The sequence below is a fragment of the Thermus islandicus DSM 21543 genome (assembly GCF_000421625.1).
GTDB classification, from domain to species: Bacteria; Deinococcota; Deinococci; order Deinococcales; family Thermaceae; genus Thermus; species Thermus islandicus.
The window spans coordinates 54,374-95,399 of sequence record NZ_ATXJ01000007.1 but is presented as its reverse complement, the minus strand read 5'-3'; the positions used below and the strand labels follow the sequence as shown (position 1 = coordinate 95,399).

The following is a 41,026-nucleotide window of genomic DNA, read 5'->3' as shown; positions in this document are numbered from 1 at the left end:
TCGTAGCTCAGCTTCACCAGGGTTTCCTCCTTCCCCTCGGCGTAGCCCTGGTGCACCTGGGCCCACCCCGTGAGGCCGGGCCGCACCGTGTGCCTAAGGGCGTAAAGGGGGATCTCCCGGGCATAGGCCTCGGCCAAGACCCGCTGCTCGGGCCGAGGGCCCACGAGGCTCATCTCCCCCTTGAGGACGTTCCAGAGCTGGGGAAGCTCGTCCAAGCGATAGCGGCGGAGGAAGCGGCCTAGGGGAGTGATCCTCTCCGCCTCCTCCCCAGCGTAGGCACCCTCCCGGGGCCACCCTCGCATGGTGCGGAACTTGTAGGCCTTGAAGGGCTTTCCCCCGAGCCCCACCCGCTCCTGGGCGAAAAACACAGGCCTCCCCAGGTCTAGGTAGACCGCAAGGGCTATAAAGGACTCAATAAGCAAGAATAGAGGAGAGAGGAGGAGAATGAAAAGAACCTCCAGGGGCCGCTTGAGGTGGCGGTATAGGCCAGGGTCCATCTCCGCCACGGCCAAAACGCCCTCGGACTCCTCCAACAGTACCCGTCCCGTGAGGACCTCATACACCTTCCCCGCATGCAGGACGGGGAGTCCCTCGAGGGCCGCCCGCACAAGCAGGGGCAGGGCCTGTGGGGTCACCTGCCTTGGGTCCACCACCACCCCTTCCACCCTGTCCAGGCTCCCAAGGGGGAAGGCCCGGTGGGGGAAGAGCCCAACGAGCCTCTCCGAGACCCCTCCTCGGAGGAGAGCAAGCCTCAGGGGCGGGGTTCTCTTGAGGTAGAGTAGGAGAAGGAGAAAGGCGAAGAGGGTAGCGAGGAGGAGGTAGCTCCTGGAGTAGTAGAGCCTCCCCATGGCGAGAACCGCAAGGAGGAAGAGGGTGAAGAGTAGGAGGTTAAAGGCCGCGAGGCTCAGGGCCTCCTGCCCGTGGTAGCGGGCCATCCTCTCCGTGAGGAAAAAAGCGAAAAGGTGGGCCGCGGCGGTGAGGGCGAGGAGGAGCCACGTTTCCCCTCCCCTGGGAAGGAGGGGGAAGAGGAGAAGGAGGGCGAGGAGGGCAGGAAAGGGAGCGAGGAAAAGGGGCCAAGGGGAACGGGCCTTGCCCAGGGAGGGGTGAGCGGGGAGAGCGACCTCTAAAACCTCCATGGAGTTATGCTACCGGAGAGCCCCCTCGTACCAACACATCCTCGTAGACCCTCCAAGTCTCAAGGAGCATCCTCTCCAGGGTGAAGGCCTCCTCGTACCGCCTCCGCCCCGCCTCGCCCATGGAGGCCCGCAAGGAAGGGTTCTCTAGGAGAAGGGAAAGCTTTCTCCTCAGGCCCACCTCGTCCCCTCGGCCTACCAAAAACCCTGTATTCCCCTCCACCACCGCCTCCCCCACCCCTCCCACATCCGTGGCCACCACGGGAAGGCCCGCCCGCATGGCCTCCAGCACGGAAAGGGGAAGGCCCTCCCAGTGGGTGGCGAGGACGAAGACCTGGGCCTGCGCCAGGACCTCCGCCACATCCCGCCTCGCCCCGAGGAAGCGCACCCGCTCCGCAAGCCCGAGGGCCCGGGCCAAGGCCTGCGCCTGGGGAAGGAGGGGACCCTCCCCCACCAGGTCCAGGGTCCAGGGAAGCTCCCTTAGGCCCGCAAGGGCCCGGAGGAGGAGGGCATGGTCCTTTGGGGGGGCAAAGCGGGCCACCATGACGAGCCTCGGGGGGTGGGCCTCGGGGCGGGCCCTCAGGGGGGTCTCCGGCACGCCGTTCCAGACCACCCTGAGCTTTTGCGGAGAGACCACCCGGTGGCGGAGGGCGAGGTCCCGGTCGTAGCGGGACACGGCGATCACCCGGTCCCCAAGCCTTCCGGCAAGGCGCTCCATGGCAAGGGCCAGCCTCCTCCGCCCTTCCGGCACCCCCTCGGTGAAGGCCCAGCCGTGGGCGGTGTACACGCTTTTCACCCCTAAGGCCCTTGCCGCAAGTCTCCCCAGGAACCCCGCCTTAGAGGAGTGAGCGTGAACCAGATGAGGGCTTAGACGCTTGAGGAGGGCCGCCACCTCCCAAAGCCCAAGGAGGTCCCGGTGGGGACGGATGGGGTGGAGGAGTTGCTTGAGAATATGGACCCCTATCCCGAGGGCCCGGGCCTCTTCTATGAGGAACCCATGCCGGTCCTCCCCCACCCCCAGGTGGAGCTCGGCGCGGCCCCTGAAGCCCCGAAGGAGTTCCAGGACATGCACCTGGGCTCCCCCAGGCTCAGCGCGGGTGATGAGGTAGAGGAGGCGCATGGGTGCCGCCCTTTAGCCCTTCCCTTCCAAGAGGCGCAGGAGAAGATAGTGGGTCTCGGCGGCCCGGTGATCCCAAGAGTGCGCCCTTTCCACCAGCTCCCTCCCCCGCATCCCCATCCGCCGCCGCTCCTCCGCTTGGCGGAAGAGCCGCCCCACCGCCTCGGCCACCGCCCGGGCGTCCCCAGGAGGGACGATCCAGCCAACACCGCCCTCTCGGACCAGGTGGGCCATGCCCGGGAGGTCGCTCACAACCACCGGAACCCCGCAGGCCATGGCCTCGAAGAGCTTGAGGGGGAAGGCGCCCATTTCGGCGAGCCTTTTAGTAGTGCTTTCTTGAACGGAGAGAACCGCCAAACTGCGGGCGATGACCCCCGGCATCGCCCGGTAGGGTTGCTTGCCCAAGTAGACCACCCTCGGATGGTGTACCCGCACTGCCTCTTCCACCTTGGGCCTTTCTGCGCCGTCCCCAACGATCACCAACGCCACCTCTCTGGGCCAAGACGGCATCTCGACAGCCGAGAGCATGGTGTCTATTCCCTGCCAGGGAGCCAAAGCGCCGAAGAACAGCACGTAGTTATTGGGAAGATCTATGCCCCCCTCGAGGGGGGCATCCGGCCGGAAAAGGGTGGCATTGGCCCCGTTGGGCACGACCTCCGCCCACCTTGCCCCTTCCCTTAGGGCCCAGTCGGCCAGGCCGGGGGTAACGGCGATGACGAGGTCCGCCCAGCGGATCTGCGTGCGCAAGAGGAACACGAAAAGCCCTTTGAGCTTGGCCGTCCACGGCCAGGCCACAAAGAGGTCTTCGTAAGGGCCGTTGACCTCCTGAACGACAGGGATCCGGTTGAGTCTAGCCCAAAGCGCCGAGGGCCAGGCGGCGAAGTGGTGGCGTATGTAGAGCAGATCGGGTCTTCCCGAACGCCAGAGCCTAAGCTGGGTTTTCGCAAACTCTAGGGCCCGAGCCATGGCCCCCGGTGCATCCTTCCTGTTGGCGTAACCGGGTTCATAGAGCTCCAACCGCCAGCCTCGCGAGCGCAAGCCAGCGAGGATCTCGTGGACGTGGGCGTGAGAGGCCTGCCCCTCACGGGTGGCCTGCAGGGCAAGGTAGGCCACTTTTCGGCCCAGAGAGTTGGCCCCCATCAAGGTACCCCCTGATGCAAAAGGTAAAACGCAACGGCGGTCCCAGCCCTTCCTTCCCCATAAGGGGTCCCTTCTCTTCCCAGTGCACCCTGGATCGCCGTCAGTCCGTACCTGACCGCCTCCTTGTCCTGGGGCGGCACCAGCGTGCACCAGCCCAGCTCCACCAGCTCCGGCCACTCCGTCTCTTCGCGAAGGATAGCACACGGCACCCGGAAGAAAAACGCCTCCTTCTGCACCCCTCCCGAGTCCGTGGCGATAAGGCGGGCGTTCTTCTCCAGCATCAGCATGTCCAGGTAGCCCACAGGATCTAGGGCCAGGAGCTCCTTGAAGAAGCGCTCAAGCCCAAAGGCGCGGGCCCGCTTCCGGGTCCTGGGGTGGACAGGAAAGACCACGGGGATTTCCCTGTGCAGGAGGGCAAGAGCCTCGAGGATCGCCCCAAGCCTCTCGGGGTCGTCCGTGTTTTCCGCCCGGTGAACCGTGGCCAACAAGTACTCCTTGGGTCTGAGGCCAAGCCTCTCCAGTATGCGGCTTTCCCGCTCCGCCTTGGCCCCGTAGTAGAGGGCGGCATCGTACATGACATCCCCCACCAGCTTTATCCTCTCCACATCTATCCCTTCCCGCACAAGGTTCTTCACGGCGGTCTCGGAGGGGGCGAAGAGGAGGTCCGAGGCATGGTCCGTGAGAACCCGGTTGATCTCCTCGGGCATCCTCCAGTTGAAGGAGCGTAGGCCCGCCTCCACGTGGGCCACGGGGATGTGGAGCTTCACCGCCGCGATGGCCCCCGCTAGGGTGCTGTCCGTATCCCCATAGACCAGGACCCAGTCGGGGCGTTCCTCCAGGAGTACCCGCTCTATGGCCTCTATCATGCGCCCCGTGTTCTCTCCGTGGGTGCCCCCGCCGATGCCCAGGTGGTAGTCGGGGGGAGGAATGTCTAGCTCCTGGAAGAAGACCTCGGAGAGCCCAGGGTCGTAGTGCTGCCCCGTGTGGACCAGTACCTCCAAAAGCCCCGCCTCCCTGAGGGCGCGGGAGACCACGGCCACCTTGACGAACTGGGGTCGGGCTCCGACAACACTCGCAACTTTCATAGCCTTTCTCCATAACGATGGCTAAGCTGTCTCACAATGGCGAGAAGCAGTAGGAAGTAGAGGACAAAGAGAACAACCTGCGCCCAAGCCATAAGAAACAAGGCAGAAACAGCAGAGTTGGCCTGCCACCATAAGGGCAAGCCAGCGACCAAAAGGGAGGAAAAATCGTACACGAGTTTAACCCAAGAGTAAGGGGAGAGAAACACCACCCGGCTGACAGGGCTTACAACCAGCTGGGCAGCCATCCAGGGAGCCATAGCCCGGAGCATCAAACCCGCTTCCTCCCACTGGGGTCCGAAGGCCCTTACCGTAATCCATGGCCCCCCAATCCACAAGGCGATCCCCAAGGCCACCCCAAGAGCCAACATCCGCATAGCGGTGCCTAGAAAGAACGCCAAAACCCCCCCTGGTCGCGTGCGCAAGACTTCCGCCGCCCTACCGTAAAACACGTCCGCCACAGATCCACCTATCAGGGCCACAGGAAGGCCTACTATCCTTTGGGCCAAGGCGAGACCTCCACCTGCCGTCGCACCGAAAACGAACGTAAAGACAGGCACGGATGCCATCAGGGCCAAGGTGTCCAGGAAGCTAGAGGGAAGTTGGACGAGAGGATACCTTTTGTACCGCCAAAGAGTGCCCCACGCGATCCTCCAAGAGGGGATAGATGGCGCAAAAACCCTCCAAAGGCTTTTTAAGCCCGCCCATCGACCAACCGCTTCCCCAAGTACGAGACCTGCCGAACCCAAAAAGGCTAGGCTCATCTTGGCCAATGCCCCCCAAAAGGCCTGCAAGAAGCTGAAACGTCCAGCGACTTGGAAAAAGCCCAGTCGGATGATGCTGTAGCGTAGGACCATGCCCCAACTGGTGGCCACTAAGGCAAGGCCTGCTAGCCAGGAGGCCCAAGGGGAGAAGAGGCCGTACCCGAAAATATCCCTCTGCCTGAGGAACTCAAAAACCGCTACCGCTACGAGCGAAAGCCCAGCGGAGATGACCAGGCTACCGATAGCTAGGTCTCGAGCCTCCTCCTCTGACCGCGCCGCCACCACCGCCACCTCGTAGCGCAGGGTGGTCACCACCGAAGCTACCCCCAGGAAGCTCACAAAGAGGCCCCAGAGGGCCATGTCCTCAGGGGTGTAGAGGCGGGTGATGACGAGAGAGGCCAAACCCCCAATCGCCTGGGCAAGGGCTGTCCCTCCCGCTACGGCGGCCACGCTCCGAACAAAGCCACTCTGGCAGACCCGCTTCAAGGGCCGGATCACTGACCCACCCCCCGAAGGGCGTCCGCCACTCTTAAAAGATCCTCCTCGGACAGGAAGGGCCCCATGGGCAGGGAAAGCACCTCCCGTGCCGCCCGCTCCGCCTCGGGCAAGGCCGCTCCCATGTGCGCATAAACCGGTAGCCTGTGCAAGGGAACGGGGTAGTAGACCATGGTCCCCACCCCCTCCCTCGCTAACGCCTCGGCCACCCGGTCCCGCCTCTCGAGGATGCGCACGGTGTACTGGTGGAACACGTGGCCCTCCACCAGGGGTGGCAGGGCCAGGCCCGGGACCCCCTGAAGGAACTGGTGGTAGCTGGCAGCCACCTCCCGGCGGCGGGCGTTGAAGGCGTCCACGTGCCTGAGCTTCACCCGGAGAAAGGCCGCCTGCAGGGCATCCAAGCGGGAGTTGTAGCCCACCATCTCGTTGTGGTACTTCTTCCGGGAACCGTGGGCCCGGAGCATGCGGGCAAGGTCGGCTACTCCGTCGTCGTTCGTGGCGATGAGCCCCCCGTCCCCGTACCCTCCCAGGTTTTTGGTGGGGAAGAAGGAGAAGGCCCCCGCATCCCCTAGGGTACCCACCTTCCTACCCTTGTAGGTGGCCCCGAAGGCTTGGGCGCAGTCCTCTAGCACCTTGAGGCCGTGGGCTCGGGCGATCTCCAGGATGGGGTCCATCTCGGCGGGGAGGCCGTAGAGGTGTACCGGCAGGATGGCCTTGGTTCGGGGGGTGAGGGCAGGCTCTATAAGCTCTGGATCGAGGTTGAAGGTCCTCGGGTCTATGTCCACGAAGACCGGGGTCGCCCCCACCAGGCTGATGGCCTCAGCGGTGGCAAAAAAAGTGAAGGGGGTGGTGATCACCTCGTCCCCCAGGCCCACGCCCAGGGCGCGGAGGGCAATGACCAAGGCGTCCGTTCCGGAGTTCACCCCGATGGCGTGCTTCACCCCTAGGTAGGCCGCCGCCTCTCGCTCCAAGGCCTCCACTTCGGGGCCCAGGATGTACTGCCCCGAGCGCATCACCCGGCGGAAGGCCTCCTCCAACTCAGACCAGAGGAACTCCACCTCAGGCAGGGGATCATAGACGGGCACGGTCATGACCTTCCCAAATCTCTTTAAGCAGGGACAGGAACCGGGCGTACTGGCGCTCGGCGCATAGCTCCTCGGCCGCCCTGCTACTCCTCGCCTTCATCTCGCTCACCCTTTCGGGGGTGAGTTCCCTCAGAACCCGGGCGAAGGCTTCCGGCTCGAAGCTCTCGGCCACCACCCCGACACCCCACTCCGCCACCACCTTGGCCATCTCCGGAGAGGGCCCAATGGCCAGCGCTAGCCTGGCCTGGATGAACTCGAAGAGCTTGTTGGGAAGGGCTAGAGCTTGGTTTAAGTTCGTAGGAGGTAGCTGGTAAACCCCTACATCGTAGCCGTTCAGAGTTCTCACTAGGTCGGACGGAGGTACAGGCGGGTGAAAGGTGATCCTCGGATCGCCCCCGGCTAGGCGCTTGAGAAGCTCCAGATAGTCAGGATGGGTGGGGACCAGGTAAAAGTCTAGGGTGAAGCGGTGATCCAGAAAGCGGAGAGCCTGGATCATCCCCTCCAGCTTACGGGAAGGGATGGCCGCCCCGTGGTGGACGAGGCGGATCCTGCCGTCTTGGGAGACAGGGCGCACGGGTAAGTCCTGATAGGGAGGCGCGTTCAGGAGAATCTGGACTGGGAAAACGAGGCTAAAGGCTTCCCTGTAGGCCTGCGCGATCCCAGAGGACACCGTGGTCATCAGGCGGACTCCGGGGAGAAATTTGCGGCAGAGGTAGGTCTTGTATCCTTGGTAGAGCACCCTCCACAGGAATAGATCTTCAAACTCGCGGGGAGCGTACTCATGTGCATCCAGGATGACGGGTACCCCCCTCTTCTCGGCGAGGCGGTAGGCCACAGGGAGGGTGTCCACGTCGTTGGCCAACACCGCATCGTAGTGCTCCCCCCCGCAAACCCGCAAGGCTTGCCGGGACGAAGGCCAGACTCCATAGGCCAATCCGTAAGCCCCACTGAGGAGGAGGCCAAGCCTGGCCGCACGCCAGAAGGCCAGTCCCCTCACCTGGCGGGGATGGGGAAGGGAGAGGGTGCGAACCCCCGGGACATCGCTTGCGCCGTAGCCGCAAGCCACCACCTCATACTCCTGCGATAGGTAGAAGAGGTGGCGCCTGACTCTGGCATCCCGGGAAAGGTCAGAAAACGAGAGTACCAGCAAACGCTTCCTCGCATTTTTTCCTTCTTCTTTCTCAGTCATATTCCACCCCGAAGGCTTCGGACCAAGCCACCAGGTTGACCCACCGCCACACCCGGAAGTCAAAGCGCTTTCGCCCCTCGGCCACCTCCCGCCACTCCTTAAGCACCTCCTCGGGGCGGAGGGCAGGGATGGACCTCAGGGCCTCTCCCCGGAGCAGGACCTCCACCCAGGGACCAAGGGCCCTAAGCCAGCGGAGTTCGGGGGTGGCAAAGCCGATCTTGTCCTTCCTCGCGAGTACCCCCTCGGGAACCAGGCCCCGCATGGCCTCCCGGAATACGGCCTTGCTAGTGCCGTCAGGGGCAAGAAGGTAGCCTTCAGGAAGGCTAAGGACGAACTGGGCCAACTCGGGCGTAAGGAAGGGGACGCGGCTCTCTATGGAATGGGCCATGGAGTTCCGGTCCTCGTACCGGAGGAGCATGGGGAGGCTCGTCTCCGTTAGGGCCTCCAGAAGCTCCTGGCGGAGGCGGTCCTTAAGGGGGCCCTGTAGGCGGGAGGGGGGCCTCGGCGCCACCTTTCTCTCAGCGAACCAGGAGGCGTTGAGCCAGGGGGGAAGGAGGGCCTCCCCGCCCAGGCGGCGGGCCAGGGGCTGGAAGGCGCGGGGCATGAGCCTGCCCAGAACCTGCTTCCAAAGAGTGCCTCTTCCGGGAAGCCGGGAGAGCCTCTGGAGGAGGGCCAGGGCCTCCCAGAGCCTCCCCGAGGCCAGAAGGGAGGCCACCCGCGCAGCCCCGTAGGGCACGTACCCCGCCAGAAGCTCATCGGCCCCCTGGCCGTCCAGCATGACCTTGATCCCCTCCTCCCTCGCCCTCCGGAAAACGCGGTACTGGGCGTAGATGCTGGTGCTGCCGAAGGGCTCCCCCTGAACGCGGACCAGGGAGTCTAGATCCTGTGCAAGCTCCTCGGGAGCGATGCGCACCTTGTGGACCCGCACGCCACAGGCCCTCACCACCTGGTCCACGTACCGCTCCTCAGAGACCCCCTCATCCTCAGCCACGAAGCTGAAGGCGTGGAGCTCCAGACTAGGCTCTAAATGGCGCACGGCGCACACGATGGCCGATGAGTCTATTCCCCCGGAGAGGGCAAACCCCAGGGGGACATCGCTCCTCAAGTGCAAGCGCACACTCTCCAGAAAGAGCTCCCTGAGCCTCTCAGCCGCCCCCTTGAAGCTCAGATTCCCCCCTTCCTCCGGGAAGAGGCGCCAGTAGCGGACGAGCTCCGCCCTGTCTGGCGCTTCCAGGGGCACCCTTAGGTAGTGGCCAGCGGGCACCTGGCGCACCTCCGCGAAAAGGGTCTCCCCGCCGTGGTCGGTGAGACCGAAGCGGAGGTAGGCGTAAAGCCTCTCGGGGTTCACGCGCCTCCTCACCCCTGGGAGGGAGAGGAGGGAGGGAATCTCGGAAGCGAAGGCCAGGCCCCCAGGGAAAGCCGTGTAGTAGAGGGGCTTGATGCCGAAGAAGTCCCGCACCAGGTAGAGGGCGTTCTCCTCCATGTCCAAAAGGGCGAAGGCGAACATGCCCACCAGGTGCGTTAGGCTCCCCTCTTTCCACTCTCGCCAGGCAGCAAGGAGAACCTCGGTGTCGGAGGCGCTTCGGAAAGCGTGGCCCCTCGCCTCGAGGGTCTCGCGAAGCTCCAGGAAGTTGTAAACCTCCCCGTTGTAGACCACGTAGAGGCGTCCGTCGGGGGAGGACATGGGTTGCCACCCCGCCTCCGAGAGGTCCAGTATGGATAGGCGCCGATGGGCGAACCCCAGGCGAAAGCCCTCCACGGGGACCGGATCCCTCGAGGCGAGAAGCCCTTCCGGGCCCCAAAGGAGATAGCCCTTATCGTCGGGCCCCCTGTGGGCGAGGGTGCGGGAAAGGCCCTCTAGGAGGGCCACCCCCCTGGGGTCAGGGGTGCGGAGAACAAGGCCAGCGATGCCGCACACGGGCTACCCCACCTTCTCCACCTGCTCGGGCGCCGCTTGGCGGTAGTGCCTGCTGCAGGCCCCGCAGGTAGCCTCCTCGCCCGCAAACACCAGCCTTTCCCCGCACTCGCACACCCAACCGAGCCTGCGGGCGGGGACCCCGGCCACCAAGGCGTAAGGAGGCACGTCCTGGGTGACCACCGCTCCCGCCGCCACGAAGCACCACTCCCCTAAGGTAACCCCGCAGACGATGGTGGCGTTGGCCCCGATGGTGGCTCCCCGTTTGACCACAGTGGGCAGGAAATCCTCGGGGCGGTTGCGCGGAAAGGGGGCGCGGGGGGTGCGCACGTTGGTGAAGACCGCCGAGGGACCCACAAATACATCGTCCTCTAGGATCACACCTTCGTACACGGAGACGTTGTTTTGAATCTTGACCCCGCTACCGATCCGTACCCCCTTGGCCACGAAGACGTTCTGCCCAAGGGTGCAATTTTCCCCGATTTCCGCTCCTGCCATGACGTGACAAAAATGCCAGATGCGGGTGCCCTTACCCACCTTGGCTCCCTCGTCCACGTAGGCGCTCTCGTGCTTGAAGTAGTCCACGGCTCACCCCAGAAAAGGATGGCGGACCTCGGGAGTGGGGTCCTTGAGGGGAAGGGTGCGCACCTCCGCCGCTACCCGGATGGCCTCCCTGGCCTCGGCGAGGCCAAACCCTTCCCCGGCCAAGGTCTTGCGGTAGACCTCGGTGTGGAGATCGGTGAAGCCCTCGGAGAACTCCACCTCCTCCCCGTCCACGACAATGGAACGGTAGGTGCGCTTGCCCACCTTCCGGAAAGCTTCGGGAACGAAGGAAGGGTCTATGGAGAGGAACCAGCAGACCTTGGCCCTCTCCAGCTCCAGGTACCCGGCGTTTACCGTAGGGGTGCGCGCGTGTACCTCCACCCGGTGGGCCTTCCCGAAGAACCAGGCAAGGAGGTCAAAGAAGTGGATGCCGATGTTGGTGGCAAGCCCCCCGCTCTTCCGCTCGTCCGCCTTCCAGCTCGCCCCGTACCAGGCCCCACGGCCGGTAACGTAGGTGAGGACCACATCCTTTGCCTCCTTTTCCTGGGCAAGGCGCTCCCTTAGGACCTGAAGGGCCGGGTGGACCCTAAGCTGAAGAACGGTGTAGACCCGTTTCCCCGTGCGGGCCTCCCACTCGGCGAGGCGGTCCACCTCTTCGGGCCAGAGAACCAAAGGCTTTTCCGACAGGGCGTTCGCTCCAAGCCGTAGGGCCATACGGATCTGGGGGTAGTGCAGGTGGTTGGGACTTGCGATGCTGAGGTAGTCCACCCCCTTCCCTCGCTCCCTCATGTCCTCTAGGTAGGCCTCAAAGGCCTCGGGCTCGGTGAAAAAGGCAGCCTCCGGGAAAAAGCTGTCCACCACCCCCACGTTGGTAGCCGGGTCAAGGCCCGCCACCAGGAGACCTCCTACCTCCTTGATGGCCTTCAGGTGCCTGGGAGCAATATAGCCTGCAAGTCCCGTCAGGGCGAAGCGCATCACAGGAGGACCACCTTTCCTTCCGTAAGGTCTTTGGGCAGGTGCCGGGTAGCTCCCCGGGTGTCCAACACCCTCTTGGCCCGGCGCACCAGTTCATGATAATCAAAGGCGCTGTGGTCCGTAGCTAGGATCACCAGGTCCTGGGAGGCCAGGAGGTCCTCGCTTAAAAGGATGCTTTTCATATAAAGGTCTTGGTCCTGGAAGCTCGGGATTAAGGGGTCGTGGTAGGCCACCTCGGCCCCCAGGCGCTTCAGGCCCCGGATGACCTCTATAGCCGGGCTTTCCCGGTGGTCAGCCACGTCCCGTTTGTAGGCCACGCCGAGGACCAGCACCCTCGCCCCCCGCACCGGAACCCCATCCCGGGCCAGGAGGCGGAGGGCCTTCTCCACGGTGAACTCGGGCATCTTCCGGTTGATCTCCCCCGCTAGGGCGATGAAGTGGGTGTTGAAGTTGTACTCCTTGGCTTTCCACTCCAGGTAGTGGGGATCTATGGGGATGCAATGCCCCCCCACGCCGGGGCCGGGGTAAAAGGGCATGATGCCGAAGGGCTTGGTGAAGGCGGCATCCAGCACCTCCCAGACGTTGAGCCCCATGCGGTCGCAGAGCATGGCCAGCTCGTTGACCAGGGCGATGTTCACTGCCCGGAAGGTGTTCTCAAAGACCTTGACCATCTCCGCAGCCTTGGCGCTGGACACCGGGACCACCCGCTCAATGGTCTGGCTGTAAAAGTGAACGCCCGCCTCCAGCGATCTGGGCCCCACCCCGCCCACCACCTTGGTGGTGTTCCTCGTGGTGTAGCGCCTGTTGCCAGGGTCCACCCGCTCAGGAGAGTGGACCAGGAAGAAGTCCTCCTCTACCTTGAGACCGCTTTTTCCCAGGATGGGCAGCATAACCTCCTCGGTGGTGCCGGGGTAGGTGGTGGACTCGAGGCTCACAAGCTGGCCTGGGCGGAGGCGCTTGGCGATCGCTTCCGTCACCCGCTCCACGTACTGGAGGTCGGGAGTAAGGTTCCGGGTGAGGGGCGTGGGCACGGCGATGACGATTACGTCCATCTCCGGAACCCGGTCAAAGCCGGTTTCGGCAGAGAGGAGGCCTTTGGCCACCACCTCCTTCAGCTCTTCCTCTCTAACGTCCCCAATATAGTTCTCCCCGCGGTTCACCTTTTCCGCCCGCGAGGGATTCTGCTCAACGCCCAGAACATGGAAACCTACCTTGGCCTTCTCCACGGCGAAGGGAAGGCCCACGTACCCTAGGCCCACCACTCCCACCACGGCGGTGCGGGTGGAAACTTTTTCTTTTAATTTCGCCAGCAGAAAATGCTCGTTCCGTTGGATCATGGATACCACCCTGCTCCCTGGGGCGTTATCACCCGGCGCTTTCTCTACCCATGCCCCTATCTGGCTCTAGTATCTAGTATCAAGCCGCCCGTCTTTTCTGGGAACCCAGAAACCCGGCGAACGCAGGATGAAGACGGAAGATATAAGGATGGGTGCTATCCCCACAGAACTATACAAAAGTAACCTGGGTCGACGGCCTGAACTCAGCGTTAGAATGCCTTCCATGTGGCTCCTCCTCCTTCTCCTCAAGGTAGCTTCCTTGGCCCCCGCCCTGGGCCAGGACTGGGGGCTCACCCAAAGCCAGACCCTCACGGCGGGGGGCGCCAAGGCATGGCGCTACACCCTGAGCCCTAGGGGCGAGGAGGCCCGGGCCCTGTGGGAAGCCCTCTCCCTCCAGTACCGGGACCACCTGCGGGCGGGGTACCGGGTGGACCTCGGAGGATGGCGGCTTTACTTCCTTGGGGGAAAGCTCCGCCTTGAGAGGCACTGCCAGGCGGTAAACCCCGCCTGCTTCACCTTCGGGGCCCTGCCCGTGGACAAGGCCCGGCAGGACCGCTTCCTGATGGAGCTTGGTGCCCTCTTGGACCGGGCCCTGGGGGAGGCGGCCCGCACCGGGGGCACGGTCACCTTAAGCCGGCTTTTCCGGGTGGAGCTGAGGCGGAACCAGGCCCTGCCCTACCCGGCAGCTCCCTCGGGCTGGAAGCCCTGAAGCTGGGGTATCCTCTTCCGCATGAAGCGGGCGCTGGCCTGGGTCCTCCTCTTGGGCGCCGCTTGGGCGGGCCCGTGCGCGGAACGGCCCTATACCCTGGAAACCGAAGAGGGCCTCCTGGGTGGGGAGAACCTGAGTTACGACGGCGAGGTCCTGGTTCTTGAGGGAAGGGCCTGCCTGGAGCGGGAGGGGCTCTACCTGGAAGCCCCTCTCCTCCGCTACCGGGAAGGGAAAGGGCTAGAGGGCACGGGCCTAAAGGGCGAGGCCGCGGGCTGGCGCCTCGAGGCCAAACGGCTCGAGGGCAGGGCCCTAAAGGGGGTGCGGCTTGAGCGGGGAAGGCTTCGGGCTGAGGTGGAGGAGGTAAGCCTGGAAGACCCCCTGGTGGGCAAAGGGGTTTGGCTTGCAAGCCCTGCCTACCGGGTCCGGGCCAAAGAGGCCCGCTTCACCCAAGGGGAGGTCTGGCTCCGGGGGTTTCTCGCCACCCCCTGCCCCTGCGGGGAGGAGGTGCGCCTTGGCATGGAGGAGGCCCGCTTTGACCCGATGACGGGGGAGCTTCTGGGGGAGGCTTCCTTGGGGCTTTGGGGCCTGGAGCTCCCTATAGGGGAGGCCCGGGCCAACGCCAACCGGAGGCCTGAGCTCGGAAACCCTCTTGTCCTCTCGGGGAGCGAGGGCGGGGGCTTCACCCTGGGGCTACAGGACTTCCCCCTGCCCAAGCCTGGGGAGGAGATCGGGCGGTGGGAGCGGGCCTTTACCCTTCTTGGGACCGGGCTTGCCTCCTCCCAGGCCGCCCTCAGGCTCGGCTACCGGGAAGGAGGTCTGCGCCTCGAGGGGCAGCTGGGCTACGCCGCCGGGATCCGGGCCCAGGTGGAGGACGCCTTCTTCGCCTTCACCCCTGCTCCCCCCGACGCCGACACCCCCCGCCTCGAGGCCCGCTACGCCCCCACCCTCCGGCTGGAGGGCCTCACGGTTAGCCCCTTCCTGCGCTACGCGGAGACGGGAAGGAGCCGGGGCCCCACCCTGGGCCTCGAGGGGAGCTACCGCGCCAACCTAGAGGAGGGCCCCTTTAGCCTCACCCTCTCCCCCACCCTCCTCGCCGCCCTCTACCCCGGCACCCCCTACCCGCCCTACCTTTCCTTAGGAGGAAGCCTAGAGGGAAACTTCCGGGAAGGCGACCTCCACCTCCGCCTCCGCTTTAGCGGGCGCCTCGAGCCCCTCTCCCGCACCCCGCCCTTCACCTACGAGAAACGGGCCGAGTTCCAGACCCTTTCCCTAAAGGCGGGCTACGGCCCCTTCGCCCTGGCCTATACCCTGGAGAACCCCCTGGGAAACCGGTTGGACCTCTTGGAGGGAGAGTATCGGGACGGCGCCCTGGGGACCTTCCGCCTGGCCTACGTGCGGGGAAGCTACGGGGAGGTGCGCCTCGGCTACGCCCTGCCCCTGCCCAACCGGGCCTGCTGCCAAGCCTTCTGGGCGGCCCTGGAGGGGGGGGTGGGCGAGGGGGGCCTGAGCCGCTACGGCCTCACCCTACGCTACTACGATGGGTGCTTCGCCTACGAGGCGAGGGCGCAAAACGTCCTCAAGGGGCAGTACGGCGAGGCTACGGGGCTTGGGTTCTCCTTCGGCCTCAGCCTGCGGTAAGATGGGGGCATGCCGGAAGACCGCCTCCTGGAGCGCCTGGAGAAGCTAGAGGGCATCGTGGAGGCCACCGTCCAGGTGCTCCCGCCCCTGGTCCAGGACCTCTCCCGCCGGATTGACGGCCTGCGGGAAGAGGTGCGCGGTGTGGAGGCCAGGCTGGAGGGCCGGATCCAGCAGGTGGAAACCAAGCTGGAAGGCCAGATCCAGCAGGTAGAAGCCAAACTGGAGGGCCGCCTCCAACAGGTGGAAACTAAGCTGGAAGAGCGAATCCAGCAAGTAGAAACCAGGCTGGAAGAGCGCATACAGCAGGTGGAAACTAGGCTGGAAAGCCAGATCCGGCAGGTGGAAGCCAAGCTAGAGGGACGCATCCAGGTGGTAGAGGGCAAGCTGGAAAGTCTCCGGCAGGAGGTCAAAGCCGAGATCAACACCGCCTTCAACAAGGCCATGCTCCTCTTTACCGCCATCGGGGCGGTCCTGGCCCTGCTCACCCTCTTCCGCTAGGGGGGCTCCACCTTGAGCCCGAGGAGGAACAGGTTCCGGTCCTCAGGGGGCTGGTAAAGGTCGTTCGGAAACACGAGGGCGAGAACCCCGCGCCCTGTGGTCCTCACCCGGACCTCCTTTATCCCCAGCACCTCCCCCTGCCAGAGGACCCGCCTTCCCTCCACCACCATGGCCAAGGGGCCGTGGCCCCGCGCCGGGGTGCCCTGAAGCCGGAGCACCAGCCAGGCCTTTCGGCATAGGGGGATCTCCACCGCCCCGCTGGCGTAGAGCTCCGCCCGCTCCGGCAAGGGGGCTGGCCTGCAAGGAGCCTCCCCCAGGGGAAGGGGGGTAAAGGCCGCCCGGAGGCTGGAAAGGGCCACCCCAAGCCCCAGGGCCAGGGCCAGCGCGCCCAGGAAGGCCCTCACCGCACCACCTCCTCCTCCAGGAGGTAGCGGGGCTTCAGGGCCAGGCGGTGGGTGGAGAAGAGGAGGACCCTCAGGCGGTAGCGCCCCGGAGCGAGGCCCTCGGGCAGGGGAAAGGCGATGGGCTTGGCCCCGTCCCACTCCCAGCCGAGCCGCTGGCACCCCTTCTGGCAGAGGTAGATCTGGACCCGGTAGCCCGAGGCCCCCTCGAGGCGCATAAGCCCCACCCCCTCCCCGGGGGGCACCGCCAGGTAGACCAGGGCCGGGGGCGGGGTGGGGGGACGGGTGGCCAGGTAGAGGAAGGGCAGGCTCCAAAGCACCCCCACGGCCCCGGCCAGGGCCAGGGCCCGGGGAAGGCGCAGGCCCCGGACCAGGGCCATCCCCCCTACGAGGAAGAAGACCTCGCCCCTAAAAGGGCTTGGCACGCTGAAGGGGTTGTCCACCATGCCCATGGCCAGGTAGGCGAGGAGGAGGGAAAAAAGGAGCCCCTCGCCAAAGGCCGCGGCCAAAAACCCCCCTACGAGGAGAAGAAGCCCCACGGCCCCGAAAAGGCCCCCTTCCCCCAGGGCCTGGAGGAAGTGGTTGTGGGCGAAGATCCAAAGCCCGCCCAAGGGCACGAGCCAGGAGGGGCAGGAAAACCCCCTAGCCTCCAGGAGGGGAAAGAGGAAACAGTTCCCGAGAAGGGTGCCCTTCAGGTAGTCCCCCAGGAGGTAGGGCCCGACCCCGGTCCAGGGGTGGTCCCGATAGACCTCATAGGCCCGGAGCCAAAGGGCCTCCCGCCCCGAAAGGTGGGTGTCCAGGAAACGCCCCGTGACGGGGTTGTCCAGGAAGGTGGCCAGGAAGAGGAGAAGCCCGGCCACCCCCAGGGCCCACCCCCCCCGGGCCCGGAAGAAGAGCCCCCCCGCCCCGCCCAGGAGGAGGGCGAGCATCCCCCCTCGGCTTCCGGAAAGAAGGAGGACCGCTCCCCCCAGGAGGCCCAGGAGAAGGCGAAGGAATGGGGGATAGCGGAGGTAAAGGGCAAGGAGCACGCCCAAAGCCCCCATGAGGCCGAGCCCCACAGGGCTATGGAAGGGGTGCATGAGGCGCACGGTCCAGGCCCGGTCCCCGAAGGCCAGGTAGGTGGCGAGGAAGGCGCTGAGGTAGAGGGAAAGAAGGCCGTACCCCAGGGGCCTTAAGCCCACCCCCCGCCGCGCCAAGGCCACCCCCGCCCCCACCAGCCCCAGGGCGTAGAGGGCCCGCCCCAGGGCAAGAGGGAAGGCGAGGGGCTCAGGGGCGAAGAGGGCGGGAAGGAGGAGGGAAAGGGCGTAGGCGGCAAGCAGGCCCAAGGCCCCGGGGGAAAGCCCTTTGAGCCAGGGGAGAAAGAGGGGGGCCAAGAGGGCGAGCGGGGGAAGGAGGGGCGCCAGGGCCAGACCCAGGGCGAGGACGCGCACGGCCTCAACTCTACCAAAACCCCGCCCTCAGCAGGCCCTAAGGAACCTGGGGTAAAGTGCGGGGCATGAAGGGCCTTGTCCCGTGGCTTTTCCTAGGCCTGGCCGTGGCCGCCCGCTTCGCCGCCTTCAGCGTGGAGCCCTTTGGGCCCCAGCGCCTGGACCTGGAAACCGGCGTCACCACCCTGCCCCAGGGAGGGATCCTCACCGACAACGAGAACGGCCTCCGCCTCAAAGGGAGCTACATAGAGTACAAGGAGGGGAGCTTCGTGCGGGCCAGGAAGGTGGAGCTCCTCTCGCAAAAGGAGACCTTCCTGGCGGAAAGCCTAGAGCACGACATCCCCAGGCAGGAGGCCCGCCTTACGGGGCTCACCCTCAGCAACCCCGACTTCAAGAACCTCCGGGCAAAACAGGCCCTGGCCCTCTTTGCCGAGGAGGTGGTCCTCCTCAAGGGAGGCGTCCAGGCAGAAAGCCCAAGGCTTCAGGCCGAGGCCCTGGTGGCCGACCTGAAGGCCAGGGAGGCCCTGGTCCTGGGGAGCTTCCTCTACCAGGAGGGGAAGGCTACCCTGAAGGGCCAGGGGGCCTCGGCCCGGCTGTACCTCCGCTTCTTGGGGGGCAAGGTCCAGGCCAGCACCAAGCTCCCGCCCCAGGCGGCGCGCCTCGAGGCCTACGCCAAGCGCCTCCCATGACCCTTTACCGCCACCTCCTCAAGGAAAGCGTCCCTATCCTCTTCCTCGCCCTCCTCTTCCTCACCGCCGTCTTCCTCTTCGGCTTCTTCTACGCCGGGGCGAGGTGGCTGGAAGGGGTGCCCATTCCCAAGGTCCTCCGCTGGCTCTCCTTCCACGTGCCCGGGGTGCTGGTGCAGGTCTTCCCCATCGCCCTGGTCACGGCCACCGTCCTCCTCTTCGGGAGGCTTGCGGCGGAAGGGGCCCAGTTCGCCCTCCTCTCCGCCGGCATCCCCCTGTACCGGGCCGCCCTGCCCCTCCTCCTCCTCGGAGGCCTGCTCTCCCTGGCGGCCCTCTACCTCCAGGAGTACGTGGTCCCCGAGGCCAACAACCGGGTGCGGGTAGCCTGGTGGGACGAGATCCATACCCAAGGGGCGGGCCTCTTCCGCCTCAAGGGCATGCAGATCCCCATCGGCCAGGGGAAAAGCCTCTACTTCCAGGACTTTGACCTGGGGGCCAGGGAGATGGTGGGGGTGCGGATCACCGCCTTCCAGGGGGAGGTGGGCACCTTCCTCTTCGCCGAGCGGGGCAGCTGGGAGGATAAGCGCATCACCCTTAAGGGCTACCGCCTCTACCGGGTGGACTTCCGGGAGGTGCCTGGCCTCGAGGGGGCCAAGGACCTCCTCGCCCAGGTGCGCAAGGTCTTCCGGGCGGCAAGCCAAGGGGAGGTGCTGGAGGTGTCCTCCGACCTCTCCCGGGCCCGGGCCATCGCCGACTACGCCGACACCTTCAGCTTCGGTCAGGACTCCCTCTCCGAGGCCTGGCGGAAGATGCGAGACCCCTTCCTCGCTCCCCTGGAGCGGGACCGCGCCCGGCTGGAGTTCCACTCCAAGCTCGCCCTGCCCCTGGCCAACCTGGTCCTGGTCCTCCTCGCCGCGGCCATGGCCCTCCGCTACGGGAAAAGCCCCGGACTCGCCCTGGGGATGAGCGTGGTCCTCTCCCTGGCCTACTACGGGGCCTTCTTCCTGGGGCGTTCCCTGGCTGGAATCGGGGCCCTGCCCCCGGAGCTCGGGGCCTGGGGGGCCAACCTGCTCTTCCTCCTCCTGGGAGCGCGGGCCCTAAGGTAAACTCGGGGCATGACCCGGCGCGGGCTCCAGGCCAAGGTTTTTGCCTGCTTTCGCCACGGGGGCGCGCCCCTCGCCCCAGGTGCCCGCCCGTGAAGGGGCTCCGCCTCGGCCTCGTGGCCTACCCGGGGCTTGGGGGTAGCGGCATTGTGGCCACGGAGCTGGCGGATAGGCTCGCCCGGATGGGGCACCGGGTCTACCTCTTCGCCACGGAAAGGCCCTTTCGGCTCCCGCGGGAAAGCCCCGCGGTCTACGTGCCCGTGGACCTCCCCTACTACCCCGTCTTCCCTGGGCCCCTCTACACCCTCTCCCTGGCGGGCACCCTGGAACGGGAGGCCAGGAGGCTCGGGCTGGACCTGGTCCACACCCACTACGCCATCCCCCATGCCGCGGCGGCCTACCTGGGCCTGGGCGGGGCCTTCCCTCTGGTCCACACCCTCCACGGCACGGACGTTTCCCTGCTGGGCATGGACCCTTCCTTCCACGGGCCCACGAGGCGGGCCCTTCAGGCGGCCCGGGCCACTACCGCGGTGAGCCGGGCCCTGGCGAAGGAGGCGGAAAAGGCCTTCGGGATACGGCCCCGCGTCATCCCCAACGCCGTGGACCCGGAGCGCTTCCGCCCAAGGCCCGAGCGCAAGCGGCTTTACGCCGGGGAGGGGGAGTGGCTTCTTGTGCACGCCTCCAACTTCCGCCCCATCAAGCGGGTGCCCGACCTCGTGCGGGCCTTCGCCAAGGTAAGAAGGAGGCTTCCTGCGAGGCTTCTCCTTTTGGGCAAGGGTCCCGAGGAGGCCGAGGCCAGGCGGGTGGCGGAGGAGCTCGGGGTGGCCCGATGGGTCACCTTCCACCCCCCCACCCCCCACCCGGAGGAGGTGCTGGGGGCGGGGGACCTGTTCCTTTTGGCCTCGGAGGAGGAGTCCTTCGGCCAGGCGGCCCTCGAGGCCCTGGCCTCGGGCGTCCCGGTGGTGGCCACGGCGGTGGGCGGGGTGCCGGAGCTCATTACCCCGGAGGTGGGCAGGCTCGTGGAGCTCGGGGACCTCGAGGGCTTCGCCGAGGCGGTGCTGGAGCTTTTGCAAAGCCCCAGGCTTCCCGAGATGCGCAAGCGGGCCCGGGAGTACGCTGCGGAGCGCTTTCACCCCGAGCGCATCACCGCGCAGTACCTGGAGGTCTACCGGGAGGCCCTAGGGTAAGCGGCGCTTAGGCGTGGGCCACGAGCTCCTTCTTCCCCCTGGCAGGCCGCCTGGCCTTGGCGCGGGCCTCCAGGGCCTTCAGGCCCCCCACCAGGGCCAGGTCCAGGACCTGGTCCAGGTGCTCCACGAAGTGGAAGGTCATGTTCTGCCTGAGGGGCCGCGGGATGTCGGCGAGATCGGGCTCGTTCTGCTTGGGCAGGACCACCTCCCGGATCCCGGCCCGCCTCGCCCCCAGGACCTTCTCCTTCACCCCGCCGATGGGCAGGACCCTCCCCGTGAGGGTGATCTCGCCGGTCATGGCCACGTCGTGGCGCACCGGCACCTCGGTGAGGGCGGAGACCAGGGCGCTCACGATGGCCACCCCCGCCGAGGGCCCCTCCTTGGGGATGGCCCCCGCGGGCACGTGGATGTGGATGTCGCTCTTCTCAAAGCGGTCCAGGGGGATGCCGAAGCGGAGGGCGTTCCGCTTGGCGTAGGAGAGGGCGGCCCGGGCCGACTCCTTCATCACGTCCCCTAGCTGGCCGGTGAGGATGAGGTTCCCCTTGCCCGGCATCACGGAGACCTCCACGAACATGATGTCCCCGCCCACGGGGGTGTAGTACATCCCCGTGGCCACCCCCACCTGGGGCTTTTGGGCCTCGGTCTCCGGGAGGAAGCGGGGCGGGCCGAGGTACCGCTCCAGGTCGCGCTCGGTGATGCGGATCCGCTTCCTCCCCTCCTCGAGGATCTGGCGGGCGGCCTTCCGGAGGAGGGCCCCGATCTCCCGCTCCAGCTGCCTCACCCCCGCCTCCCGCGTGTAGTGGGTGATGAGGCGGGTGAGAGCGGCCTCCGTGACCACCACTTGCCCCTCCTCGAGGCCGTTTTCCCTTAGCTGCCTCGGCAGGAGGTAGCGCTTGGCGATCTCCAGCTTCTCCTGCTCAATGTAGCTCGTGAACTCAATGGCCTCCATCCGGTCCATGAGGGGGGCGGGGATGTTCTGGGGGAAGTTGGCGGTGCAGATGAACATCACCTCGGAGAGGTCAAAGGGCACCCCCAGGTAGTGGTCCACGAACTCCTTGTTCTGGGCAGGGTCCAAAACCTCGAGGAGGGCCGCCGCCGGGTCGCCCTGGTAGGAGATGCCCAGCTTGTCCACCTCGTCCAGGAGGAAGACGGGGTTCTTGGTCCCGGCCTGCCTCAGGCCCTGGATGATCCGCCCGGGCATGGCCCCGATGTAGGTGCGGCGGTGGCCCCGGATGTCGGACTCGTCCCTTACGCCGCCCAAGGAGACCCGCACGTACCGCCGCCCCAGGGCCTCGGCGATGCTTTTGGCGATGGAGGTCTTCCCCACCCCCGGCGGCCCCACGAAGAGGAGGATGGGGCCCTTGTTCACCTCGTCGGGCGGGATCTCCCCCCGCTTGGCCCGCTCCGCCTTGAGCCTCCGCACCGCCAAGAACTCCAGCACCCGGTCCTTCACCTTCTCCAGGCCGTAGTGGTCCCGCTCCAGGATCTCCTTGGCCCTTTCCAGGTCCAGGTTGTCCTCGGTGCGGGTGTTCCAGGGGAGGTTCACGATCCAGTCCAGGTAGGTGCGGATGACGCTGGCCTCGGCGGAGTCCGGGTGCATGCGGGCAAACCGGTTGAGCTCCCTTTCCGCCTCCTGGCGCACCACGGGGGGCAGGTCCAGGGCCTCCAGCTTCCTCCGGAACTCCTCCACCTCCTCGGCCCCCTCCTCCCCGTGGAGCTCGCGCTGGATGGCCTTCATCTGCTCGCGGAGGAAGTACTCCCGCTGGTTGCGGTCAATCTCCTCCTTGACCTGTTGCTGGATGCGCCTTTGGGTCTCCAGGAGGGCGAGCTCCCCCTCCAAAAGGACGAGGACCGCCTTCAGCCGCTCCGCCACGCTTGCGGTCTCCAGCACCCGCTGCTTGTCCTCGAGGCGGAAGTCCATGTGGAAGGCGATGTAGTCGGCAAGCTGCGAGGGGTCCTCCAGGTTCAGGACGAACTGGGCCACCTCGGGGGGCAGGTACTTCCCCTCCTTGAGGAGGGCCTGGAAGCGGTCCTTCACCTCCCGCACCAGGGCCTTCACGGTGATGGGGTCCCCGGGCTCGTCGGAGATCACCTCCCCCCGGGCCTCGAGGTGGTCCCCCAGGTCCAGCCACTCCGCCACCCGGACCCGGGCGAAGGCCTGCACCAGGACCTGGACGGAGCCGTCCGGGTTCTTGCGCATCTTGAGGATGTTGCAGGCGGTGCCCACCTCGTAGAGGTCGGAGGGCTTGGGGTTTTCCACCTCCTTATCCCTCTGGCTCACGATGAGAAGCACCCGCTCCCGGGCCAGGGCCTCGTCAATGGCCCGGATGGAGATGGGCCGGCCTGCGTCAATGGGCATGACCATGGTGGGGTAGATGACCGACCCCCTCACAGGGCAGACGGGCAGGGTTTGGGGCAGCATGGTTGTCCTCCTTTCGCTTTGGGCGTCCATAGCCTAAGCCTACCTGTATCAAGTTTACTGCGAAATCCCGTTTAGCGCAAAGGGCCCCAGGTCACAAGGCCTTATCCTAAGGCCATGCGGCTTTGGGCCTGGGTGGTCCTCCTCCTCTTGGGCTTGGGCCTGGGGCAGAAGAGCGGGGGCGGGGTGGGGGGAAGGCCCTATGCGCCAAGCCCTCCCCCGCCCATGAGTCCGGGGCCTGCCCCCATGTACCCCCTGCCGGGCCCGTACCCGGCCCCGGTCTACGTTTACCCGGGAGGCGGGGGCAGCTTGGGCCTGGTCCCGGTTCTGGTCCTGGCGGGCCTGGCCCTAGCGGCCTTCCTCATGGTGCGGGGCCTAGGGCGGGCCGGGGCGGGGCCCTCGGCCAGCCTGGGCCGCCTGAGGCTTGCCCTCCTGGTGCGCCCCGAGGTGCAGCGGGCCTTGAGGCGGCTGGCGGAAGAGGCTGACACCACCACGGCCAAGGGCCTGGCCGACCTCCTGGACGAGGTGGCCCTCCTCCTCCTAAGGGAGGCCCCCGCCTGGCGCTTCGGGAGCTACGAGGCCAGGGAGGGAAGCGAGGAGGAAGTCCTGGCCCTCTTTGACGCCTGGATGCTGGAGGACCGGAGCACCTACCAGGAGACCTTCCGCCACTTTGAGGGGAAGAGGCAACAAGCCCCCTACACGCCCCAGGTGGAGCCGGGCGGCCGGTACCTCGTGGCCTCCCTCCTCCTCGCCGTGCGGGGGGAGCTTCCGAGGCCCGGCCCCCTGGACCGGGAGAAGGCCAAGGAGGTCCTGCTGGCCTTTGCGGGGAGCACCCCCTTCACCCTCCTCGCCTTCCACCTCGCCTGGACGCCGGAAAAGGAGGGGGAGGCCCTCACGGAGGAGGAGCTCCTCGTTCTCTACCCTAAGCTGGATAAGCTCTAAAATCCTAGGGCGAAGGCGGCCTCCTTGAGGATCTCGGCGCTCCGCCTCAGGGCCTCCCGCTCCTCGAGGCTCAGGCCGGGGTAGACCGTCCCCTCCACCCCCTCCGCCCCCAGGATGCGGGGAAGGGAAAGGCTCACCTCCAGGACCCCCTCCACCTCGGGGGTGAAGGCGCTCACGGTGTAGACCCCCTTCTCGTCGGCAAGGATGGCCCGCACCAAACGGGCAAGCCCCGCCCCGATGCCGTAGTAGGTGGCCCCTTTCCCGGCGATGATCCGGTAGGCGGCCCGGCGGACCCCCTCGTCTATACGGGCCCGCTCCTCCGGGGAAAGGGTCCGCCCCCTAGCCTCGGCGAAGGCGGAAAGGGGCACCCCGCCCACCTGGGCGCTGGACCAGAGGAGGACCTCCGAGTCCCCGTGCTCCCCTACCACGTAGGCGTGGACCGACTGGGGGGCTACCTGAAGGTGCTCGGCCAGAAGGGCGCGGAAGCGGGCGGTGTCCAGGATGGTCCCCGAGCCCACCACCCGTCCCGGGGGGAGGCCGGAGAGGCGGTAGGCCACCTGGGTCATCACGTCCACGGGGTTGGTAGCGATGAGGAGGATGGCCTCGGGGGCCGCCTCCAAAACCCTCGGCACCACCTGGGCGAAGACCTGGGCGTTGCGGTCCAGAAGCTGTAGGCGGGTCTCCCCGGGGCGCTGGGCCACCCCGGCGGCGATCACCACCACCCGGGCGCCCTCGAGGTCCCCATACTCCCCCGCCCGCGCCCAGACGGGGTGGGCGAAGGGGGTGGCGTGAAGGATGTCCTCGGCGTGGGCCTCGGCCCGCTTCCGGTCCAGGTCTAGGAGGACCAGTTCCCGCACCCCCCCGAGGAGGGCCAGGGCGTAGGCCGCGGCGCTCCCCACCATCCCCGAGCCCACCACGCCGACCTTCATGGGTAGAGTATACCCGTGGTACGCCTAGGACGAAGAAGCGCCACCTTCTATCCCCCGGAGGGCGCCTATGCCCTCATCGGCGACTTCACCGACTGGGAGAGGAACCCCATCCCGCTCTCGGGCCCCCTCACCCTGGAGTTCCCCGAGGGAGCCTATGTGGAGTACGCCTTCCTGGACCGGGAGGGAAGGCCCTTCCCCGACCCCCATAACCCCGAGAGGGCCGACAACCCCTGGTGGAGCTACCCGAGGGCCATAAGGCTTCCCGGCTTCCGCTACGAGGCCCCGCCCGAGCCCCAGGAGGAGCCCAAGGTGGCCCGGCACCGCCTGGGGGAGAGGCGCTTCTACGTGGCCGAGACCGGCCCCGATCCCCAGGCCACGGTGGTGGCCCAAGACGGAGTGGCCTTCTACCGCACCGCGGGGTTGCACAAGGTGGCGCGGGCGCTTTTTGAGGCGGGGGAGATCCCCCCGGTGCGCCTGGTCTTCGTGGAGCCCGTGGACCGGAACACCGAGTACCGGTTCAGCGAGGCCTACGAGGAGGAGTTCCACCGGATCCTTTCCGAGGTGGAAAGGGCCTACGGCCCCCTGGGGGAAGGGGTCCTGGTGGGGGCCTCCTTAGGGGGGCTCTTCTCCTTGTGGCAGGCCTGGCGCTACCCGGAGCGCTTCCCCAAGGTCCTCGCCCTCTCCCCCGCCCTGAAGGCCCACCCCGGAGGAAAGGACGCCCACCAGGACGAGGAGTGGCTCCTCCTTCGCTACGCCGAGGCGGAGCGCCTTCCCCGGGTCTACCTGGAGGTGGGGCTTTTGGAGTGGCTTCTCGCGCCTAACCGCCGCTTTGCCGCCCTCCTCGCCGACCGAAAAGTCCCCCACGCCTATCGGGAGAGGCCCTCGGGGCACAACTGGGTCACCTGGAAGCAGGCCCTGGCCCCGGGGCTCCGCTACCTCCTGGGGGGCCCATGAGCGGGGAGGCCCTCCTCGTCCTCCTCTCCGTGGTGGCCCTCGAGGCCCTCCTCTCCGGGGACAACGCCCTGGTCCTGGCGGTGATGGTGCGGCCCCTGCCCCCTCACCTCCGGGCCCGGGCCCTCATGTACGGCCTTCTCGGGGCCTACCTCCTAAGGGGCCTCGCCCTCCTCTTCGCCGTCTACCTCATCCAGCTCTGGTGGGCCCAGGTGCTGGGGGGGCTTTACCTCCTCCAGTTGGCGGTCCAGCACTTCCGGGACCACCCCGAGGCCAGGCCTCTCCCCGAGGCCACGGCCAGGGAGTTTTGGCGGGCGGTCCTGCGCATCAACCTGGTGGACCTGGCCTTCGCCGTGGACTCCATCCTGGCGGTGGTGGCCTTTTCCAAGGACCTTCTCCTGGTCTTTTCGGGGGTGGCCCTCGGGATCCTCTTCATCCGCCTTCTGGCGGGCTCGGTGGTGGCCCTCATGGAGCGCTACCCGGGCCTGGAGCGGGTGGCCTACGCCCTGGTGGGCTGGGCGGGGTTCAAGCTCCTCCTCGAGGGGGAGGGCACCCTCGCCCACCTCCTCCACCGCCCTGAGCTGGCCCTGGAACTCCCCAAGGCGGTCTTCTGGGGAGGCACCCTCCTCATCCTGGCCCTGGGGAGCCTCCTCGCCTTCCGGCGCCATGCCTAAGGACTGGGACGCCTTCTACCGGGAGGCCCAGGGGGACCGCCCCCCGGCCTTCGCGGTCCGGGCCTACGGGCCCTTCCTCCCCCCGGGGCCTGTGCTGGACCTGGCGGGGGGCCTGGGCCGGAACGCCCGCTACCTCCTCGGGCGGGGCCACCCCGTGGTCCTGGTGGAGCGGAGCCCCGAAGCCCTAAGGAGGCTTGCGGGCACCCCGGGGCTTGCCCTCCTGGCGATGGACCTCGAGGCCGAAGACGCCCCAAAGCGCCTCCCCAGGGGCCCCTTCGCCGGCATCGTCCTGACCTACTACGTGCACCGCTCTCTCCTCCGGGCCCTCCCCTCCCTTCTCCTCCCCGGGGGGCTCCTCCTGGTGGAGGGCTTCTCCCGGAAGGAGGCCTTAAGGCGGGGAAGGCCCTTTAGCCCCTTCTACTGGGAGCCCAAGGAGCTCCTCACCCCTCCCCCGGGCCTTTCCTTAAGGGCCTTTGGCGAGGGGTGGATGGGGGGGTACCGGGTCTACGCCGTCTACACTAGGCCTTGAGGCCCCGGGCCACGAGCTCAGCCACGTCCAAGACCTCGGGAGCCTTCTCGTCCTGGGCCACCTCTACGTTGAGCATGGCCATGCAGAAGGGGCAGCCGGTGGCGATGACCTCCGCCCCGGTCCCCTTAAGCTCCTTGTAGCGGTTCTCCGAGACCCGCATGGCCCCGGGCTCCTCCTCCTTCCAGAACTGGGCCCCACCCGCCCCGCAGCAGAAGCTCCGCTCCCGGCTCCTCGGGGGGTCCACCACCTCGAGGCCGGCCCCCTTCAGGGCCTCCCGGGGGGCCTCGTAAACCCCGTTGTGGCGGCCCAGGTAGCAGGGGTCGTGGAAGACCGCCTTGCGCGTCCCTTCCTCCACCCGGATCCGGCCCGAGCGCAAGAGCTCGGCGAGGAACTCCGTGTGGTGGACCACCCGGTACTCCCCGCCAAAGTCCTTGTACTCGTTCTTCAGGGTGTGGAAGCAGTGGGGGCAGGTGGTGACGATGGTCTTGGGGGCCACGGCGTTTAGGGTCTCCACGTTCTCCGTGGCGAGCTGGAAGAAGAGGTACTCGTTGCCCGCCCGCCTGGCGGCGTCCCCGGTGCACTTCTCCCGCCTACCCAAAACCGCCCAGTCCACCCTGCTGGCGTTCAGGATCTCGGCCATGCTCCGGGCGATCCGCTGGGCCCGGGGGTCGTAGCTCGGGGCGCAGCCCACCCAGTAGAGGACCTCGGGGTGGGGCTTTTCCTCCACCGTGGGCACCCTAAGGCCCTCCGCCCAGTCCAAGCGCTTGTCCTGGCCTATGCCCCAGGGGTTGCCGGAGCGCTCCATCCCCCGGAAGGCGCTATTGAGCTGGGCGGGAAACTCCCCCTCCATGAGGACCTTGGCCCGGCGCACGTCCAAGATGTGGAGCATGGGCTCGTTGCCCACGGGGCAGACCTCCACGCAGGCCAGGCAGGTGGTGCAGGCCCAGAGGGCCTCCTCGTTCAGGGCGAACTCCATGAGGGGCCTGGGGCTCTCCTTCCCTTGGGCGAAGTCCTGGAGGATCCCGTTCAGCTCGTACCGCTCGGAGATGAGGATGGCGGCTGGGCTCAGGGCCTTCCCCGTGGTGTAGGCGGGGCAGGCCTCCTGGCAGCGGTTGCACATGATGCAGGCGTAGGCGTCCAGCAGGCGCTTCCAGGAGAGGTCCTCCAGCTTTTCCGCGCCGAAGCGGGCCTCCTCGTTGACCTCCGCCTCGAGGTCCAGGGGGGCGAGGGCCCCGGGGACCTCCTTGCGGAAGGCGAGGTTGATCGGGGCCAGAAAGAGGTGGATGTGCTTGGAGCGGGGGAAGTAGGGCAGGAAAAGGAGGATGGACCCCAGCGCCCCCCACCAGAAGAGGTGCTCCAGGAAGGCCAGGGCCTCCGGGGTCAGGGCGGCGAGGGGGGCCGCAAGCAGGCTGGCCACGGGCTGGAAGGGGTCGGGATCGGCCTGGGCCAGGCCCGCGGCCTTGGAGAGGAGGCGGCTGCCCACGTGGAAGGTGATGAAGGCCCCCACGATGGCCGAGTCCCGGGGGATGCCCGCCCGCACCCCCTCGTGGAGGGGCACCCGGGGGTTCCAGGTGAAGTCCTTAGGGGCCACGAGGTAGCGGCGGAGCATGAGGCCCAGAATGCCCACGAGGATGAGGGCGGTGAGGAGGTCGGCCACCAGGTTGAAGGGGTTCCACAGGCCCCCCTGGGCCTCCAGGGGGAAGTAGCCCTCCAGGAGGTCCACCAGGTTCACCAGGAGGTAGTAGACGAAGCCGTAGAAGACGAAGGCGTGCAGGAGGGAGACCAGGGGGCGGCGCTTGAAGACCGTCTGCTGGGTGAGGGTAAGCCAAAGGGCCCGCCCGAGGCGCTCGGGCAGGCGGTCAAACCGGTCCTCCGGCCGCCCCCGCCTCACGGCCAAATACACCCGGCGGAAGCCCATGTAGGCGTAGGAGAGACTTCCTATCGCGAGGAGGAGGAAGAGGATTTTCTCCGGCAAGGTGAGCATGGACGCCACCCCCTTATACTCGGTAAAAGCTTACCCCATTCCCCCGGCCTGGCAAGGGGCTCGCCACCCTATGGCCGCGGAGGCCCCCACCCCTGTGGCCAGGCCAGGGCGCGGTCCCCTAGAATGGCCCCCTGTGGAAACGGCCGCCCTCTTGGTCCTCTCCTTCTTTGGGCTTTTGAACCTCTTCATCTTCCACCGCTTCAAAAAACCCCTTTTGCCCCTCCTTTTGGCGCTTTTCGTGAGCTTCTTCGTCTTCTTCCTCGCTCCCGCCTTGGGCCTTCTCGTCTTCCTCCTGGGCCAGAGCCTGGCCTTCTACCAGGCGGGGAGAAGGGCGTGAACCCCAAGGGCCACCAAAAGCCCAAGGAGGGCCCCGACGAAGACCTCGAGGTAGGTGTGGCCTAGGAGCTCCTTCAGGGGCTCCTGGGCGAAGCCCCGCTCCACCAGCTTCTGCAGCTCCTGCACCAGCTGATTGAGGAGTTGGGCGTGGAGGCCCGCAGCCCGGCGGATGCCCGTGGCGTCGTACATGACGATGAGGGCAAAAACGGCGGCCACGGCGAAGAGGGCGCTGTCAAAGCCCTCGTTCAGGCCCACGCTCACCGCCAAGGCGCTCACCGTGGCGGAATGGGTGGAGGGCATGCCCCCCGTCTCCAGAAAGCGTTCCCACTGGAAGCGGCCCTCGAGGCGGTAGTAGAAGAGGAGCTTAAGGGTCTGGGCCACGAGGTTGGCGAGGACGGCCGTCCAGAAGACGTGGTTAGCGAAAAGCTCCATGCCGGCGCAAAAGGGCTGCCTTCACGGTGTTGGCCATGAGCATGGCCACGGTCATGGGGCCCACCCCCCCGGGCACCGGGGTCAGGGCCGAGGCCACCTCCGCCACCTCGGGGTGCACGTCGCCGAGCAGCCTCCCGTCCACCCGGTTCACCCCCACGTCCACCACCACCGCCCCAGGACGCACCCAGTCCCTCCGCACCAGGTAGGGCCGGCCCACGGCCACCACCAGGACCTCGGCCCGCCGGGCCACCTGGGGAAGGTCCTGGGTGCGGGAGTGGGCCAGGGTCACGGTGGCGTCCTCCCGGAGAAGAAGGCCAGCCATGGGTTTGCCCACGATGTTGGAGCGGCCGATGACCACGACCTCCCTCCCCCTAAGCTCCACCCCGTAGTGCTTCAGAAGGCGCACCACCCCCAAAGGGGTACAGGGGAAAAGCCCCTCCCCCCCGCTCCAGAGCCGCCCCACGTTCACCGGGTGGAAGCCGTCCACGTCCTTAAGGGGAGAGATGGCCTCGAGGACCCGCTCCGTTCGGATATGGGGCGGAAGGGGGAGCTGGACCAGGATCCCATCCACGCCCTCGTCCCCGTTGAGCTCCGCAATCCTCTCCAGAAGGGCTTCTTCGGGAAGGTCGTGGGGGTAGACCTCCACCGCGCTCTTCAGGCCAAGCTCCCTGGCCCTTTTGTCCTTGAGGCGCACGTAGGCCACGGAGGCGGGATCCTCCCCCAGGCGGAGCACCCTCAGGGAGGGGACGAAGGGGAGGGTCCTCAGGGTCTCCCTAAGCTCCCCATACAGGGCTTCGGCCGCCGCGTGGCCCAAGAGCAGTCGGGTTTCCGTCATTTAATCCTCCTTGGGCACGGCCTGGACCTCCCCTTCCCGGATGCGCCGGTAGAGCCTACCCAGAACCCCGTTCACAAAGGCCCCGGAATGCTCGCCCCCGTAGCGGTTGGCGATCTTCACCGCCACCTCTATGAGGGGGGCATAGGGGGTGGGCTCGTAGAGCATCTCGTAGGCGGCCAGGCGGAGCACGGTGAGGTCGGTCTTGGACATCTGGGCGAAGTCCCAGCCCTCCACCGTCTGTCTCAAGAGGCGGTCCACCTCCTCCTGGTGGGCCTTGTAGCCCTCAAGGAGCCTCCGGGCAAAGGCCACGCCCTCCTCGTCCAGGGGGTCGCCGTAGGGGTCCTCCTCCCCCCCCATCTCCTCCAGGGCGTGGCGCAGGGCCTCCTCCAGCTCCACGCCGCCTTGGGTGTGGGCGAAGAGGGCCCGCATGGCCAGCTCCCGTGCCCGCCTACGCATGGCCTCCCTGCCGGTACTCCACCTGGGCCACGGTGAGGTTCACCGCCCTCACCTTTTGGCCCGTAGCCAGGAAGAGGGCCTCGGCCACGGAGCGCTGCACCTCGCGGGCCAGCTCCGGGATGGCCACCCCGTAGTCCACGGAGAGGACGAGGTCCACGGAAAGCCCCTCCGGAGAACGCTCCACCTTGACGGGCTTCGTCCGGCGGAACACCTCCCCCAAGGAACGGGGCGCCTCCAAGAGGCGGACCCCCTCGAGGCCGGAAAGGGCATGCGTCACCAGGCCCTCGAGGGCCTGGTCGCTGATCTCGTAGTCCACCATCACAGGCCCAGTCTACACCTCCATGCGCCGGGCCACGAAGTTGGTGTACACGGCCCCCCGGCGGAAGAAGGCGTTCTGGAGCACCTTCTGGTGAAAGGGGATGGTGGTCTTGAGGCCAGGCCCCTCAATGACCGTTTCCGAAAGGGCCCGCTCCATGCGCCTTATGGCCTCCTCTCGGGTGGGCGCCCAGGCGAGGATCTTGGCGATGAGGCTGTCGTAGTGGGGCGGGATCTGGTAGCCCGCATAGAGGTGGCTGTCCACCCGGATGCCGGGACCTCCGGGGAAGAGCAGGGTCTCCACCTTGCCGATGGAAGGCCGGAAGCCCTTCTCGGGGTCCTCGGCGTTCACCCGCACCTCTATGGCGTGGCCCCGAACCTCAACGTCCTCCTGCTTAAGCCAAAGCTTTTCCCCGGCGGCGATGCGGAACTGGGCCTGCACCAGGTCAATCCCGGTGATCATCTCCGTAACGGGATGCTCCACCTGGATGCGGGTGTTCATCTCAATGAAGTAGAAGTTCCCCTCCTTGTCCACCAGGAACTCCAGCGTCCCCGCGGAGACGTAGCCCACGTGCTCCGCAAGCCTCCTCGCCGCCTCGGCGATGGCCTGCCGGGTCTCCAGGGGCAAAAGGCTAGGGGCCTCCTCCAAAAGCTTCTGGTGGCGGCGCTGGATGGAGCAGTCCCGCTCCCAGAGGTGGATCACCCGCTCCCCGTCCCCCAGGACCTGGATCTCAATGTGCTTGGGCTCCTCTATGTACTTCTCCAGGTAGACGGCGGGGTTGCCGAAGGCGGCCCGGGCCTCCTCCTGGGCCTGCTGGACGGCCCGTTCCAGCTCCTCCTCGGTGTGGACCACCCGCATGCCCCGCCCCCCGCCCCCCGCGCTCGCCTTGAGGATCACGGGGTAGCCGATCTCCTGGGCCGCCCGCTTGGCCTCGGCCACGCTCTCCACCTCGTCCGTGCCCGGAACCGTGGGCACCCCCACCTCCCGGGCCACCTTCCGGGCCGTGGCCTTGTCGCCCAGGGCCCTCATGTTCTCCGGGGTGGGGCCGATGAAGGTGAGGCCGTGCTCCCGGCACATCTCCGCGAAGGTGGCGTTCTCCGCCAAGAATCCGTAGCCCGGGTGGACGGCGTCCGCCCCCGTGACGATGGCCGCCGAGAGGAGGTTGGGGATGTTGAGGTAGCTCTGGCCCGAGGGGGGCGGCCCCACGCAGATGGCCTCGTCGGCAAGGAGCACGGGCAGGCTCTTCTCGTCGGCGGTGGAGTGGGCCACCACGGTCTTGAGGCCGAGCTCCCTGGCCGCCCGGATGATCCTTAAGGCGATCTCGCCCCGGTTGGCGATGAGCACCTTCTTCATACGGGCTGGATGAGGAAGAGGGGCTGTCCGTACTCCACGGGCTCCCCGTTTTGGACCAGGATCTTGCGCACGATGCCCGAGACCTCGGACTCAATCTCGTTCATCAGCTTCATGGCCTCGATGATGCAAAGGACCTGCCCCTTCTCCACCCGGTCCCCTTCCTGGACGTAAGGGGGCGCGTCGGGGGCGGGGGCCCGGTAGAAGGTACCCACGATGGGAGCGCGGACCTCCACGCACCCCGGGCAGGCGTCCTCTTCGGGCGGGGTAGCCCCCTTAGGGGCAGAGGGCGGCGCAGGGGCGAGCTCCGGTACGGCCGCCGGGATCGGCGCGGCCGCCGGGGCAGGCGCGGCCACCACCTGGGGCACGGCCACCATCTGCACCTCCCCGCCGCGGCGCACGGTGAGCTTGTAATCGGGGGTTTCCAGGGTAAGCTCGCTCACCCCGTGCTCCACCAGGGCCTGAAGGATCTGCCTAAGCTCTTTCGGCGTCATGGGCGCACCTCGTGGCCTAAAGCTTACCCCGAAACGGGGAGCCCAGCCCTGGGGAGGGGCCTAAGCCCGGCCCACGTACTCCCCGGTCCGGGTGTCCACCTTGATGACCTCCCCCGGCTCCACGAAGAGGGGGACCTGGACCACAGCCCCGGTTTCCAGGGTGGCGGGCTTGCTCCCCCCGGAGACCGTGTCCCCTCGGACCCCGGGAGGCGTGTCCACCACCTTGAGCTCCACCACCGTGGGCGGGACCACCTTGAGGGGACGGCCTTCGTACATGTCGGCGAGCACCGTCATCCCCTCCTTCAGGAAGCGGGCGGCCTCCACCCGCTCCTTGGGGACGTGGAACTGCTCGTAGGTCTCCAGGTCCATGAAGACCAGGTCGTCCCCTTCCGGGTAGAGGTACTGGAGCTCGCGGGTCTCCACGTAAATGTCCTCCAACCTCTCCCCCGAGTTAAAGGTGCGCTCCACCGTGGCCCCCGTCTCCAGGTTCTTGAACTTGGCCACCACCTTGGCCCCGCCCCGGCCCAGCTTCTGGTGCTGGTACTCCACGCACTCGTAAAGCCCGCCCTCCATCCTCACCTTGGTTCCCGGGCGTAGATCGGTCACGCTGATCATGCTCCCTCCTGCTTGCGGGCCCCATCCAGGTCCAGAACCTGGGGTGTGAGCCCTAAGAGGTCAATATACCGGAGGTAGTCCTCCTCCCCAAGCTCCCGGCCGGCCAGGGCCACGAGCATGGCCTCCATCACGTTGGTGCCGAAGCTCCGCCCCCCCAGGCGGGGGGTGGTGGTGATGAGCCGGGCCACGCCCCGGGCCTTCAGGAATTCCAGGTCCTCGAGGGTGGTGGTGTTGGTGAGGACGGTCTTGCCCCGCATGTCCTCGGGCATGTAGCGCCGGAGGTAGTGCCAGTCCCCTGCCACCAGGTCGGCCCAGCGGTAGTAGCGGGCCCGCCAGTCCCGCACCTGCCGCTCCTGCTCCTTCCCCGTGGGGTAGAGGAGGCCAAAGGGGAGCTGGGTGAGGAGGGGCAGGAGGACAAAGGCCAGCTTCTGCAGGAAGGAGAGGCGGTAAAGGGGAATGGGCAGCCCCAGGGCAAAGATGAAGTCCCCGTAAAGGACCCGGGCCCCCACCCCTTCCAGGGCCTCCGCCAGGCCGAAGCGGTCCACGGCGGAGGGCACGAGCACCCGGGTGCGCCTCCAGTCAATGAGGGAAGCCAGCTCGTAAATGGCCCGGCGCTCCAGGGTGTGCTTGAGGCCCGAGCCGTCCACCACCGGGGTCCTTTTGGCGGCCTCCTTCAGCCTCCGGGCGTCCCGGATCGCATAGCGCCGCCCGCCCGCCACCAGGTAGAGGTCAATCCCCCCCAGGCCGATGGCGTCCACCTTCCCGTCCAACTCCCGGATCAGGCAGAGGGCCCCTTGGAAGTCCCCATCGGTTCCCCGCCTTTCCAGCACCACCCTCTCCCCCAGGACCTCCACCTCGGCCACGGAGTCGCGGCGGCTACTGCCCAGGGAAACGGAAACCACCCGCTTGGCCACGGAGGGCTATTCTACACGGAGGAAAAGGGCGAGGAGGAAAAGACCCAGGGCCAAGGCGAAGAGGGGCCAGACCCGTTTGGCGCCTAGGAGCCCAGCCAGCACGCCCAAGACCGCAGCCCCAAAAGCCAAGGCCAGGAGGAGGGCGGGAAGGTTCGCAAAAAACGCGGCCATCCCTCAAAGCCTAGCGCAAGACCCGCAGGAGGAAGGAAAGCGCCCTTTTGCGAAAGGCCTGGTCCACCTGCCCCCGGAAGAGGTGGCCCCCGGGGTAGTGGAAGCACTCCACGGGCTTCTTAAGGACTTTGAGCCTGCGGCAAAGCTCAAAGGACCATTCCGGCGGCACCTCTAGATCGTAAAGGCCGTGGTGGACGCTGAAGGGCACGGAAAGCTCCGCCAGATAGGTCCAGGCGGAGGCCTGCCGGAGGGCCTCGGGCGGCAGGGTGAAAAGCTCTCCTCCCCGAGCTCCCCCCGACCAGTAGCGGATCCGCTCCAGGTTCCTCCGCTCGTCCCCGCTCATGCTCCCGTAGAGGACCACGCCTTTTAAAGCGGGGTCCACCAGGCTCACGAGCTGGGCCACGCCGCCTCCCATGGAGTGGCCGAAGAGGGCGAGGCGGGCGGGATCCGCCTGGGGGAAGACCCCTTTTCGCACCTCGGCGAGCAGGTTCAGCACGTCCACGGCGTAGGGGTGGCGGAGGCCCCGGGCGGGGGGGCCCTCCGAGGGGGGATGGCCCCGGTAGTTGGGGTGGAGGACGAGGAAGCCCCTCTCCGCCAGGAAGTCGGCGTAGGGGGTGGTGTAGGCGAGGAGGCGGTAGCGGCTCGGCTCCACGTAGCCGTGGAGAACCACCACCACCGGGAAGGGCCCTTTGCCCTTGGGCAGGTTGGCGAAGCCGTGGACCCGAAGGCCGTCCGAGAGGTGGGAGAACTGGACCCGGGTGAAGCGGGGGCGCTCCTCTAGGGTACGCTCCACCCGGAACCCCCCCTCTCCGTAGGTCCGCTGGCGTAGCTCGGGCAGGGTGAGAACCTGGGCCAGGGCCTGGGCAAGGAGGAAGGGGAGCCAGAGCCCGGGGCGCATGCCCCAAGGCTAAGGGGAAGGCCCAGGGCTAAATGTGGTCCGCCTCCCGGGCCAGCCACCCCGCCTGAAGCCCCTTCAGGCCGATGGCGTGGTAGACCAGCTGGGCCGCGGTCATCTCGGCGTGGAACTGGCCGTTTGGGGAGAGCTCCACGAAGTCCATCCCCACCACCTCCTTCGCCCGGAAGACGGCCTCGAGGAGGTCCACCGCCTGGCGGTAGGAGAGCCCCCCGGGAAGGGGAGTGCCCACGCTGGGCATCACCGAGGGGTCTAAGGCATCAAAGTCCAAGGAGATGTAGACCCGCTTCCCCAGGGCGGAAAGGATCTCCTCCAGGGGAAGCCCCTCTCGGTGAATCCGGTGGGCCGGGAAGAGGGCTACACCCCTCTCCCGGGCCAAGCGCAGGGAGTCTTGGTCCATGGCCCGGATCCCCACCTGCACCAGGGGAAAGCCCTCTTGGAGAAGGCGGTAAAAGGGCGAGGCGTGGGAGTAGACCGAGCCCTGCCACTCGGGGTAGAGGTCGGCGTGGGCGTCAATGTGGAGGAGGGAAAACTCCCCCAAGGCCTCCCGGTGGGCCCGGACCAGGGGATAGGCGATGGAGTGGTCCCCCCCGAGGGCCACCACGAACTTCCCCGCCCGGAGGTGGGCGAGGGCCGCTTCGCAGATCCGCCGGTGGCTCTCCTCCGCACTTCCCGCCACCCAAGGGACCGGCTCCGAGGCGTAGATCCCCACCTCCTCGGGGGCCACCCCCAGCTCCAGGAGGAAGGGCTCCAGCTCCCGGCTCGCCAAGAGGATGGCCTCGGGACCCCTCCGGGCCCCCGGGAGGAAGGAAAGGGAAAGGTCGTAGGGCACGGGCAGGACCACCACCCGGGCCTCGGCGTAAGGGGTGTCCCGCTCGCCGAAGACGAGGCGCATACCCCAAAAGCCTAAGCGCCCCAGGCGAAGGGCGCAACTCAAGACTTCTAACGGCCCAAGAAGAAGAGCTCTAAGAGGCGCAGGATGGCCCGCACCCCCCGCTCAAAGTCCCGGATGCGGATGTGCTCGTTGGGGCTGTGGACCCGGCTTCCCGGGTAGCCCACGCCGAGGCCTACCGCCGGGGCCTTCAGGTGGTGGAGGAAGGGGTACATGGGCCCTGAGCCCGCCATGCTGGGGTAGAGGACCGCCCTCGCCCCGAAGGCCTCCTCCAGGGCCTCCCGAGCGAGCTTCACGAAGGGGTGGGCGAGGTCTGAGCGGGCAGGCCTTTCCCCCTTTTCCAGGACCTGCACTTCCACGTCGTGGAAGCCTTGGGCCTCGAGGTGGGCCCGGAGGAGGGCGGGGATCTCCTCCGGGTCCTGGTCGGGCACGAGGCGGAAGTCCAGCTTGGCCAAGGCCTCCGCCGGGAGGACCGTTTTGGAGCCGGGGCCTCCGTACCCGGCGTGGACGCCGTTAAAGTTGACGCAGGGCTCGGTGTAAAGCCGCCGGTTAAACTCCAGGCCCCTGGCCCCGCCCAGGAAGCCCCCCACGCCGAAGGCCTCCTTAAGGGCCTCGGACTCGTCTGGGATCTCGGCCAGCACCTCCCTCTCCAAAGGGGTGAGGGGGCGGACCCGGTCGTAAAAGCCCGGGATCAAAACCCTCCCCTCCTCGTCCCTCAGGGAGGCCAAGGCCCGGGCCAAGCGGTAGATGGGGTTTTCCACCACCGCCCCGTAGGAGGAGTGCAGGTCAAAGGCCGCCGTCCGCACCCTTAGCTCCAGGGCCACGATCCCCTTGAGCCCGGCGTAGAGGTAAGGCCTCCCCTGCGCGTCCACGCCCCCCGCCTCCCAAAGGATGGCGTCCGCCTGCAACAGGTCCCTCTTGTCGGCCACGTAGGCCTCGAGGTGGGGGCTGCCCACCTCCTCCTCCCCCTCCACCACGAACTTCACCCGGGGGAGGAAGCCATGCCGCTCCTTGAAGAGCTTTAGGGCCATCACCCGGGCCACGAGCTCCCCCTTGTCGTCGTGGGCCCCCCGGCCCCACCAGGCCCCGTCCCGCTCGGTGAGGGCGAAGGGGGCGGTAGCCCAAAGCCTGAGGGGGTCCGGGGGCTGGACGTCGTAGTGGTTGTAGAAGAGAAGGGTCCTCTCCCCCACCCCGCCCTCGGCGAAGACCACCGGGGGGCCGTAGCCCTCGTGAAGGGCGGCCTCGAGGCCGAGGCCCTCCAGAACCTCGGCCACCCTCGCCGCCCCCTCCCTCAAGGCCCGTCCCTCGGCGCTCACCGTGGGCAGGGCCACAAGCTCCGCAAGAAGACGCCTTGCCTCCTCAAGAAAAGCCTCCATGGTAGACTGAGCATACTATGGTGGAACCCTCCCTGGTCCTCTACGGGGCCCTCTACGAGCGGGCCCTGGACCTCCTCGAGGACACCCTCAGGGAAACCGGGGCCCGCTACGCCCTCCTCATAGACCGCAAGGGGTTCGTCCTGGCCCACAAGGAGGCCCTCTGGGCCCCGAAGCCTCCCCCCCTGGACTCCCTCGCCACCCTGGTGGCGGGAAACGCCGCGGCGACCCAGGCCCTGGCCAAGCTCCTAGGGGAAGCCCGGTTCCAGGAGGTGGTCCACCAGGGGGAGCGCATGGGCCTCTACGTGGACGAGGCCGGGGAGCACGCCCTTCTGGTCCTCGTCTTTGATGAGGGGGCCCCCCTGGGCAAGGTGAAGCTCTACGGCAAGCGGGCGGCGGAGGGCCTGGCCGGGATCGCCCAGGAGGCCCTGGCCCACCCGCCTAAGCTCACCCTGGACACGGAGTACCGGGAAGGCGTCAACGCCCTTTTGGGCGAGCTCTTCGGAAACTAGCATGAGCACCATCAACTTCGCGAACCGCGAGATCAACTTCAAAATCGTCTACTACGGCCCAGGGCTTTCGGGGAAGACCACCAACTTGAAGTGGGTCTACAGCAAGATCCCGGAGGGGCGCAAGGGGGAGATGGTCTCCCTGGCCACCGAGGACGAGCGCACCCTCTTCTTTGACTTCCTGCCCCTGGACCTAGGCGAGGTCAAGGGCTTCAAGACCCGCTTCCACCTTTACACCGTGCCGGGCCAGGTCTTCTACAACGCCAGCCGCAAGCTCATCCTAAGGGGAGTGGACGGCATCGTCTTCGTGGCCGACTCCGCCCCAAACCGCCTTAGGGCCAACGCCGAGAGCATGCGCAACATGCGGGAAAACCTGGCGGAGTATGGCCTGAGGGTGGAGGACCTTCCCGTAGTCCTCCAGGTCAACAAGCGCGACCTGCCCGACGCCCTCCCCGTGGAGATGGTCCAGGCAGTGGTGGACCCAGAAGGGCGCTTCCCCGTCTTTGAAGCCGTGGCCACCGAGGGTAAAGGGGTTTTTGAGACCCTGAGGGAGGTCAGCCGGCTGGTGCTCGCCCGCGTGGGAAGCACCTGAGGCCTTTGGTGCCGAGAAGGGCGTGGGGGTTCCCCGCGCCCAACCCATTTTGCTTTTGGTACCTGCACTCCTAGGCCCAAACCTTACGGGGACCTGCTACCGCGGCCCCCACGCGGGCGCAAGCCCGCCTGAGGTGACATTACCCCTAACGGGTACCACGTCCGCAGGGACAAAAGTCCCGAAAAGCCTTTCTCAGGGGGACAAATGTACCTCCTTTTCTCCCCTAACATGAGGGTGTATGCGCGATGCCGCAAGGAGGTGGATATGGAGGAGAAACCCATCGGCGCCCTCGGAGTCATCACGGTTCTCGCCCTCACGATCCTGGTCTTTTGGCTTGGGGTCTACGTCCTCTTTCTCGCACGGGGGTAGGGCATGATGGACGAGCACAGGGCCCACCGGGCCATCCTGGCCTACGAAAAGGCCTGGCTGGCCTTTTCCCTGGTGATGCTCTTCGCCTTCCTTGCCCTCATCGGCTACACCTTGGTCACTCATACCTCGGGCGTGATCCCGGCAGGGAAGCTGGAGCGGGTGGACCCCACCAAGGTGCGCACCGAGGGCCCTTGGGCCGATCCCGCCCAGGCGGTGGTCCAGACCGGCCCCCATCAGTACACCGTCCACGTCCTGGCCTTTGCCTTCGGCTATCAGCCCAACCCCATTGAGGTGCCCAAGGGAGCCGAGATCGTCTTCAAGATCACGAGCCCAGACGTGATCCACGGCTTTTACGTGGAAGGCACCAACCTCAACGTGGAGGTGCTCCCGGGCGAGGTCTCCACGGTGCGCTACACCTTCAAGAAGGCGGGCGAGTACCGGATCATCTGCAACCAGTACTGCGGGGTCGGCCACCAAAACATGTTCGGCAAGATCGTGGTGAAGGAGTGAGTCATGGCGGTATTTACAGGTGAGATCAGCCGGGTCTATGAGGCCTACCCGGAGAAGAAGGCCACCCTCTACTTCCTGGTCCTGGGCTTCCTGGCCGTGATCGTGGGGAGCCTTATGGGCCCCTTCCAGGCCCTGAACTACGGGAACGTGGACGCCTACCCCCTCCTCAAGCGCCTTCTCCCCTTCGTCCAGTCCTACTACCAGGGCCTCACCCTTCACGGCGTCCTGAACGCCATCGTCTTCACCCAGCTCTTCGCCCAGGCCGTCATGGTCTACCTTCCTGCCCGGGAGCTCAACCTGCGCCCCAGGATGGGCCTCATGTGGCTCTCCTGGTGGATGGCCTTCCTGGGTCTTCTCCTGGCGGCCCTTCCCCTCCTGGCCAACGAGGCCACGGTCCTTTACACCTTTTACCCGCCCCTCAAGGGCCACTGGGCCTTCTACCTGGGGGCAAGCGTCTTCGTCCTCTCCAGCTGGGTGAGCATCTACCTCGTCCTGGACCTCTGGCGGCGGTGGAAGGCAGAGAACCCCGGCAAGGTGACCCCCTTGGTCACCTACATGGCCGTGACCTTCTGGCTCATGTGGTTCCTCGCCTCCCTCGGCCTCGTGCTGGAGTCCGTCCTCCTTCTTTTGCCCTGGTCCTTCGGCCTGGTGGAGGGTGCGGACCCCCTTGTTGCCCGCACCCTCTTCTGGTGGACGGGCCATCCCATCGTCTACTTCTGGCTCCTTCCCGCCTACGCCATCCTCTACACCATCCTTCCCAAGCAGGCGGGGGGAAAGCTCGTCTCCGACCCTATAGCCCGCCTCGTCTTCCTCCTCTTCCTCCTCTTTTCCACCCCCGTGGGCTTCCACCACCAGTTCGCTGACCCCGGCATTGACCCCACCTGGAAGCTGGTCCACTCCGTCCTCACCATGTTCGTGGCAGTGCCAAGCCTCATGACCGCCTTCACCCTGGCGGCGAGCCTCGAGCTCGCCGGCAGGATGCGGGGGGGCCGGGGGCTTTTGGGCTGGATCCGGACCCTCCCCTGGGACAACCCTGCCTTCGTGGCCCCGGTCCTGGGCCTCCTGGGCTTCATCCCGGGAGGGGCGGGGGGCATCGT

The 41,026-nt window shown here is 67.0% G+C and carries 44 protein-coding genes (1 of these 44 only partly in view); 16 read left to right on the top strand and 28 right to left on the bottom strand.

The window, feature by feature from the left end:
• The 11 genes from H531_RS12965 to H531_RS0108190 form a co-directional block, all read right to left on the bottom strand.
• Positions 1-1,136, bottom strand: a 1,136-nt coding sequence (locus H531_RS12965) for a sugar transferase (protein WP_022798879.1), incomplete at its 3' end; no start/stop codon positions are given.
• 4 nt (positions 1,137-1,140) lie between these two features.
• Complete coding sequence (locus tag H531_RS0108235; RefSeq protein WP_022798878.1) at positions 1,141-2,253, bottom strand: glycosyltransferase family 4 protein; 1,113 nt, start codon at positions 2,251-2,253, stop codon at positions 1,141-1,143.
• 12 nt (positions 2,254-2,265) lie between these two features.
• Positions 2,266-3,390, bottom strand: coding sequence for a glycosyltransferase family 4 protein (locus H531_RS12960; protein ID WP_022798877.1), 1,125 nt, complete (start codon positions 3,388-3,390; stop codon positions 2,266-2,268).
• Positions 3,390-4,475: a non-hydrolyzing UDP-N-acetylglucosamine 2-epimerase gene (gene wecB / locus H531_RS0108225; protein WP_022798876.1), complete on the bottom strand. Its 1,086-nt coding sequence runs from the start codon at positions 4,473-4,475 to the stop codon at positions 3,390-3,392. Before wecB ends, H531_RS12960 begins: the two co-directional genes overlap by 1 nt.
• Positions 4,472-5,722 (bottom strand): lipopolysaccharide biosynthesis protein, encoded by a 1,251-nt coding sequence (locus tag H531_RS0108220; protein ID WP_211210534.1) that lies wholly within the window; start codon positions 5,720-5,722, stop codon positions 4,472-4,474. The genes wecB and H531_RS0108220 overlap by 4 nt, the downstream gene beginning before the upstream one ends.
• A gap of 8 nt (positions 5,723-5,730) precedes the next feature.
• Positions 5,731-6,822, bottom strand: a complete 1,092-nt coding sequence (locus H531_RS0108215; RefSeq protein ID WP_022798874.1) for a DegT/DnrJ/EryC1/StrS family aminotransferase — start codon at positions 6,820-6,822, stop codon at positions 5,731-5,733.
• Positions 6,803-7,885, bottom strand: coding sequence for a glycosyltransferase family protein (locus H531_RS0108210; protein ID WP_211210533.1), 1,083 nt, complete (start codon positions 7,883-7,885; stop codon positions 6,803-6,805). Before H531_RS0108210 ends, H531_RS0108215 begins: the two co-directional genes overlap by 20 nt.
• Positions 7,886-7,997: 112 nt before the next feature.
• Positions 7,998-9,923, bottom strand: a complete 1,926-nt coding sequence (asnB, locus tag H531_RS0108205; RefSeq protein WP_022798872.1) for an asparagine synthase (glutamine-hydrolyzing) — start codon at positions 9,921-9,923, stop codon at positions 7,998-8,000.
• A gap of 3 nt (positions 9,924-9,926) precedes the next feature.
• Positions 9,927-10,505, bottom strand: a complete 579-nt coding sequence (locus H531_RS0108200; protein WP_022798871.1) for an acyltransferase — start codon at positions 10,503-10,505, stop codon at positions 9,927-9,929.
• 3 nt (positions 10,506-10,508) lie between these two features.
• Entirely contained in the window at positions 10,509-11,438 is a 930-nt protein-coding gene (locus tag H531_RS0108195) for a Gfo/Idh/MocA family oxidoreductase (protein WP_051130693.1), read from the bottom strand.
• The gene (locus H531_RS0108190) at positions 11,438-12,775 is read right to left on the bottom strand and encodes a nucleotide sugar dehydrogenase (protein WP_022798869.1); all 1,338 of its coding nucleotides are present in this window, start codon (positions 12,773-12,775) and stop codon (positions 11,438-11,440) included. The genes H531_RS0108195 and H531_RS0108190 overlap by 1 nt, the downstream gene beginning before the upstream one ends.
• Before the next feature lie 223 nt (positions 12,776-12,998).
• On the opposite strand from H531_RS0108190, the gene H531_RS0108185 reads away from it, so the two are divergent.
• From H531_RS0108185 to H531_RS0108175, 3 genes are read left to right on the top strand one after another with little or no spacing between them, the layout of a single operon-like run.
• Positions 12,999-13,484 carry a hypothetical protein gene (locus tag H531_RS0108185; RefSeq protein WP_022798868.1) on the top strand — a complete coding sequence of 162 codons (486 nt, stop codon included), beginning with the start codon at positions 12,999-13,001 and terminating at the stop codon, positions 13,482-13,484.
• 21 nt (positions 13,485-13,505) lie between these two features.
• Positions 13,506-15,122, top strand: coding sequence for a hypothetical protein (locus H531_RS0108180; protein ID WP_022798867.1), 1,617 nt, complete (start codon positions 13,506-13,508; stop codon positions 15,120-15,122).
• Between the two features lie 9 nt (positions 15,123-15,131).
• A complete protein-coding gene (locus tag H531_RS0108175; RefSeq protein ID WP_022798866.1) occupies positions 15,132-15,620 on the top strand; it encodes a hypothetical protein in 489 nt (162 codons plus the stop codon).
• On the opposite strand, the gene H531_RS0108170 is transcribed toward H531_RS0108175, so the two are convergent.
• Positions 15,617-16,024, bottom strand: coding sequence for a hypothetical protein (locus H531_RS0108170; protein ID WP_022798865.1), 408 nt, complete (start codon positions 16,022-16,024; stop codon positions 15,617-15,619). The genes H531_RS0108175 and H531_RS0108170 overlap by 4 nt on opposite strands.
• Entirely contained in the window at positions 16,021-17,451 is a 1,431-nt protein-coding gene (locus H531_RS0108165) for an O-antigen ligase family protein (RefSeq protein WP_022798864.1), read from the bottom strand. The genes H531_RS0108170 and H531_RS0108165 overlap by 4 nt, the downstream gene beginning before the upstream one ends.
• Before the next feature lie 65 nt (positions 17,452-17,516).
• Here H531_RS0108165 and H531_RS0108160 point away from each other — a divergent pair, with 65 nt between their 5' ends.
• The 3 genes from H531_RS0108160 to bshA all read left to right on the top strand — a co-directional run bounded on the left by H531_RS0108160 (position 17,517) and on the right by bshA (position 20,424).
• Positions 17,517-18,137: a hypothetical protein gene (locus tag H531_RS0108160; protein ID WP_022798863.1), complete on the top strand. Its 621-nt coding sequence runs from the start codon at positions 17,517-17,519 to the stop codon at positions 18,135-18,137.
• Positions 18,134-19,240: an LptF/LptG family permease gene (locus tag H531_RS0108155; protein ID WP_022798862.1), complete on the top strand. Its 1,107-nt coding sequence runs from the start codon at positions 18,134-18,136 to the stop codon at positions 19,238-19,240. The genes H531_RS0108160 and H531_RS0108155 overlap by 4 nt, the downstream gene beginning before the upstream one ends.
• A gap of 89 nt (positions 19,241-19,329) precedes the next feature.
• The gene (gene bshA / locus H531_RS0108150) at positions 19,330-20,424 is read left to right on the top strand and encodes an N-acetyl-alpha-D-glucosaminyl L-malate synthase BshA (RefSeq protein WP_022798861.1); all 1,095 of its coding nucleotides are present in this window, start codon (positions 19,330-19,332) and stop codon (positions 20,422-20,424) included.
• 7 nt (positions 20,425-20,431) lie between these two features.
• Here the strand turns inward: bshA and lon are convergent, their stop codons facing one another.
• Positions 20,432-22,846, bottom strand: a complete 2,415-nt coding sequence (lon, locus tag H531_RS0108145; protein ID WP_028490738.1) for an endopeptidase La — start codon at positions 22,844-22,846, stop codon at positions 20,432-20,434.
• Positions 22,847-22,960: 114 nt separating this feature from the next.
• Between lon and H531_RS0108140 the strand changes: the two genes are divergently transcribed.
• Positions 22,961-23,785, top strand: coding sequence for a DUF1517 domain-containing protein (locus H531_RS0108140; RefSeq protein ID WP_022798859.1), 825 nt, complete (start codon positions 22,961-22,963; stop codon positions 23,783-23,785).
• On the opposite strand, the gene H531_RS0108135 is transcribed toward H531_RS0108140, so the two are convergent.
• A complete protein-coding gene (locus H531_RS0108135) occupies positions 23,782-24,714 on the bottom strand; it encodes an L-lactate dehydrogenase (RefSeq protein ID WP_022798858.1) in 933 nt (310 codons plus the stop codon). The two genes, H531_RS0108140 and H531_RS0108135, sit on opposite strands and share 4 nt — an antisense overlap.
• 15 nt (positions 24,715-24,729) lie before the next feature.
• Here H531_RS0108135 and H531_RS0108130 point away from each other — a divergent pair, with 15 nt between their 5' ends.
• The 3 genes from H531_RS0108130 to H531_RS0108120 are packed head-to-tail and all read left to right on the top strand — an operon-like array spanning position 24,730 to position 26,868.
• Complete coding sequence (locus tag H531_RS0108130) at positions 24,730-25,668, top strand: alpha/beta hydrolase-fold protein (protein WP_022798857.1); 939 nt, start codon at positions 24,730-24,732, stop codon at positions 25,666-25,668.
• Positions 25,665-26,339, top strand: coding sequence for a TerC family protein (locus tag H531_RS0108125; protein WP_022798856.1), 675 nt, complete (start codon positions 25,665-25,667; stop codon positions 26,337-26,339). Before H531_RS0108130 ends, H531_RS0108125 begins: the two co-directional genes overlap by 4 nt.
• Complete coding sequence (locus tag H531_RS0108120) at positions 26,332-26,868, top strand: class I SAM-dependent methyltransferase (RefSeq protein ID WP_022798855.1); 537 nt, start codon at positions 26,332-26,334, stop codon at positions 26,866-26,868. The genes H531_RS0108125 and H531_RS0108120 overlap by 8 nt, the downstream gene beginning before the upstream one ends.
• On the opposite strand, the gene H531_RS0108115 is transcribed toward H531_RS0108120, so the two are convergent.
• The gene (locus tag H531_RS0108115; RefSeq protein ID WP_022798854.1) at positions 26,858-28,852 is read right to left on the bottom strand and encodes a (Fe-S)-binding protein; all 1,995 of its coding nucleotides are present in this window, start codon (positions 28,850-28,852) and stop codon (positions 26,858-26,860) included. The two genes, H531_RS0108120 and H531_RS0108115, sit on opposite strands and share 11 nt — an antisense overlap.
• 133 nt (positions 28,853-28,985) lie before the next feature.
• Here H531_RS0108115 and H531_RS0108110 point away from each other — a divergent pair, with 133 nt between their 5' ends.
• The gene (locus H531_RS0108110; protein WP_022798853.1) at positions 28,986-29,189 is read left to right on the top strand and encodes a hypothetical protein; all 204 of its coding nucleotides are present in this window, start codon (positions 28,986-28,988) and stop codon (positions 29,187-29,189) included.
• Here the strand turns inward: H531_RS0108110 and H531_RS0108105 are convergent.
• The 12 genes from H531_RS0108105 to H531_RS0108050 are packed head-to-tail and all read right to left on the bottom strand — an operon-like array spanning position 29,165 to position 37,952.
• Entirely contained in the window at positions 29,165-29,620 is a 456-nt protein-coding gene (locus H531_RS0108105) for a divergent PAP2 family protein (protein ID WP_022798852.1), read from the bottom strand. The two genes, H531_RS0108110 and H531_RS0108105, sit on opposite strands and share 25 nt — an antisense overlap.
• Positions 29,604-30,455: a tetrahydrofolate dehydrogenase/cyclohydrolase catalytic domain-containing protein gene (locus H531_RS0108100; protein ID WP_022798851.1), complete on the bottom strand. Its 852-nt coding sequence runs from the start codon at positions 30,453-30,455 to the stop codon at positions 29,604-29,606. The genes H531_RS0108105 and H531_RS0108100 overlap by 17 nt, the downstream gene beginning before the upstream one ends.
• Positions 30,456-30,911, bottom strand: coding sequence for a transcription antitermination factor NusB (gene nusB, locus H531_RS0108095; RefSeq protein ID WP_022798850.1), 456 nt, complete (start codon positions 30,909-30,911; stop codon positions 30,456-30,458). It lies immediately after the preceding gene.
• A complete protein-coding gene (locus H531_RS0108090; protein ID WP_028490737.1) occupies positions 30,904-31,230 on the bottom strand; it encodes an Asp23/Gls24 family envelope stress response protein in 327 nt (108 codons plus the stop codon). The genes nusB and H531_RS0108090 overlap by 8 nt, the downstream gene beginning before the upstream one ends.
• 12 nt (positions 31,231-31,242) lie before the next feature.
• Positions 31,243-32,580 carry an acetyl-CoA carboxylase biotin carboxylase subunit gene (gene accC / locus H531_RS0108085; protein ID WP_022798848.1) on the bottom strand — a complete coding sequence of 446 codons (1,338 nt, stop codon included), beginning with the start codon at positions 32,578-32,580 and terminating at the stop codon, positions 31,243-31,245.
• Positions 32,577-33,071 carry an acetyl-CoA carboxylase biotin carboxyl carrier protein gene (gene accB, locus H531_RS0108080; RefSeq protein WP_022798847.1) on the bottom strand — a complete coding sequence of 165 codons (495 nt, stop codon included), beginning with the start codon at positions 33,069-33,071 and terminating at the stop codon, positions 32,577-32,579. The genes accC and accB overlap by 4 nt, the downstream gene beginning before the upstream one ends.
• Positions 33,072-33,131: 60 nt before the next feature.
• Positions 33,132-33,686: an elongation factor P gene (gene efp / locus H531_RS0108075; RefSeq protein ID WP_022798846.1), complete on the bottom strand. Its 555-nt coding sequence runs from the start codon at positions 33,684-33,686 to the stop codon at positions 33,132-33,134.
• On the bottom strand, positions 33,683-34,600 hold the full coding sequence (locus tag H531_RS0108070; RefSeq protein WP_022798845.1) for a DUF8754 domain-containing protein: 918 nt from the start codon (positions 34,598-34,600) through the stop codon (positions 33,683-33,685). Before H531_RS0108070 ends, efp begins: the two co-directional genes overlap by 4 nt.
• Positions 34,601-34,606: 6 nt before the next feature.
• Positions 34,607-34,771 carry a hypothetical protein gene (locus tag H531_RS14490; protein ID WP_022798844.1) on the bottom strand — a complete coding sequence of 55 codons (165 nt, stop codon included), beginning with the start codon at positions 34,769-34,771 and terminating at the stop codon, positions 34,607-34,609.
• Between the two features lie 10 nt (positions 34,772-34,781).
• On the bottom strand, positions 34,782-35,669 hold the full coding sequence (locus tag H531_RS0108060; RefSeq protein WP_022798843.1) for an alpha/beta hydrolase family protein: 888 nt from the start codon (positions 35,667-35,669) through the stop codon (positions 34,782-34,784).
• Positions 35,670-35,697: 28 nt separating this feature from the next.
• Complete coding sequence (speB, locus tag H531_RS0108055; RefSeq protein ID WP_022798842.1) at positions 35,698-36,579, bottom strand: agmatinase; 882 nt, start codon at positions 36,577-36,579, stop codon at positions 35,698-35,700.
• Positions 36,580-36,626: 47 nt separating this feature from the next.
• Positions 36,627-37,952 carry a M20/M25/M40 family metallo-hydrolase gene (locus tag H531_RS0108050; protein ID WP_022798841.1) on the bottom strand — a complete coding sequence of 442 codons (1,326 nt, stop codon included), beginning with the start codon at positions 37,950-37,952 and terminating at the stop codon, positions 36,627-36,629.
• Positions 37,953-37,969: 17 nt separating this feature from the next.
• Here H531_RS0108050 and mglB point away from each other — a divergent pair, with 17 nt between their 5' ends.
• From mglB to H531_RS0108025, 5 genes are all read left to right on the top strand, one after another.
• Positions 37,970-38,461 carry a GTPase-activating protein MglB gene (mglB, locus tag H531_RS0108045; protein WP_022798840.1) on the top strand — a complete coding sequence of 164 codons (492 nt, stop codon included), beginning with the start codon at positions 37,970-37,972 and terminating at the stop codon, positions 38,459-38,461.
• 1 nt (position 38,462) lies between these two features.
• Entirely contained in the window at positions 38,463-39,050 is a 588-nt protein-coding gene (gene mglA, locus H531_RS0108040; protein ID WP_022798839.1) for a GTPase MglA, read from the top strand.
• A 264-nt stretch (positions 39,051-39,314) separates the two neighbouring features.
• Positions 39,315-39,419 (top strand): cytochrome c oxidase subunit 2A, encoded by a 105-nt coding sequence (locus H531_RS0108035; RefSeq protein WP_028490736.1) that lies wholly within the window; start codon positions 39,315-39,317, stop codon positions 39,417-39,419.
• 3 nt (positions 39,420-39,422) lie between these two features.
• A complete protein-coding gene (locus H531_RS0108030) occupies positions 39,423-39,929 on the top strand; it encodes a cupredoxin domain-containing protein (RefSeq protein ID WP_022798837.1) in 507 nt (168 codons plus the stop codon).
• A gap of 3 nt (positions 39,930-39,932) precedes the next feature.
• Positions 39,933-41,026, top strand: partial view of a cbb3-type cytochrome c oxidase subunit I gene (locus H531_RS0108025; RefSeq protein WP_022798836.1) — the 5' portion only. It continues 595 nt past the right edge of the window; only the first 1,094 of its 1,689 coding nucleotides appear in the window; it begins with the start codon at positions 39,933-39,935; the stop codon falls past the right edge of the window.

Bases quoted from the DNA above. Each gene is read 5' to 3' on its own strand.
- H531_RS0108185 (WP_022798868.1), top strand. From the start codon at position 12,999: ATGTGGCTCCTCCTCCTTCTCCTCAAGGTAGCTTCCTTGGCCCCCGCC.
- H531_RS0108140 (WP_022798859.1), top strand. From the start codon at position 22,961: ATGCGGCTTTGGGCCTGGGTGGTCCTCCTCCTCTTGGGCTTGGGCCTG.
- H531_RS0108060 (WP_022798843.1), bottom strand. From the start codon at position 35,669: ATGCGCCCCGGGCTCTGGCTCCCCTTCCTCCTTGCCCAGGCCCTGGCC.
- mglB (WP_022798840.1), top strand. From the start codon at position 37,970: ATGGTGGAACCCTCCCTGGTCCTCTACGGGGCCCTCTACGAGCGGGCC.
- H531_RS0108090 (WP_028490737.1), bottom strand. From the start codon at position 31,230: ATGGTGGACTACGAGATCAGCGACCAGGCCCTCGAGGGCCTGGTGACG.
- speB (WP_022798842.1), bottom strand. From the start codon at position 36,579: ATGCGCCTCGTCTTCGGCGAGCGGGACACCCCTTACGCCGAGGCCCGG.
- H531_RS0108100 (WP_022798851.1), bottom strand. From the start codon at position 30,455: ATGACGGAAACCCGACTGCTCTTGGGCCACGCGGCGGCCGAAGCCCTG.
- H531_RS0108050 (WP_022798841.1), bottom strand. From the start codon at position 37,952: ATGGAGGCTTTTCTTGAGGAGGCAAGGCGTCTTCTTGCGGAGCTTGTG.
- H531_RS12960 (WP_022798877.1), bottom strand. From the start codon at position 3,390: ATGGGGGCCAACTCTCTGGGCCGAAAAGTGGCCTACCTTGCCCTGCAG.
- H531_RS0108175 (WP_022798866.1), top strand. From the start codon at position 15,132: ATGCCGGAAGACCGCCTCCTGGAGCGCCTGGAGAAGCTAGAGGGCATC.
- efp (WP_022798846.1), bottom strand. From the start codon at position 33,686: ATGATCAGCGTGACCGATCTACGCCCGGGAACCAAGGTGAGGATGGAG.
- H531_RS0108160 (WP_022798863.1), top strand. From the start codon at position 17,517: ATGAAGGGCCTTGTCCCGTGGCTTTTCCTAGGCCTGGCCGTGGCCGCC.
- H531_RS0108215 (WP_022798874.1), bottom strand. From the start codon at position 6,822: ATGACCGTGCCCGTCTATGATCCCCTGCCTGAGGTGGAGTTCCTCTGG.
- H531_RS0108195 (WP_051130693.1), bottom strand. From the start codon at position 11,438: ATGCGCTTCGCCCTGACGGGACTTGCAGGCTATATTGCTCCCAGGCAC.
- H531_RS14490 (WP_022798844.1), bottom strand. From the start codon at position 34,771: ATGGCCGCGTTTTTTGCGAACCTTCCCGCCCTCCTCCTGGCCTTGGCT.
- lon (WP_028490738.1), bottom strand. From the start codon at position 22,846: ATGCTGCCCCAAACCCTGCCCGTCTGCCCTGTGAGGGGGTCGGTCATC.
- H531_RS0108030 (WP_022798837.1), top strand. From the start codon at position 39,423: ATGATGGACGAGCACAGGGCCCACCGGGCCATCCTGGCCTACGAAAAG.
- nusB (WP_022798850.1), bottom strand. From the start codon at position 30,911: ATGCGTAGGCGGGCACGGGAGCTGGCCATGCGGGCCCTCTTCGCCCAC.
- accB (WP_022798847.1), bottom strand. From the start codon at position 33,071: ATGACGCCGAAAGAGCTTAGGCAGATCCTTCAGGCCCTGGTGGAGCAC.
- wecB (WP_022798876.1), bottom strand. From the start codon at position 4,475: ATGAAAGTTGCGAGTGTTGTCGGAGCCCGACCCCAGTTCGTCAAGGTG.
- H531_RS0108135 (WP_022798858.1), bottom strand. From the start codon at position 24,714: ATGAAGGTCGGCGTGGTGGGCTCGGGGATGGTGGGGAGCGCCGCGGCC.
- H531_RS0108115 (WP_022798854.1), bottom strand. From the start codon at position 28,852: ATGCTCACCTTGCCGGAGAAAATCCTCTTCCTCCTCCTCGCGATAGGA.
- H531_RS0108155 (WP_022798862.1), top strand. From the start codon at position 18,134: ATGACCCTTTACCGCCACCTCCTCAAGGAAAGCGTCCCTATCCTCTTC.
- H531_RS0108105 (WP_022798852.1), bottom strand. From the start codon at position 29,620: ATGGAGCTTTTCGCTAACCACGTCTTCTGGACGGCCGTCCTCGCCAAC.
- H531_RS0108235 (WP_022798878.1), bottom strand. From the start codon at position 2,253: ATGCGCCTCCTCTACCTCATCACCCGCGCTGAGCCTGGGGGAGCCCAG.
- H531_RS0108035 (WP_028490736.1), top strand. From the start codon at position 39,315: ATGGAGGAGAAACCCATCGGCGCCCTCGGAGTCATCACGGTTCTCGCC.
- H531_RS0108190 (WP_022798869.1), bottom strand. From the start codon at position 12,775: ATGATCCAACGGAACGAGCATTTTCTGCTGGCGAAATTAAAAGAAAAA.
- H531_RS0108180 (WP_022798867.1), top strand. From the start codon at position 13,506: ATGAAGCGGGCGCTGGCCTGGGTCCTCCTCTTGGGCGCCGCTTGGGCG.
- accC (WP_022798848.1), bottom strand. From the start codon at position 32,580: ATGAAGAAGGTGCTCATCGCCAACCGGGGCGAGATCGCCTTAAGGATC.
- H531_RS0108120 (WP_022798855.1), top strand. From the start codon at position 26,332: ATGCCTAAGGACTGGGACGCCTTCTACCGGGAGGCCCAGGGGGACCGC.
- mglA (WP_022798839.1), top strand. From the start codon at position 38,463: ATGAGCACCATCAACTTCGCGAACCGCGAGATCAACTTCAAAATCGTC.
- H531_RS0108125 (WP_022798856.1), top strand. From the start codon at position 25,665: ATGAGCGGGGAGGCCCTCCTCGTCCTCCTCTCCGTGGTGGCCCTCGAG.